This is a genomic window from Vibrio sp. Y29_XK_CS5 (genome assembly GCF_024181835.1).
Taxonomy (GTDB): domain Bacteria; phylum Pseudomonadota; class Gammaproteobacteria; order Enterobacterales; family Vibrionaceae; genus Vibrio; species Vibrio harveyi.
In genome coordinates, this window is record NZ_JAMZAM010000001.1 from 515,677 (window position 1) to 573,347 (window position 57,671).

Sequence of the window (57,671 nt, forward strand, 5' to 3'; positions counted from 1 at the left end):
AGGCGATGATTGAGTTTGTCCATCTTATTGCTGACGATGATGAGGATTTTGTCGTTGGCGCGATAGGCGGTACTGGTCAAAACCAATCGAGCAAAGTCGTCATCATAAACACAGTCGATGTCGTCGAAGATCAACACACGTTTGTTCGCAAGTAAGGCACGCACCAGCAACAAGGCATAAGCGACTTGGCGTGAGAATGGGTTGCGTAAATGTCCTTTAAGCTCGGTGTAAAAACCAGCGGGAAGGGCATCGATTTGTGCTTTGATGTTCATGGTTTCGCAAAGCGCAAATGCGGTGTTGTTTAAGCTCGGGCGAAAACAAGTCAGGTTGTCGATGATGGTGCCTTCGACGAATGAACTGGTTTTGTCGACCATGAGCACGCTATTGCGCCAGACGTTGTAATTGACGTCATCAAGTGGAGTCTCGTTGATTTGGATATCGAGCTTGGTGTCGGTGTTTTGCCGCGTAATGCAATTGGCGAGGTGGGTTTTGCCTGCGCCGCTTTTCCCCGTCAGCAAGTAAGCCTGACCGCGTTCAAACTCGATGCGTTGTTTTTCCGAATACTTCACCGAGATGCGCTCGACTTCTGTCGTGTCATTTTGCTGTTCTACAGACGCAGCAAGCTCAAGTAGTTCGGCGATACGTTGAATATGAAGCTTGTTCAACTCCCAGCGGCTCACCGTGCGCATCACTTGCTGGTATGGGGCGAAGTAACGGTTGGTAAGCATGATGATGGCTGCCATGATGCCTTGGCTAGATTGCATGTTGATAACTGCCGTTGCCAAAACCACCACCACACAAGCGATGGAGAGCTGTTGTATGAGCGAAAGGATAAGGCTGAAGTTTGATTCGATTTGCTCGTATTTGATGTTCTCGACTTCACGTTCTTCCACCATTTGTGTCATCAAGCTCTCAACGCGATATTCCATATTGCGTGCTTTGATATCGAGTGGGCTAGAGATGATCTCGATAATTTTTGAGGTGGTTAAGCCTTCGATATCGGATTTGTTTTCTAGGCTGTTGATCTTTTGCTTGGAAAGGCTGAGTGCGAATATTGCTAAAACGATGGAGGCGAGCAAGATGGTCACCCCTGCCCAGATGTTGATCAGACCGATAATCAAAATGGTCAGTATGCTGACAGCAAGGTTGATCAATGCCCGTACAGATTCTCCGCCAAAGAAGGATTTAATCTCTGGAATGGTAGCAATACGCTCTAGGTATTCACCGGGTTCTAGGCGACGAAACTTCGATATCTCAGCCAAACAGATGGATTGAAACACCTTGTTGGTTAGGTTGGTTTCGAACTGCTTCATGATCACCGACGAAATCTTCTCTTCCTGATTCTTTAAGTGATAGTCGAGGAAGATGGTGATCAAGATAATGGCAAACAGAAGAAACAGCGTGTCTTTAGCTTGGTTAGGTAAAACACGGTCAAAGATAATCAGAATCGAAAAGGGCAACACTAAACCAAACAGTGTTGAGATGACCGTTGAGAAAGTCAGATAACACTTGTCAGCAAAGTTAATCTTCTGGGAAAAATGCTCAGTTTGCATTGCGACCTCCTTTCTTAATCGATGGTTTGGAGAGAAGGTGTTTTGGAACTAAGTCTTGATTGCTTCTGCCTTCGATATCACTCATCAACTGCATGATGCTTTCGATGGATTGCACCGACAGCATGCCTTTGATTTGCTCAAGATTGATCGATTCAATGATGTAGTCATAGCGCGCGCTCTCGTAATCACGTAGTGCGCTAAACAGTTTACTTTCCGCTGCCAGTAAGTCGGTAATGGTTCGCGTACCAAGCTGGTAAGCGCGTTGAATGCCTTTATAGGAAGCGTAGTTAGCTCGGATGATGTTCTCGTAACTGCTAATAGCTCGGGAGAAGTCATTAATGTTGAGTACCGAGGTGTTAACGCTATTGCGCGTCGTGAACAACGAATCTTGGTACAGCAGCTCCGTTCGCTCGATAGCCGTCGACGATTTTTGATAACCGTAGTAATCCGAACCACCTGAGAAAATCGGCACATTCAAGTTCAAGCCGACGCTGGTGGAGTTACTGTCCCCTGTCGCGGTTGGGTCGGTTCGGTCATAGTTGTTTGCATCGTCGTAACGGTAACTGGCAGAGAGCGATACGGTCGGCACAAAGTTTGAACCGCTCTCTTTCAAGCCTCTTCGGCTGCGTTCTACGGTCTTCTTTGCGACTAATAAGTCGTTATTGAGCTTCAAAGCTTGTTCAAGAATTACGCGTTGTTCGGATTCGCTGATTTCTGCTAAGGGTACGCTTTCGTAGATGTCCTGCGATGGGGTGACTGGGTATTGAACTTGAATCTCTAAACCGTTCAAAATCACACGTCGGTCTTTCTCTAGGGTTCTTAAGCGATTGGCAATGCCTTCTTTCTGAGCAATCACCTCATACAACTCGCTCGCCGCAGTGTTGCCAAGTTCCACGTTGCGACGCATTTGGCGCTCACGTGTTTCAGACGATTTAAGCTCGACTTTGGTGGCTTTGATTTGCGCGTTGTTTTTCAGGTACTCGAAATATTGCGTCGCGATTTCAGAAATGGTGCTCTGGATTTTGTTCTCGTGCTTGATTTCTTCAATGTTGAAATCCAGCTTCGCGGTGCCGTATTTGAAGATGTCGCCAAGGTTAAACACCGATTGGGATAAAGACACGCTGTAGCTGTTTGAGTTGTAGCTAGAACGCGTATCTGGTGTTCCCGTTAATATGGTCTCGTTTTCATTCCATGTAGTATCAGCGGCACCGTTTAAAGAAGGCAGGAACTTAGAACGGCTGATGTCGATGTTGTATTCGTTTTCTTCCACGCCTTTGTCACTTGCGCGCAGAGATAAATTGTTTTCCAAGCCGAGTTTGACCGCCTCAAGCAAGGTGGTCGCCATTGCCGAAGGAGCATTGCTCAATGTAAGCGCTGCCAATACGCAGCTAGTTAAGTTTCTGTACCGCCACATACTTGTTGATCACCTTGATGATTTCGTCGTTTTTATAAGGTTTGCTGATCACGTAATCCATTCCAGCTTCGATACAAGCTTGGTGTTCATTACTGCTGGTCAATGCTGTCGCACCTATAATGGTGCAAGGGTTCTGTCCGCTTTCTTGTTCGTATTGTCGAATGCGTTTGGTTGCTTCAATACCGCCCATGCCCGGCATGATGCAGTCCATAAAAATGATGTCCGAGCGTTGATTTATGAAGTGCTGAACGGCGTCTGCGCCATCGCCAACGGTATCGGCTTCGTATTCTTGCTTGCTCAAAATACGTTTGAGTAGAATCTGTTGAACACGGTCATCTTCCACAATCAGGAATGAGCTGTTCTCCATCTGATCTTCAGAGGCTTCCGCTTCCATGATTGCTAACAGGTTAGGGATGAACTCATATGGAATCGCAGGAGAGTTCAGAATCTTGTCGACAAAGGTATGGCTCTCTTGTGCTTGCTGAGTGTTAGTAACTGAAAGCAACAACTTGGTGTTCGGGTGATTGCGCAGTTGCGATTTCACGGTTTTGCTCAGTGAGGGCAATTTGTTTGGCTCAAACGTGTCGGTCAGCATGATGGCGTCGTATTCGCCAAAGGTTTTTGCAGCAGAGAAGAGCTCGTTCGGCGTTCGAATTGGTGTGATCTCTAAGCCCAAGTTGACCAGCATTTTGTTCATCACATCAATGCGCAGCTGAGAGTTGGCACACAGCAACAAACGTTTATTGTCGAAGCGAGTTTTCTCGGTGTGGAAGCTCTTGGCTTTTAAATCGAGCTGAATTTGAAAACGTTCCTGATTGCCCGATTGATACCAATGGCTCTCGTAATAGCCATAATCTTTCAGCACGCTTTTCGCCAAATCGTCTTTGGTTGCGGTGTGCTGTTTATGGTCGCTCCAGTGTAGGGTATTGAGCTTGACAAACGGCACATCCAGTGTGGTTAAGAAGTTTAGATTGATGGTCAGGCGAGTGTTTTCAATGTCTGACGCTGCGCCCGATTCAATGGTGACAAACAGTTTTTTGTCAGCTTTGAGTTGGATGGCGTTCGATAGCTGTAGGAACAACACCCAGAATAAGCTGGTGGATTGCCCTTCAACACGATTTGGTAGGTTATCCGAGATAAAGCAGTCTAATTCACCTTCATTCCGCTGTACTTTGGAACTGATGTGAATCATCAATTCAGACAGCACATTAAGCAGTGAAAACTCTTTCGATTTGCTCTCAGTTCCTTGTGAAATGAGTCGGTTGTAGTTCTCTGCCAACTCAGACAAGGTATTGGCAGCCGAGGTTATATCTTGCGCCATCAACACGCCGCTCTCATCGGTCTCTTGTACAAGATATTGCACGCCGCCGTTAATAGTGTTGGTGATGCCACGAATCTCGTAACCAATCAGAGCATAGAGCTGTTTGTAGAGATCGTTATTACGTTTTTGCTCTTCGAGTTTGCTGAAAATCAGTTTTAGGTGAGAGTAGATCTGACGCTGCTTAGGATTGATGCTCACTTCATTGAGCAACTCTTCTAACCTTTGTAAATCCAGTTGTTTGAGCTCTTGATAAAGCCCATCGAATTCTTGGTCAATGTCGCGCTCATTCGAACTGGATTTTTTAAGCTTTAGGATTGCCACCAAATTCGATAGAACGGCGATACCAACCAACACAACAACGACCATAAACAACCAAATGAAGAACTCGTTTTTCTCCATCATTAGGTCGCTCGCGTGGTTGTTAAACATGGTGCGATAGTTGTCGTCCATTTGTAGGTAGTTATTGGTGAGCGAGAGATACAGTGCCAACACATCGTCACGCGTTTTGGAGCTGTCCGAGAAGCGATTAATCGCCAGTTCAAGCTGCGTATATTCGGTCGCGCCTACCAAGCTAAACTCGGTTTTGTTGAGTGACGCGAGAGACTTAAACTGGTCAATTTCGTTTTTCAGAACCTCAAAATTGAGCTCTGTTGTACTGCAATAACGCGCGGCTAAACAGCGCTGAAGCGTTTGGATATCAAGTTCGATGGTTTGGTTGAGTTGTTGGGCTTGAACTAACAGAGGTGCGTTTTGCACTTGCTCCACTGAATCCACTTTTTCCCAAGAGACATACAAATAAAAGGCGAGGGCAGCCAGCACCAAGCTGAAAGCAATACTAAGGCGCATAACAGGAACGGAAATATTGTAGGAAGGTTTGTTACTCATCCATTACCTCTCATCGAACGCGTCTTCGATAGCCGACATAACCGGCTTCGCAGCGTATTCGATAACCCGACGCGACCCTGTTTTCACGTCGGCGGTAAACTCCATGTAAGGGGATAGTTTGTATTGTGTGCCTCCGCGCTCTAGATAGTTTTGGCTGATTTGGATTTCAGCGAGGTAGAATTCAGCGTCCTCTTCTTCATAGGACGAACGGCTGATCGACGCGATTCGACCTTCCAAAAATCCGTATTTGGCAAAGTTGTAGGTGTCCATCTTCACTTTGACTGCCTGTCCGATTTCAACAAAGCCCATGTCTTTACGTGGAATCTTCGCTTCGCCATGAAGGGAGTTATTGATCGGCGCAATGTCCGCGATACTTTCCCCCGGCGGTATCACGGCAGAGCGGAAGTTGAAGTGCACTTTATCCACCACACCATCAATAGGGGCGTAGACCACAAGACGATCCACTTTGTCTGAGTGTTGAGGACGAAGAATGCGTTTCAGCTTGAGATCTTTCTTCGCTTGAATGATTTGCGCTTGGTATTCGGAGTTGCGATTTTCCACCAAGTCACGGTACTGTTTTTCTAGCTTGTCGAGTTGGAAGCGCTCATTCATGACTGACTCATCAAGGTTTTCAATCTCACGCACCATGTTTGACTCTTGAACCTGCATATTCAGAACATCGACATAAGATGCCATTTCTTCTTTATAGAGGGTGTTCTTGATATTGAGCTGCTTGCGAATCAAAGAAAGCTGGTTCTCGGAGCTTTTGCGGCGCTTAAGCATAGAATCAATCAACGAGTTCTTGTGATTGATGTCGTGAGTGATCAACTCTTCATTAGATCGGTTTTTGGAAAACTCTTGCTGCCAGGTATTCATATTTACCTGAACCAATTCTGGGTATTTTTCGATGTAGGCAGAGAAATCGGGCTCTACCATATCGCGCAGGCTTTCATAACGGAGTTTATCTAACTCGAGCTGAATGATTTCTGTGTTCACCGTATCGAGTTGAGTGTTTCTATCCAAAGAACGAATTCGCGCAATGGGTTGACCTTCGTAAACCACTTCGCCTTTGCGCACTAACATTTCTTCGAGAATACCGCCTTCAAGGTGTTGCACTTTTTCTACGTCAGATTCCAGCAATAACTCACCGCGCACCGACACCACAATGTCGATACGAGCTTGAGACGCCACGGCGATCGCCACCATTGAAAGCAAAAAGATAACCAGCAATGTTTTGTGTACGCTGGTCATCGCACTGGCTAGCACGATCGTATCGTCTGCGGTCACCTTCGAAGACTCGTTATTGGAAACGAGTGCTTTTCTGAGGTGGTGCTCGATCTGCTTGTTACTCATGATCCACCTCGGTTATTCATCATCTGCGCTGTCATTGATAGAGTTCTCGATATCTAACAGCTGGCTAATTTGCTTGTTCACGTTGTTGAGCTCAGTTTTGATATCCTCAATCAATTCATTAGGTGCAGGGAAGTGGTGCTTACTCAAATGCTCCAGCTTTGCCATCTTGGGTGGTAAATCATCATCACAAAGCAATACGAGAATAGTCTTCAGCTTTTTTGAGTAGCCGCTCAGCTCTTCAAAACGGTTTTGTTTATGCAGCATTTCGATGTTGATCGCCGCGCTGCTGAAATCCTTGTAAAAATCTCCCAATAGCAATTGCAGCCCTTTGTGGCTGTTGTCGACTGAGCGCAACAGATTCGTCATGTTTATCATTGTTCCACCGCCCTAATTGCTTTAATGACAATAACTAAGGATCTTTAAATTGCGTTTTCAAATTTTTTTTACCTCTTTCTGGTTAAACAACATGAGTATGAAAAAAGTTGGATAAAAAAGTTGGTTTTCCAGAATGGTGTCCTTTACTGCCTCTAAACACGATCAGTTAGCTAATGGCAACGGAGGCTGTAATGGCAGGTGACAACAACCAAAATAACCAAAACAAAGACCTAAATGACGCGGTAGAACAAACGGAAACCAATGACGCGGGTACGCCCTCCCAGCAGCAGAATCAGCAAAATCAACAGAATACGATTGCTTCGACGGTAGCGACGGGTGCTGAAAATACCGATGCAGCAGACGAAGCCAATCAGGCGATGGAAGACAACCCAAGTGGTGCCGGATCGGAAGAAGAAGCCTCGGTGTCCGGTGGTGCGGTACAAGAAGACGCGCCAGAGAGTAGCGGTGGGTCGGATGCCGCTCAATCGAACGTGGTAGACAGTGTGGCATCAGACGGTGGGTCTGGTGAAGAAGCGGCTGGCAGCGGCGGTGCAGCTTCCGGTGCGGGTGCACAAGCTGTTGGTGGCGGTGATGCTTCTGGCTCTGAAGGTGGTTCGGACGCAGAAGGCAATGAAGCACAAGGACAAGCTGTACAGACGTCGGCTGCGCCAAGTGCCTCTTCATCCGATTCTGAAGGTTCACAAGGTGGTGATAACCTAGATTCAGAAACCACAGAAGAAACCTTTGCGGTGGACGTTCAAGACACCAGTGAAGAGACCACGACGCAAGTAGAAGATGATTTCGACTCAGAAACTACGAGCGAAACGTTCCAAATTAAAGTCGAAGGTGAAAACGATGCGCCAGAGGTAGAACAAGATCTGGCTTACATCATGGATGAAGACGGCACCATTACCTTCACGCAAGAACAATTACTCGAATACGCAAGTGATGTTGATGGCGACGACCTTGTTGCGTCTAACGTCCAAGTAGGTGCGAATGCATCGGTTCAAGACAATGGTGACGGCACGTTCACCGTGGTTCCGGACGCTGATTTCAATGGTGAACTCGACTTAACGTTTGATATCAGTGATGGTCAAGAAACCGTTTCAAGCTCTATCGATTTAACTGTTCGTCCAATCAATGATGCACCAGTGCCTGAAGATAAAACCTTTGAGGTGGAAGAAGACGGAACTCTGATCTTCACCGATGCTGACCTGCTTGCTGGCGCAACGGATATTGAAGGCGACAACCTAACCGTTGAAGGTGTGAGCTACGATGGTGGCGACGGCATCCTGACCGACAACGGCAATGGCACTTACACTTTTGCGCCAAATGAAAACTTCAACGGCGATGTGAACTTCAGCTTTGATGTGTCCGACGGCACAGATACGGTTTCTGCCAACATTGATGTCAGTGTTACGCCTGTCGATGACGCACCAGTATCTGGCAATCTTGCTTACTCGGTGGATGAAGATGGCTCGATTCGTTTGAGCCAAGAGCAGTTGTTGTCGCAAGCTTCCGATGTGGAAGGCGATGCACTGACGGCATCTAATCTTTCGGTAGATGGCAATGCGACGGTGACTCAAAATGACGATGGTAGCTTCACCATCACACCAGACGCAGACTTCAATGGTGATATCGACATCAGCTTTGATATCTCAGATGGCACGAATACCGTTCAAGCAACCGCTGACCTAACGGTTAATCCAATCAACGATTTGCCTGTCCCTCAAGACCAGCAGTTCAGCGTGGAAGAAGATGGCACGCTGATCTTTACGGACGCTGACCTGCTTACTGGCGCAACGGATATTGAAGGCGATAACCTAACAGTTGAAGGTGTGATCTACGATGGTGGCGACGGCATCCTGACCGACAACGGCAATGGGACTTACACTTTTGCGCCAAATGAAAACTTCAATGGTGATGTGAACTTCAGCTTTGATGTGTCCGACGGTACGGATACGGTTTCTGCCAACATTGATGTCAGTGTTACGCCAGTCGATGATGCGCCAGTGTCTGGCAATCTTGCTTACTCGGTGGACGAAGATGGCTCGATTCGTTTGAGCCAAGAACAGTTGTTGTCGCAAGCTTCCGATGTGGAAGGCGATGCACTGACGGCGTCTAACCTTTCGGTAGATGGCAACGCGACGGTGACTCAAAATGACGATGGTAGTTTCACTATCACGCCAGACGCAGATTTCAATGGTGATATCGACATCAGCTTCGATATTTCAGATGGCACGAATACCGTTCAAGCAACCGCTGACCTAACCGTTAATCCAATCAACGATCTGCCTGTTCCTCAAGACCAACAATTCAGTGTGGAAGAGGACGGCACGCTGCAATTTACTGATGCAGATCTGCTTGCAGGTGCTACCGACATTGAAGGCGATGACCTTTCTGTAACGGGAATCAGCTATGAAGGCACCGACGGCGTTCTAACTGACAATGGAGATGGCACATATAGCTTTGCGCCAAATGAGAACTTCAATGGCGATGTGAATTTCAGCTTCGACGTATCTGATGGCACGGATATGGTTTCAGCGAATGTAGATGTGAGCGTCACGCCGGTGAATGATCCTCCGGTGGCTGGTTCAACGTCTTACACAGTTCACGAAGACAACTCTATTACCATTTCTGACGCGCAGCTGTTGGCAAATTCTTCGGATTTAGAAGGGGATGTCTCGATTGATAGCGTGAGCTACTCTGGCAGCGATGGTGTGTTGCAAATCAATGGTGACGGTACGTACACCTTCTCTCCAAATGAAAACTATAATGGTGAAGTGACGCTTGATGTTGTCGTCGCTGATGATGAAGGCGCAACGGATGCCACCACTGCTGGTATTACGGTGCTGGAAGTGAACGATCCACCAGTCGCTGGACCAACTTCTTACACTATTGATGAAGATTCAGTTCTGACGTTTAGTGAGTCGCAAGTGCTGTTGAATGCCTCTGATGTGGAAGGCGATGTAGAGCTTGTTGGCATTAGTTACGATGGTCCGGATGGCATTTTCACCGTTAACGATGATGGCACGTGCAGCTTCGCGCCAAACGAGAACTTTAACGGACAAGTTCAACTTGATGTGACCATTCGAGATGAAGATGGAGCTGAAGTTGATACCGTCATCAATGTGAATGTATTGCCAATCAATGATGCGCCAGTATCGGGTGATTTGGCTTATAGCGTTGATGAAGACGGTGCGATTACACTCAGCCAAGAGCAGCTTCTTTCTCAAGCGTCTGATATTGAGGGCGATGACCTGACTGCTAGCGATTTGACTGTCGATGGAAACGCAACCGTTACAGCGAACGACGATGGCAGCTTCACGATTACACCTGATGCGGACTTTAATGGTGACATTGATATCCAATTCAACATTACAGATGGCACAGACACTATCCAAGCAACGGCGGATCTGACGGTTAATCCGGTTAACGATCTTCCTGTTCCTCAAGACCAGCAGTTCAGTGTTGAAGAAGATGGCACGCTTCAGTTTACCGACGCAGACCTACTTGCTGGCGCGACCGATATCGATGGCGATAACTTAACGGTTGATGGCATTAGCTACACAGGCAGCGATGGTGTGCTGACTGACCACGGTGATGGTACTTACACCTTTGCACCAAATGAAAACTTCAACGGTGATGTCAGCTTTAGCTTTGGTGTTTCTGACGGCACTGAGACCGTACCTGCCAATGTGGACGTGAGCGTCACTCCAGTGAACGATCCTCCGGTTGCGGGTTCAACGTCTTACACGGTTGATGAAGATAATGCGATTACGATTTCCGACGAGCAGCTTCTGGCTAACTCTTCAGATGTGGAAGGCGCAGTGTCCATCGATAGCGTGACCTATTCAGGCACCGATGGCGTATTCCAAGACAACGGTGACGGCACTTACACCTTCATGCCGAATGAGAACTTCAGTGGTGACATCAGCCTTGATGTGATTGTGGCGGATGAGCAAGGAGCGATTGACGAAACGACCGCAGGCATTACGGTCATTGAAGTGAATGACCCTCCAGTTGCCGGTCCGACGTCTTACACGATTGATGAAGATTCAGTACTGACATTCAGTGAGTCACAAATTCTTGCCAACGCATCTGATATCGAGGGCGATGTAGAGCTTGTTGGCATCAGCTATGAAGGCTCGGATGGTATCTTTACCGTCAATGGCGATGGTACTTGTAGCTTTGCGCCAAACGAGAACTTCAATGGTCAAGTTCAGTTGGATGTGACCATTCAAGATGAGAATGGGGCAACCGTTGATACGCACATCAATGTCGACGTATTGCCAATCAACGATCCACCAGTATCGGGTGATTTGGCTTACACCATCAACGAAGACAGCTCAATCACGCTAAGCCAAGAGCAGCTGCTTGCCAAAGCGGGCGATATTGATAGCGAGAACCTTGAAGCCATCAATCTATCGACAGATGACAACGCGACGATTCAATACAACGATGATGGCAGCTACACCATCACACCAGATGAAAACTACAACGGTGACCTAGATCTGACCTTCGATATCATTGATAACGATGGCGGCTCGGTACAAGTTGGTCTGGATATTACGGTTAATCCTGTGAATGACTTGCCACAAGCGCAAGATCAACAGTTCACGATAGAAGAAGATGGCACCTTGCTGTTCACGGATGCAGACCTATTGGAAGGTGCATCGGATATTGATGGCGATGATCTGTCTATCGAAAACGTTCTCTACACAGGTGCGGATGGTGTGCTTACCGACAATGGCGATGGCACTTACAGCTTCGCGCCGAATGAAAACTTCAACGGTGATGTTCAGTTCACATTCGATGTGTCTGACGGCACAGGTTCAACACCAGCATTCATTGATGTCAGCGTGACACCAGTGAACGATCCACCGGTTGCAGGTTCTACGTCGTACACGGTTCAAGAAGACGGTCAAATCACCATTAGTGACGAGCAGTTGTTAGCCAACTCTTCTGATGTGGAAGGCGACGTAGCCTTGGCGAATGTTAGCTACTCTGGTAACGACGGTAGCTTCGTGGACAATGGCGACGGCACATATACCTTTACGCCAAATGAGAACTTTGACGGTAACATTTCGCTCGACGTTACGGTCATCGACCAAGATGGTGCAACAGATACGACAACCGCAGGCATCGATGTTATCGCGGTGAACGACGCACCTGAAACGTCAGGCATTCAAGCTGAAGTGGATGAAGATAACGCCATCACCATCACGCAAGAACAATTGCTTGCGAATGCGACAGACATTGAAGGTGATGACCTTGTTGCCAGCAATCTACAAACCAATGACCCAGATGCGACGATCGTAGCCAATGACGATGGTTCTTTCACCATTACGCACACCGAAAACTTTAACGGTGAGTTGGACTTCACTTACAACATCAGCGATGGCGAAAATGATGTTCTGACCACGTTGGATCTGACCGTTAACCCTGTCAACGATGCGCCAGAAGCGGGCGACGAGATCTTTATTCAAGCGGAAGAAGACCAAACAGTGGGTGTTTCTCTGCGTGAAGAGCCTGCTTTACGTCTCGACCAAGCCCCTGAAAACGGCATCATTGAAGCGAATCTAAATGACGAATGGGTACAGCTAGAAGTCGGGCAGGAGGTTCCTGCAGACACGGAAGTGCGCTTCATTCCAAATGATGATGCATTGGCGAACGGTACGCATACGAGTCAAATTGGTACCTTTGACGACAACGCTAGCCTCGATGATTGGGGTACTGCTGTTGACCCTTACACACGTGAGTTTGTTGATGGTGATTTGAAAGTTACCGTTCAAAGTAATGATGACCCACTCGGTGCGTGGAATGGTAAAACACACATCGGTCACGGTATTGGTGATACTGACCGTCAAGGCTTGAGCGGTGATGAAAAACTAACTGTGACCGTTGAAGGTCAAGATATCAACGAAATCAGCTTCCACCTAGATGGTCTAGGCGGCTGGTTTATGGAAGAGTCTCGCCACTTTACCGAAGTCGAAATTCGCGCATTCAACTCCGATGGTGACTTGATCGACTCGATGACTTACCACAAAGAAGATCGTGGTAGCTATGAGACGGATTACACTCTAACGGTGAACGAGCCGGTGTCTTACTTTGAGCTAGGTACGATTCAAGGTAACGGTACATACGTGGTTCAAAACATGACGGTTTCGCAAACTTGTCATGATGAAGCGGTGTTCACATCTATTGGCGTGGACGGCACGGAAATCACGGAAACGGTAGAGCTGAATATCCGAGAAGGTGACAGTGAAATCGAACTGACGGCTGATCTGCCAAATGTGACCATCGATACCGAAGGTTCTACGCAGTTTGCCTCTGTGGTAATCACAGAAGAGCAGCTTCTCGCACAAGCGAGTGATATCGATAGTGACGTTCTTGATATTCAAAACCTAGAGCTGGTTGGGGATAACGCGGAGCACGCTACGTTAACCGACAACGGCGATGGTACGTGGACAGTCACACCAGATGAGAACTTCTACGGTGAGATTGAGCTTGGCTACCAAGTTACGGATGGTGAACTCACTGACGACAACATCATCAACATCAACTTCGAAGCAGTAAACGATGCACCAATCGTTTCTGGTCCGATTGTGTTGTCGACTGATGAGGATGTGGGCATTACGTTTAGCGCGGATGATTTGCTTGCCAATGCAAGTGACGTGGAAGGCGATGCGCTGTCTATCTCTGATATCTCTTACAGCGGTGATAACGGTGAGCTTGTCGACAATGGCGACGGCACTTACACCTTTATGCCGAATGAAAACTTCAATGGTGAAGTCGACATCGATTACAAAGTCTTCGATGGCACCGATGAAGTCGATACCCATCTAGATCTGACCGTTATTCCAGTCAACGATGTGCCAGTTCCTGGTGCGCCGCTGCATACTCAAATGCTAGAAAACGGCACCATCATCATCGAAGCAAAAGACCTGTTATCAGGTGCGACTGATGTGGATGGCGACATTCTGCATATCGAGAATCTGCTGCTTGTTGACCAGTCACAAGGTACGTTGACAGACAACGGTGACAACACCTTTACCTTCGAGCCAACTTCGAACTTCTACGGTGAAGTGAACCTGACCTTCGACATCAGCGATGGTCAAGCAAGCGCACCAAGCACTGCGAAGATCGATGTTGAGATCGTCAACGAAGGTCCAGAGGTAAGCGGTCCTGTTGATGCGGTCGTCGATGAAGATGGTTCAATTACCATCACTCAAGAAGACTTGTTAGCGAACGCGACGGACGTGGATGGTGACAACCTTGAAGCGGTGAACCTATCGACCAACGATCCTAATGCAACCATCGTTGAGAACGCTGATGGTAGCTTCACGATTACACCGAGCGAAAACTTCTTTGGTGAAATCGAATTTACTTATGACGTAACTGACGCGATTGAAACCGTCGCTGCGGATCTAAACCTCACCGTTAACCCAGTGAACGACCTGCCAGATGTGCCTGATTTGTCCTTCACCACAGAAGACGGCGAAGCTATCACGATTACTGAAGCAGAGCTGCTGGCTCAAGCGACGGACATCGAAGGCGATGACTTATCTGTTGTGAACGTGACGAGCTTAAGCGATACGGTTCAAGTGACAGACAATGGCGATGGCACTTACACGTTAACGCCAGAGCAGGGCTTCTTTGGTAATGTTGACCTCACGTTTGATGTGAGTGATGGCACCGATGTGGTGGCGGCAAACATCGACTTGAAAGTTGAGTTCGTTAACGACGCACCAGAAGCAGCGCCAATCGTGGCAGACGTGGACGAGGATGGCTCTATCCTCGTGACACAAGAAATGCTGCTTGAAAACGCCAGCGATCAAGATGGTGATGACTTATACGCAACGGCACTAGAAACCAATGATCCGAATGCCTCTATCGTAGACAACGGTGACGGCACCTACACTGTGACGCCATCTGAGAACTTTAATGGTGAAATTGCGTTTACCTATGAAGTGAACGACGGCGAGCTAAGCACTTCAACTGATATGACACTGACGGTTAATCCCGTCAACGATATCCCAATTGTCGCACCAGCCATGTATAGCATCGAAGAAGATGGCAGTATCTTGTTTACAGAGGCGGACTTACTGAGTGGCGCAGTTGATGTTGAAGGCGATGACTTATCTGTTACCAGCATTAACTACTCGGGTGATGAAGGTACTGTAACGGACAACGGTGACGGTACATTTAGCTTCGTACCAGAAGAGCACTTCAGCGGTGACTTGCAGTTCAGCTTTACGGTTTCTGACGGCACAGATGAAGTTGAGCAAGACATTAATGTTCATATTGAAGCCGTGGCAGATGCGCCTGATTTGGTCATTCGAGATGGTGATGGTGCCATCGTGGATGACCAAGCGATCATCGTTGATCCGGGTGGTGTTGTCGAGTTGAATATTGCTGCCGCTTTGGTTGACCAAGACTTGTCAGAAACGCTGACGGTGACTGTGGATGGTGTTCCAGAAGGCTCCGTTGTTACTTACGACAACGAAGGTGTACTGAACGACCAAGATAACGGTATCACCAGTTACAGCGATACTGAAATTACGGTTACGTTTGAAGGTGAAACCGCGGGTTACCAAAACACAGCGGGTTACTACAAAGTCGATGAAGATGGCAACATTACGGGCGTTGAAGTGGTGTACGAAAATGCCTCTCAAGTTGGCGGAGGCGGTGATCTCATTCCGGGACAAGATCAGTTCAGCTTCCAAATCTCGGAAGGGGAAAGTTTCAACCTATTCTTGATTCCTAACGGTCACAACTTCAATGACTTTGCATCTATGCAAGATGGTCAGTACGAGTTCCGTGCAGCAGATGGCTCTCCCGCGAACATGGATACAGTTGACCCACAACTCGTGTTTGTTGGCGCTGATGGTTCTGAAACCGTGATTCAAAGCCAATTCGGTGATGCAGTCTTCCATGGTGGTTCAAGCTCAGAGCTCAACCAAGATGGTATTGAACATACCCGAACTACCGTGAACGAAGACGGTGAACTGGTTTACGGCTTTGAAGATCTCTACGGTGGCGGCGATGCCGATTACACCGACTTCAACTTCACCATTGATGTAGGTGAAGTGAACAGCCAGATCTACAGCGGTGAAGTGACTGTTGGTCCTGATGGTTCAGTTGCAATACCAACCACGGCGATTGATAAAGAAATTGAAATTCAACTGCCTGAAGACTTCTCTGAGCAGCTTGAGATTCACGTGACAGCCACCGCAACAGAATTATCGAATGACGATTCTGAAACCGTGTCCCAAACCATCTACATTAACGCAACTGGGGCAACGATTGAGCATGCTCCGGAAGCGCTGCCGGTATCTGCTCAGGTCGAAGAAGATGGTTCTATTCTGATCACTCAGGACGACTTATTAGCGAATGCGAGTGACTTAGATGGAGACCAACTGATAGCACTGAATCTGGCAACGGATGATGAAAACATCACCATCACAGACAATGGCGATGGTACTTACACCTTAACGCCAGATGCGGATTTTAATGGTGATATCACCTTCACGTTCGATGTGTCTGACGGCGATGATGTTGTCTCAACGAACCTTGAGTTAACGGTATCACCAGTTAATGACGCACCAGAGCCACAAGATCAAGCGTTCACTGTTGGCGAAGATGGTGTACTGACCTTTACTGATGCGGATCTGCTAACAGGCGCTACCGACATTGAAGGGGATGACCTATCTGTTGAGGGCGTCACTTACACAGGTGCAGACGGTGTCCTAACCGACAATGGTGATGGCTCATACAGCTTCGCACCGAACGAGAACTTCAATGGCGATGTGAACTTCACGTTTGATGTATCAGACGGTACGGATACAGCCTCTGCCAACATTGATGTGAGTGTGACGCCAGAGAACGATCCACCTGTGGCAGGCAGTACGTCTTACACCGTACATGAAGACAACTCGATCACCATCAGTGATGAACAGCTATTAGCGAACTCATCGGATATTGAAGGCGATGTGTTGATTGATAGCGTGAGCTACAGCGGTAACGATGGTGTGTTAGAAATCAACGGTGATGGTACTTACACCTTCTCACCAAACGAGAACTTCAGCGGCGAGGTGAGCCTAGATGTTGTCGTAGTCGATGAAGAAGGTGCAACGGACTCTACTACTGCTGGCATTACTGTGATTGAGGTAAATGACCCACCAATCGCAGGTCCTACCGCATACACTATCGATGAAGACCAAGTTCTAACCTTCAGTGAATCGCAAGTGCTACTGAATGCTTCGGATGTTGAAGGGGATGTTGAGCTAGTTGGCATCAGCTACGACGGTCCAGATGGTATCTTCTCGGTAAACGGTGATGGCACTTGTAGCTTTGCACCGAATGAAAACTTCAACGGTCAAGTACAGTTGGATGTGACCATTCGTGATGAAGATGGCGCAGAGGTCGATACTTACATCACAGTCGATGTCTTACCAATCAATGATGCACCTGTATCGGGTAACTTGGCGTACAGCGTCGACGAAGACAACTCAATCACACTGAGCCAAGAGCAGCTTCTTGCTCAAGCATCGGATGTAGAAGGCGACGCGCTAACCGCATCTAATCTAGTGGTTGACGGTGATGCAACGGTTACGGCAAACGACGATGGTAGCTTTACTATCACGCCAGATGCGAACTTTAATGGCGACATTGATATCACCTTTGATATCAACGACGGCAGCGACACTATTGTTGCAACGGCGGATCTAACCGTTAACCCGGTTAATGACTTGCCGCAGCCGGAAGATCAAGCGTTCACCATTGGTGAAGATGGTGTGTTGACCTTCACTGATCAAGACCTGCTGGATGGCGCAACGGACATCGATGGTGATGATCTATCGGTAGAGGGCGTCACTTACACAGGCGCGGACGGTGTCCTAACTGACAATGGCGATGGCACATACAGCTTCGCTCCAAACGAAAACTTCAATGGCGACGTGAACTTTACCTTCGATGTTTCTGATGGCACGGATACCGTGACCGCGAATATCGATGTGACAGTCACACCTGAGAACGATCCACCGGTTGCAGGCAGCACCTCTTACACAGTGCATGAAGACAACTCGATCACCATCAGTGACGAGCAATTACTGGCGAATTCATCAGACGTCGAAGGAGATGTCTCGGTTGATAGCGTCAGCTACAGTGGCACAGATGGTGTGTTCCAAGACAATGGTGATGGTACGTACACCTTCTCGCCAAACGAGAACTTCAATGGCGAAGTGAGCCTAGATGTTGTCGTAGTCGATGAAGACGGTGCAACGGATTCAACTACCGCAGGTATTACAGTACTTGAGGTGAACGATCCACCAATCGCAGGCGCGACCAGCTACTCAGTGAACGAAGACGAAGTCATCACCATTAGCTCTGAACAGCTGTTGGCGAACGCTTCTGACGTTGAAGGTGAAGTTGCGATTGATAGCGTCAGCTACAGCGGTTCCGACGGCATCTTTACCGATAACGGTGACGGTACATTCAGCTTCGCACCAAACGCAAACTTCGATGGCGATGTGAGCCTAGATGTTGTGGTTGTTGATGAAGACGGTGCAACTGCGTCAACTAATGCAAACATCGATGTATTGCCAATCAACGATGCGCCAGTATCGGGCAACTTGGCTTACAGTGTCGATGAAGACAATTCAATTACGCTTAGCCAAGAACAGCTTCTTGCTCAAGCATCGGATGTAGAAGGGGACGCGCTAACCGCGACTAACCTAGTGGTTGACGGTGATGCAACGGTTACGGCAAACGATGATGGCAGCTTTACCATTACGCCTGATGCGAACTTCAATGGTGACATTGATATCACGTTCGATATCAACGATGGCACCGACACTATTGTTGCAACGGCTGACCTAACGGTTAATCCAGTTAACGACCTACCACAGCCAGAAGATCAAGCGTTCACGATTGGTGAAGATGGCGTCTTGCTGTTCACTGATGAGGACCTACTTGATGGCGCAACGGATATCGATGGCGATGACCTATCGGTTGAAGGTGTGTCTTACACAGGTGCAGACGGTGTCCTAACCGACAATGGTGATGGCACTTACAGCTTCGCGCCAAACGAAAACTTCAATGGCGACGTGAACTTTACCTTCGATGTTTCCGATGGCACGGATACCGTGACGGCGAATATCGACGTAAGCGTGACGCCAGAGAACGATCCACCGGTAGCAGGCAGCACGTCTTACACCGTACACGAAGACAACTCAATCACCATCAGTAACGAGCAGTTATTGGCTAACTCATCTGACGTCGAAGGCGAAGTCGCGATTGATAGTGTCAGCTACAGTGGCGCAGATGGTGTGTTCCAAGACAATGGTGACGGCACTTACACCTTCTCACCAAACGAGAACTTCAATGGTGAAGTCAGCCTAGATGTTGTTGTGGTAGACGAAGACGGTGCTACGGATTCAACCACCGCAGGTATCACGGTACTTGAGGTGAACGATCCACCTATAGCTGGCGCGACCAGTTACTCAGTGAACGAAGACGAAGTCATCACCATCAGCTCTGAGCAGCTATTGGCGAATGCTTCGGATGTTGAAGGTGATGTCGCGATTGACAGCGTCAGCTACAGCGGCTCCGACGGTATCTTTACTGACAACGGCGATGGCACATTCAGCTTTGCACCAAACGAAAACTTCAACGGTGATGTCAGCCTAGATGTTGTCGTGACCGATGAAGATGGTGCAACTGCGACAACCAATGCAAACATTGATGTATTGCCAGTCAACGATGCTCCAGTATCAGGTGATTTGGCTTACAGTGTGGATGAAGATGGTTCTATCACCCTCAGCCAAGAGCAGCTTCTTGCACAAGCGGGCGATGTGGATGGTGATGATCTAACTGCATCCAACCTGACTGTTGATAGCAATGCGACCGTTGTTGCGAACGACGATGGTAGCTTCACTATCACGCCGGATGCAGACTTCAATGGCGACATTGATCTGAGTTTCGACATTACGGACGGCGATGCAACCATTCAAGCCACTGCCGATCTGACTGTGAACCCAGTGAACGACTTACCAACGGTTGGTCAGCCACAGTTCGTCACGCAAGAAGACACCAGCTTCACCTTCACCGAAGAGCAACTGCTGCAAAATGCAGGTGATATCGATGGTGATAACCTAACAGTTGAAAACGTTGCCTCTGACAGCGGTACCTTGGTTGATAACGGTGACGGCACGTACACCTTTGCACCAAACGAAAACTTCGATGGCAACGTGAATGTGACGTTCGATGTCAACGATGGCACTGCAACGGTTCCTGCTGAAGCGAACATTGATGTTCAATCTGTGGTTGATATGCCAGAGCTGTCGATTGCTTCGGACTTGGTGATTGCCTCTGATAACTTCGAGTCTGGCTCGAACGGTTGGAACGCGAACACTGAGAGCTCACAAGGCTTCGAAACGGGCGACATGCTGGGTCGTATTGGTGGCACTGGCGGTGATGAAGCGGTCAGCAAAACTTACGATATCCCAAGCGATGTCAATGAAGTGAATATCTCGTTTAGCTTCTACGAAATCGATTCTTGGGATGGCGAGTCGTTCCAAATCTTTGTCGGCGGTGAACAGCTAACCACCTTGGAGAACTCCGCGTTCCGTACTCAAGATGGCACGACAACGCTTTACGACTCAGATGGTAATGAAGTGGGTGAAGTGATTCATGGAGCCTCCCAACGTGAAGGCTTCAGTGGCTGGAACGACCAAGCTCACCAAATCAATCTGACGGTTCCTGTCGAGGATGGTGAATTGCAACTTGGCTTCGGTTCAACCTTGAATCAAGACGTTTGGGATGAATCGTTTGGTATCGACAACATCGAAATCACGGTAGCGGACGCGGATTACCAAATCATTGGTACCGAAGATACGCCAGTGCCGCTTGATATCGATGCAGCGTTAACCGATACCGATGGTTCAGAAAACCTCGCTATCTTGATTGAAGATGTGCCAGAAGGCAGCTCGCTATCAGCAGGTGTTGATAATGGCGACGGCACTTGGTCACTACAACCAGGCGAGCTAGAAGGACTAGAGTTTATCCCTTCTGCGGACTTCAACGGCGATGTGACGCTAACCGTGAACGCAACCTCTACGGATGTGGATACCGGAACCACAGCGACAGCGACGCAAGATGTGACGATTCATATCTCGCCGACCAATGACGCACCAGAAGTGACGGGCGATATCACGGCAGTCACTGCCGAAGACAACAGCATTACGCTGACTCAAGAACAGTTACTGGAGCACGCCGTTGATATCGATGGTGACGATCTGAGCGCAATCAACTTAAGCACCAATGATGAAAATGCGACGGTTGAAATGAACGAGGATGGCAGTTTCACCATTACTCCGAGCGAGAACTTCTACGGTGACATTGAATTTAGTTACGATGTCACGGATGGCGAAGAAGTGGTTGCTGCTGGTCTCGACCTAACGGTAACACCAGTCAATGACGCTCCAGAGCCACAAGATCAAGCGTTCACCGTGGGTGAGGACGGTCTTCTTACCTTTACAGATGCAGACCTGTTAACAGGCGCGACAGATGTAGAAGGTGACAACCTAACAGTTGAAGGCGTGACTTACACTGGCGCGGACGGTGTCCTAACCGACAATGGCGATGGCACGTACAGCTTCGCACCGAATGAGAACTTCAATGGCGATGTGAACTTCACTTTCGATGTGTCAGACGGTACGGATACGACCTCTGCCAACATTGATGTGAGTGTGACGCCAGAGAACGATCCTCCGGTGGCGGGCAGCACGTCTTACACAGTACATGAAGACAACTCGATCACCATCAGTGACGAGCAACTACTGGCTAATTCGTCGGATATTGAAGGCGACGTAGACATCAGTAGTGTGACTTACAGTGGCGCAGATGGCGTGTTCCAAGACAATGGCGATGGTACGTACACCTTCTCTCCAAACGAGAACTTCAATGGCGAGGTTAGCCTAGACGTTGTAGTTGTCGATGAAGAGGGTGCGACAGACTCAACCACTGCAGGTATTACCGTTCTTGAGGTGAACGATCCACCAATCGCAGGTTCGACAAGTTACTCTGTCAATGAAGACGAAGTCATTATCTTCACGGAAGAGCAACTGCTAGCGCAGTCAAGCGATGTGGAAGGCGACGTGAGCCTAGAAAGCGTCTCTTACAGTGGTAGCGACGGCATTCTAACGGCGAATGACGATGGCACTTACAGCTTCGCACCAAATGAAAACTTCAACGGTGGCGTAAGTCTAGACGTAGTCGTCGCTGATGAAGACGGTGCAACTGCGACAACCAACGCGAACATTGATGTTCTGCCAATCAATGATGCTCCAGTATCGGGTGACTTGGCTTACAGTGTCGACGAAGACAACTCAATCACGCTAAGCCAAGAACAATTGTTGGCACAAGCAACGGATGTAGAAGGTGATGCACTAACTGCATCTAACCTAGTGGTTGACGGTGATGCGACGGTTACGGCTAATGACGATGGCAGCTTTACCATTACGCCTGACGCGAACTTCAATGGCGACATTGATATCACGTTCGATATCAACGATGGCACCGATACTATCGTTGCAACGGCTGACCTAACGGTTAACCCAGTTAATGACTTACCGCAGCCGGAAGATCAAGCGTTCACCATTGGTGAAGATGGCGTGTTGACCTTCACTGATCAAGACCTGCTTGATGGTGCAACCGATATCGATGGCGATGACTTATCGGTAGAAGGTGTCACATACACTGGCGCGGACGGTGTCCTAACTGACAATGGCGATGGTACGTATAGCTTCGCTCCAAACGAAAACTTCAATGGCGACGTAAACTTTACCTTCGATGTTTCCGATGGCACGGATACTGTGACCGCGAATATCGATGTGAGTGTGACGCCAGAGAACGATCCACCGGTTGCGGGCAGCACGTCTTACACAGTGCATGAAGATAACTCGATCACCATCAGTGATGAACAGCTACTAGCGAACTCATCGGATATTGAAGGCGATGTATCGATTGATAGCGTGAGCTACGGCGGTAACGATGGTGTGCTGGAAATCAACGGTGATGGCACGTACACCTTCTCGCCAAACGAGAACTTCAATGGCGAAGTGAGCCTAGATGTTGTCGTGGTCGATGAAGATGGTGCGACGGATTCAACTACCGCAGGTATCACGGTACTTGAGGTGAACGATCCGCCAATCGCAGGTCCAACTGCGTACACCATCGATGAAGACCAAGTTCTAACGTTCAGTGAATCACAAGTGCTTCTGAATGCTTCGGATGTCGAAGGGGATGTTGAGCTTGTAAGTATCAGCTACGACGGTCCAGATGGCATCTTCTCAGTAAATGGCGATGGCACTTGTAGCTTTGCACCGAATGAGAACTTCAATGGTCAAGTGTCGCTGGACGTGACTATTCGTGATGAAGATGGCGCAGAAGTCGACACCTATATCACTGTGGATGTATTGCCAATCAACGACGCACCAGTATCGGGTAACTTGGCTTACAACGTAGATGAAGATAACACCATTACATTGAGCCAAGAGCAATTGTTGTCTCAAGCGAGCGATGTGGACGGCGATGACCTTGTTGCTGAAAACTTGCTTGTGGATGGTAATGCGACAGTGACTGCTAACGACGATGGCAGCTTCACCATCACGCCTGATGCGAACTTCAATGGTGACATTGATATCACGTTTGATATCAACGATGGCACCGACACTATTGTTGCAACGGCTGACCTAACGGTTAATCCAGTTAACGACCTACCACAGCCAGAAGATCAAGCGTTCACCATTGGTGAAGATGGTGTCTTGTTGTTCACTGATGAAGACCTGCTTGATGGCGCAACGGATATCGATGGCGATGACCTATCAGTAGAAGGTGTGACCTACACAGGTGCTGATGGTGTCCTAACCGACAATGGTGATGGCACTTACAGCTTCGCTCCAAACGAAAACTTCAATGGCGACGTGAACTTTACCTTCGATGTTTCTGACGGCACGGATACCGTGACCGCAAATATCGATGTAAGCGTGACGCCAGAGAACGATCCACCGGTGGCAGGTAGCACGTCTTACACCGTGCATGAAGATAACTCAATCACCATCAGCGATGAGCAGTTACTAGCGAACTCGTCAGATATTGAAGGCGATGTTTCGGTTGATAGCGTGAGCTACAGCGGCGCAGATGGCGTGTTCCAAGACAATGGTGATGGTACTTACACCTTCTCGCCAAACGAGAACTTCAATGGTGAAGTGAGCCTAGATGTTGTTGTGGTAGACGAAGACGGTGCAACGGATTCAACCACCGCGGGTATTACAGTACTTGAGGTAAACGATCCACCAATTGCCGGCGCAACTAGCTACTCAGTGAACGAAGACGAAGTCATCACCATTAGCTCTGAGCAGTTATTGGCGAATGCTTCTGATGTTGAAGGTGACGTCGCGATTGATAGCGTCAGCTACAGCGGCTCCGACGGTATCTTTACTGACAACGGCGATGGCACATTCAGCTTCGCACCAAACGAAAACTTCAACGGTGATGTCAGCCTAGATGTTGTCGTGACCGATGAAGATGGTGCAACGGTAGCAACCAATGCAAACATTGATGTATTGCCAGTCAACGATGCTCCAGTATCAGGTGATTTGGCTTACAGCGTGGATGAAGATGGTTCTATCACTCTTAGCCAAGAGCAGCTTCTTGCTCAAGCCGGCGACGTGGATGGCGATGACCTAACTGCATCCAACCTGACTGTTGACGGCAATGCGACCGTTGTTGCGAATGACGATGGTAGCTTCACTATCACGCCGGATGCGGACTTCAATGGCGACATTGATCTGAGCTTCGACATTACGGACGGTGATGCGACCATTCAAACGACAGCCGATCTGACTGTGAACCCAGTGAACGACTTACCAACGGTTGGTCAGCCACAGTTTGTTACGCAAGAAGACACCAGCTTCACCTTCACTGAAGAGCAACTGCTGCGAAATGCAGGTGATATCGATGGTGATAACTTAACGGTTGAAAATGTTGCTTCTGACAGTGGTACCTTGGTTGATAACGGTGATGGCACGTACACTTTTGCACCGAATGAAAACTTCGATGGCAACGTGAACGTAACGTTTGATGTCAACGATGGCACCGCAACCGTGCCAGCAGAAGCGAACATGGATGTTCAATCTGTGGTCGATATGCCAGAGCTGTCGATTGCTTCAGACTTGGTGATTGCTTCTGATAACTTCGAGTCTGGCTCGAACGGTTGGAACGCGAACACTGAAAGTTCACAAGGCTTCGAAACGGGCGACATGCTGGGTCGTATTGGTGGCACTGGCGGTGATGAAGCGGTCAGCAAAACCTACGAGATCCCAAGCGATGTCAATGAAGTGAATATTTCGTTTAGCTTCTACGAAATCGATTCTTGGGATGGCGAGTCGTTCCAAATCTTTGTCGGCGGTGAACAGCTAACAACCTTGGAGAACTCCGCGTTCCGTACTCAAGATGGTACGACAACGCTTTACGATTCTGACGGTAACGAAGTAGGTGAAGTGATCCACGGAGCCTCTCAACGTGAAGGCTTCAGTGGTTGGAACGACCAAGCTCACCAAATCAATCTGACGGTTCCTGTCGAGGATGGTGAATTGCAACTTGGCTTCGGTTCAACCTTGAATCAAGACGTTTGGGATGAATCGTTTGGTATCGACAACATCGAAATCACGGTAGCGGACGCGGATTACCAAATCATTGGTACCGAAGATACACCAGTACCGCTTGATATCGATGCAGCATTAACCGATACCGATGGCTCAGAAAACCTCTCTATCTTGATTGAAGATGTGCCAGAAGGCAGCTCACTATCAGCAGGTGTTGATAATGGCGACGGCACTTGGTCACTGCAACCAGGCGAGCTAGAAGGGCTAGAGTTTATCCCGTCTGCGGACTTCAACGGCGATGTGACGCTAACTGTGAACGCAACCTCTACGGACGTAGATACAGGTACAACAGCAACAGCAACGCAAGATGTAACGATTCATATCTCGCCAACCAATGATGCACCAGAAGTAACGGGTGACATCACCTCAGTCACTGCCGAAGACAATAGCATTACGCTAACTCAAGAGCAGTTACTTGAGCATGCCGTTGATATTGATGGTGACGACCTAAGCGCAATCAACCTGAGCACCAATGATGAAAATGCAACGGTTGAAATGAACGAGGATGGCAGCTTCACCATTACTCCGAGCGAGAACTTCTACGGTGACATTGAGTTTAGTTACGATGTCACGGATGGCGAAGAAGTGGTCGCGGCTGGTCTCGATCTAACGGTGACACCAGTCAATGACGCTCCAGAGCCACAAGACCAAGCGTTCACTGTGGGTGAGGACGGTATTCTTACCTTTACAGATGCGGACTTGCTAACAGGCGCGACGGATGTAGAAGGTGACAACCTAACAGTTGAAGGTGTGACTTACACTGGCGCGGACGGTGTCCTAACTGACAATGGCGATGGCACGTACAGCTTCGCGCCGAACGAGAACTTCAATGGCGATGTGAACTTCACTTTCGATGTGTCAGACGGTACGGATACGACCTCTGCCAACATTGATGTGAGTGTGACGCCAGAGAACGATCCACCTGTGGCGGGCAGCACGTCTTACACAGTACATGAAGACAACTCGATCACCATCAGTGACGAGCAACTACTGGCTAATTCGTCGGATATTGAAGGCGACGTAGACATCAGTAGTGTGACTTACAGTGGTAACGATGGTGTGTTCCAAGACAATGGTGATGGTACGTACACCTTCTCTCCAAACGAGAACTTCAATGGCGAGGTCAGCCTAGATGTTGTGGTTGTCGATGAAGAGGGCGCGACAGACTCAACCACTGCGGGTATCACAGTACTTGAGGTGAACGATCCACCAATCGCAGGTGCGACCAGTTACTCTGTCAATGAAGACGAAGTCATTATCTTCACGGAAGAGCAACTGCTAGCGCAGTCAAGCGATGTGGAAGGCGACGTGAGCTTAGAAAGCGTCTCTTACAGTGGTAGCGACGGCATTCTAACAGCGAATGACGATGGCACTTACAGCTTCGCGCCAAATGAAAACTTCAACGGTGGCGTAAGCCTAGGCGTAGTAGTCGCTGATGAAGACGGTGCAACTGCGACAACCAACGCGAACATTGATGTATTGCCAGTCAACGATGCTCCGGTATCTGGCGACTTGGCTTACAGCGTCGATGAAGATGGTTCAATCACATTGAGTCAAGAGCAGTTACTGGCTCAAGCGGGTGACGTCGACAGCGATAATCTAGAAGCGGTGAACTTAACCGCGGTAGCCAATGCGACCGTTGTTGAGAACCAAGATGGTAGCTTCACGATTACGCCAGATGCGAACTTCAATGGCGATATCGACCTAAGTTTCGACTTGATTGATAACGATGGTGCGAGCGTGGAAGTGGGCGTTGATCTAACGGTGAACCCAATTAACGATGCGCCGCAATCAACACCAGTGAATATTGCTGGCACCGAAGATACCACCATTCTTATCACGCAGGACATGTTGCTTGCTAACGCGACAGACATCGACAACACCTACGATGAACTGTCTGCTGTCGACCTAGTGATTGATGAGCAATATGGTGACTTGCTAGACAACGGTGATGGTACTTGGTCATTCACTCCAGCTGAGAACTTCAATGGCGATGTGCCAATGTCGTTCGGTGTCAGCGATGGTGATTTAGTTACGCCGGTTGAAGGCAATCTAAACATCGAAGCGGTTAACGATGCACCAGAAGCGCCAACCATCCAGATGCAAGGCGAAGAAGATGTGGTCATGGTGATTGACCCAGCTTACATCGCTGATCAAGTTACGGATCTTGATGGTGACGAAATCAGCGTAGAAAGCATCACTGTTCGTGCTCCTGCAAACGCGACATTAACCCAGCAACCAGATGGTATGTACCACTTGGTAACCACTCAAGACTTCAATGGTTTGGTGGAACTGGGCTACACCGCGACGGATGGTGAAGAAGTGGTTGAAGGCTCGTTGAATGTGGATGTTATTCCAGTCAACGATGCTCCATTCAATGTGGGTAATGCGTTTATGGCAACCGACGAGGATGGCGCATTCACCTTCGACGCTGGCGACCTGATGAACTTGTTCGGCGATATCGATACTGAAAACCTAGTCGTATCACGCATTATCACCGCAGAAGGTGAAGATGGTGGTGAGGTAACAGACAACGGTGACGGTACTTGGACATTCACACCGACTGGCGATTTTGCAGGGGTTTCTGACTTGCAAGTTGTGGTAAGTGACGGTGAGTTTGAGACGGTACTTGATGTACCAGTGTTTGTTCGCCCTGTTGCGGATGGCGCGGTCATCACAACCGACCATGATGGTCCGTTAGTCTTCGGTGAGGACGAAACGGGTCACCTAGGCTTGAATGTCGGTCTAATCGACGATTCAGAAACGCTAAGTAACCTAGTAATGACTGGTTTCCCTGTTGGCTTCGAAGTTACGGATGGTGTGAACACCATTACCATTACGGAACCGGGTCAATACATCGACTTGAACGAGTGGGATATTTCAGACCTGCAAATGACGCCTCCAGCTGACTTTAATGGCGAGTTCTTCGTAACCGTGACCGCAACAACGGTGGATTATGGTGACGAGCCAGAAGAGTTCGAAGATGGCATCGATTCAGGTGACTTCGAAACCCTAGCGGGTGAACCAGTTATCCTAACCGCTGATGACCTAATCGGATTGGCAGAGAACGTAGATGCTGACGCGGGTGATGAAGTGAAATTCGTTCACCTAGCTGATCGCAGCCAAGGTGAGATTGTCGATAACGGTGATGGCACATGGACATTCAATCCAGCACCAGGCTTTACTGGTGAAGCGGATATCGCTTACGTGATTGATAAAGACGGTGTGCTTCATGATGAGCAAACAGGCGTGGTCGTGAAAGAAGACGCACCACAAGAGAATGCTTCACCAGAAATCGACAGCATTTCTACCACAGAAATGGCAGCGGATGGCACCTTGTCGTTCACCAATGATGACATGCTATCGACCTTGAGCGATGCAGAAGGCGACAGCTTGAGCATTGAGTCAGTGAGCCTAATGGAAGGTCAAGGTGTGATAGAGACCGATAACCAAGGTAACTACCAATTCACACCAGCAGAAGGCTACACCGGAGATGTTCAAGTTGGCTTCATTGCAACTGACGGTGAAAACCGCATTGAGAGCTTCTTTAATGTCGACATCCAAGGTGAAGGTGAAACCACAACCAGCGAAGGCTACGCACTGGCTGATGATGGTTCACTAACACTAACGGAAGCACAGTTGATTGATGAACTTGGCATTAGCCCTTCAGCAGAAGTGTTGGATGTCGCTGATGCAAACGATGCAGGTTTCTTCGCGAAATCAGGTGATGAAGAGTGGACATACTGGCCGAACGATGACTTCGATGGCAATTTGGCTATGGATGTTCAGGTCAACGACAACGGTGAAGTATCGACTCAGAATCTGAGCATCCAAGTTGCGGACGATTCAGCGCAAAGTGACGAGCCACAAATCCAAACTGCTCAAGCATCATCAGAGCAGCAAGTCGGCGAAGCGCAACAGCCTGAAGAGCAAGCAGCAAACGGTGCAGACAGTGAAGAGGAGAGCGCAGCTGATGTTACTGCAGCACCAGGCGATACCATTTCTATCTCGGTTCCAGATGAGGTCAGTGGTAACGAATCGGTGGATTATGCAGAAATGTCTGGTCTACCTGATGGTGCATCAGTAAGCAACGCACTGGATAATGGCGATGGCAGCTTCACATTAAGTGGCAACCTGAACCAACCAGTATCGGTTGACTTACCAGAAGGTTACGAAGGTACGAGCGAAATCCAATTCCAAGGTTACGACGAATTGGGCAGCGCAGTAGAAGGTGCGAGTGGCACAGTTGAAGTTGAAGTCGATGATCAATACACCATGCAGGGTTCTGCTCAAGATCAGCAACCAGATATGGCAGGTATGGAATCTGGCGGCAGCGACTGGACAAGTGCGGGAGGTCAAGATCAAGGTGTTGACTTCACGGATGACTCTGGCAGCTTCGACTCGGATACTCAAACGGGTACTGACCAAGGCAACGATTTCGATCAAAGCTCAATGTAACCAGTCCTAGACGAGGGCAGTGTCATTGCTGCCCAAACCAAAGCCATGCAGAGCCTACTTTGCATGGCTTTTTTGTTGGGCTTCTTTCTATGAGCTGTAGAAAAAAACTTGGAAATTGAAAAAAGTATTCTTAGTTAGTTTATACCCAAGTAACCTCGAGATGTTAGGTTCAGCGAGAATGGCTTGGTTTGTAGACGCGGCGGCGATTTAAAGGTCTAGTGGGTCTAAATCAAGAATCGACAACAAAGTATACAAACCAAGACAGCTCGCCCTTCGGGAGCGTGTCATTGACTCGGTTTCTGTGTCAAACAACTTGGAAAGCGCTGACTATTACGCTGCGTTGTTTTCCTTGACCCCGAATCAATGACAACGCTCTGAATCCTGCATCTTGAAGTCACTTGGGTATAAGAGTCATTTACAAGGAGGAGCGACATGTACCGTTATGTCAGTTCGCCAAAAGCATCGAAGTACATAGTGCCACCACCACAGCATCGAGAGTTGTCGAGTATCGATGTGCCGGAGTCAGAACTAGAAATGCGAGAAATTCTGAACAATTGGTTTGCCGATGGATTGGCGCCCATCATTCAGAATGAAGACAATTACATTTCTGCTAATGAGCAACAGCGCTTTGAGCAGCTCAGCCGTACGGTGGGCGTGCTACTGCGTAACAAAGATTACTACTTCGCCACCAAGCGGATTCTCTCGTTGTGGGAGCAAGACTGCTTAGAAACCACTTACGTTAATTATCTGATTTTACGTAGTGAGCGCATACCATACTTCGAATAAGTCCCATTTCTTGGCTTGAAATAGTGGTTTACATGGTTTTCTTAGTAACTTTTGATACCTGTATTTAACATTTTTGTAAACATCGTTATATTTAAGGCTCATCGTTGTCAGGAGTTTATGGATGAACCTTACGATATCAGGGAAGTTGCAGCTCAGTTTTGTGCTGCTAGCCGTACTTTTTATGGCATCAGCGGTATTCACGTATCGCAACGTCACCACCGTAGAGCAATACGCCTCTTCGTTACTTAAATCCGATTTACCGACCGTCGACACCAGTCGCGGTATCCAACAGTCCGTTCAAGCGTCGCTGTCTTCTATTCGAGCCTACATGTTGCTAGGTGGCGATGAAGAGGCGAGTGCACGTCTAAGTGAGGACGTACGCAATATCATGGCATCTACAGACGAGTCGCTTCCAACGTTGCAGGCTTTGATCTCTGAACAGGATTTTCAAGCGATTCAAACCCAGTGGGATGCGGTAAAAGTTTCTCTAAACAAGCTGATTGAACTTAGCCACAGTGATGAGAACTTACCCGCACACAACCTCTTTATTAACGAAGCGGCACCCATTGCAGAAGTTGCACTTGACCAGCTTCAAAGCTTAATCAATGAAGAGTCAGGGAACCCATTTGGTGGGGACAGAAAGCGTTTGTTTAAAGTCTACGCCGACAGTTATACCTCCCTCGCCAATGCACTGTCTGCTTTGCGAGATTTCCTGTTGTACGGGCAGCAAGATCATTTGGACAAATACCACGACTTGATTAAGTACCACAATCAGTCCGTGGCGGAAATCGACAGCAAACTCGACAGACTTACCGATAACGACCAATCACTGTGGTCACTGTTTAAAGAAATGCAGCAACTGTACTTTCCTTTAGCAGAGCAGGTGATTGCATTACGTCAGTCACCAGAATGGAACGAATCAAACTTGTTAATGGCGAACGAACTGTTGCCAGCAGCGGATGCACTAGACCAAAGTTTAGAAACGATCGTATTGGCTCAACAAAGTCGTGCTGATCAAAGCGGACAGGGTATCAATCAGTCGATCAAGAACGTACTCACCACCATGCTGATTGCAGCGGCATTGGTTTTGTTTGCCGCAGTAGCGATTTCAAAATACATGGGCAACACCATTGGTCGCCGAGTGAAAAACTTATCGGAGCGAGCCAAGACGATCGCTTCAGGAGATGTTTCTCAGCCTCCGTTAACTGTTGTTGGGAAAGATGAATTGGCAGACCTTACCGATTCGATTAACCGCATGAACCAATCGTTAGCGAGCATCGTGGCAGGGGTGAGTGAAAAAGCGCACCAGGTGGATACCAGCATGGGGGCTTTGTTGGAATCGGCGCAAGTTACCTCATCGAATGTAGAACAGCAACAAACCAGCATTGTTGAAATGGGAAGCCAATTGGATGAAATCGCTTTAGCCGCGCGTAACACTCTAGATCAAGCCAATCAATCGGTGCAGAAGCTTTCTGATTCAAAAGGCGAGATTGAACAAGGTCGCGATGCTTTAGAGCAAAACAAAGTCACCATGGAAAGCTTGCATGGCAGCATTGAAACCGCGAGTACGCAAGTGACGCAGTTAAGCAAAGAGAGCGAAGCCATTGGTCGAGTGACGGAAGTGATTGAAGGCTTGGCAGAGCAAACTAACTTACTGGCATTGAATGCCGCGATAGAAGCGGCGCGTGCGGGCGACCAAGGACGAGGCTTTGCAGTCGTGGCAGACGAAGTACGCATGTTAGCGACGCGCACTACTCAATCGACGACAGAAATCAACGGCATCATCAATGCGATTCAACGCTCGACCCATTCGGTGGTTGAGGAGATTGAACACAGTCAATCACTTGCGGAGCAGGGCGCTGAGCACATTGAAAAAGCGGTAACTCGTTTGCTTGTCACGACCGAGCAAATTGGTTCTTTGAATGAACAAATGGCAGAACTTGCGGCAGCGGCAGAACAGCAATCTCATGCGACCAACTCGATCACTGGATTGATGTCCGGTATTACTCAATCAGTGGATGAGGTTTCGAATAACAGCCAACGTGCATCAGAGACATCATTGCAAGTAAAAGAGCAAGTTACCGAGCTGAATCAACAGATGGCAACTTTTAAAACGGCGTAGATAAGGTTTACGTCTGTTCATCTACTTTTGAACGTTAACCAAATAGTAAAAAAGCCCCAATCCTTTTTACACAAAAAGGGTTGGGGCTTTTTGTTGGATGTTACGCCGATATTCGTCTACTTGCTCATTGGATTTGGCTATTTAAATCATAGCTAAAACCAAATTCTCTTCACCGAGCCGGAGTCGTAATATGACTCCATCGGCAGCAAATACTGCAAAAGAATTTTTAAACTTTATACCAATCTCAGTAAGAGAATCGTTCGTTACTACGATTGGTATCATCCTTCTAGGAGCAAGATTATGAACAAACAAGTAAGCCTAATTGGTCTAGACAGCGAACAATCAGCACAACTAGCTCAACAGTTAAATCAACTGCTAGCGCATTACCAAGTGTTGTACATGAACTCTCGCGGTTACCACTGGAACATTAAAGGTGCGCAATTCTTCGAACTGCACGTAAAATTTGAAGAGATCTACACTGATCTACAAACAAAAATCGATGAGCTTGCAGAGCGTATTCTAACTTTGGGTCATACGCCAGCGCACGCATTCAGCAACTACTTGGAAGCAAGTGAAATTAAAGAACATCAAAACGCGACTTCTGGTGAGGAGTGTGTACAAGGTCTGGTTCAAGGCTTTAGCGTTCTACTTCTAAAACAGCGTGAGATTCTACAAAACGCGGGTGAAGCAGATGACGAAGGTACAGCGGCATTGATGGGTGACTACATCCGTGAGCAAGAAAAATTAATGTGGATGCTTAACGCTTACCTACAAGGCTAAGCAGCGCATCACCCAAGCAACCTTGGGAACGCATGAAACAATCGGGAATAAGTCATATGGGGTACGTTGGTGCCCCTTTTTTTTGTTTGCGTGTTTTATATGTGTGCTTTATTTGCGTGGTAAGGATTCGAAACGGCTCAATAAATCACTGAGTTCATTAAGCGCCAACGAGGCTGAGTCATTGAAGGTTTCTTGATTCCCATGGTGCACAAGGCAAGAGGGCATCTGAGCGTTATACGCCGCCTGTAAGTCGTAAAGGTAATCGCCGACATAAAGCACTTCATCAGGCATCAAACGCCACTCTTTCGCCAATACCTGCAGAGACAAAGGGTCTGGCTTGGGCGGGAAACATTCACGAGTGATGACTCGTTCCACTGAGATTTGGTTGTGTTCTAGTTTGCGCTGCGTGGCGATTTGACAGTTGCGCGTCACGATAGCGGTTTTGATTTCATTTTGATGCAAGTGGGCGAGCAACTCATGGCAGCCAATCATTGGAGCAGACTGCTCAGCATCAGAAATCTCGTAATCAAATATCACGTTATGAGCGTGCTCTCTATGGTGAGGATGCTCAAGTGCGTCGACAAAATCCAATAGATCTTCACTCTGCGGACAACCTAGCTGTTGTCGTAATTCGCCGAAGTTCATATCAGAACTCACCAAGGTGTTGTCTAAATCAAACACCACGGCTTTAATTTTATCGAGCTGTAAAGGGAATGGAATCATAATGACCTCGTACAACTTAACCGAACTATCGTTTTAAAAAACAAAAGGTTATTGTTAAGTTTAGATTCTTCTGCTTAGATTGTACGAAAATAAATCAACCATGTATCACAAAACAAGGACGCGCATGATCATTCCTAAACCATTACAAAAAGGCGACACCATCGGCTTTTTCTCGCCATCCTCCCCAGCCACGGTATTTGCACCAGCGCGTTTTGAGCGTGCCAAAGCCTACGTGGAATCTCATGGTTACCAGCTAAAAGCAGGCAGCTTAACGGGCAAAACTGACCAATACCGCTCGGGTTCGATTCAAGAGCGAGTAGAAGAATTGAATGCGCTGATTCGTGATCCTGAAGTGCGCTGTATTATGTCGACCATAGGTGGTTCCAACAGTAACTCATTGCTACCTTACATTGATTTCGAGGCATTGAAGAAAGATCCCAAGATCATTGTTGGCTATTCGGATGTGACAGCTTTGCTTATGGGCATTTACGCACAAACCGGCATCGTCACTTTCTATGGTCCTGCTTTGGTGGCGTCACTGGGTGAATTCCCGCCACTGGTGGACGAGACCTTCGCTTCGTTTGAGTCGATTGTAAACATGCTAGATAGTTTGGCGCATCAATACACAATGCCTCAAGGGTGGACAGATGAATGGATAGAGTGGGGCGAACAAGACCGCGCAAAGCAAACCTTGCAAAACCAGTGGCACTTTAAAGGCGAAGGCAAGATCACCGGACGTTTGATTGGTGGCAACCTCAATACCATGACGGGTATTTGGGCAAGTAAGTTTATGCCGAGTATCGAACAAGGCGATATTTTGCTAGTGGAAGATTGTTTGCAGGGCATTGAAACGGTCGAACGCTCTTTTGCGCTGCTCAAGCTTTCTGGCGTGTTTGATAAAGTCAGTGCAGTTGTTCTTGGCAAGCATGAAAAGTTCAACGATAAAGGCACAGGACGAGCACCTATAGACGTGTTGCTAGAAGTGCTTAACGGTCAACCACTACCAATTTTGTATGACTTTGATAGCTGCCATACTCACCCAATGCTTACCGTTCCATTGGGCTCGACCATGACGCTCGATTTTGACCATAAAACGGTGGCAGTGAGTTTAAAGAGCTAGCTTTTTTGACTAGCTCGTCAGAGAAAACTATTTCTCCTCAAGACGAAAGATTTTGCCGCTGTCGGTAGAAAAATAGATATAGCCATCGGGGCTGATGGTTATATCTCTTACTCGCTCACCAAGATTCTCCATCAATCTTTTTGATTCGGTGAGCTTGCCATTCTCGATAGAAACCACGTTGATGTGCGCCAGTTTCAATGCACCGGCGAGGATTTTTCCGTCCAACTCTGGGTATTTATCGCCACGGTACAAAATCATATTGCTGGGTGCGATAGAAGGGATGTATACCAACTTTGGATCTTCCATTCCCGGTAACGACTTAGCTTCCCCGACGTCCAACGGTCCCCAATATTCTTTACCATGAGAGACTTTTGCCCAGCCGTAGTTTGCGCCTTTCTTGATTAGATTAATTTCATCGCCACCGCGTGGTCCATGTTCAATCGACCACAGCTGTTTTGTTGTTTCGTCGTAAAACATGCCTTGTGGGTTGCGGTGCCCGTAACTCCATATCTCAGGACGAGCTTCGGAAGGTTTGAATGGGTTGTCTTGCGGAACCGAACCATCAAGGTTGAGACGAAGAATACTGCCAGCATGGGTTTGAGTGTCTTGCCCATTATCACGTTCACCACGGTCACCGATTGAGAAGTAAACTTTGTCGTCAACAAATGAAAGTCGACTGCCGTAGTGACGCCCTGTGTCGGTGATGGCATCAGCAACAAAGAGATCTTTCCAACCCACAAGCTGATTGTTTTGCAATTGCGCCGTCGCTAACGCCACCGTATTGCCTTTGCTCGTGCGCTTGCTGTAGGTAAAGAAGAGTTGCGGGTTTTGCTTATCGGCATTCGGTGCGAGCGCAACATCCAATAAACCCGCTTGTCCACTGGTATTCACATCGGGGACGTTAAACAGCTTTTGAGGTTTGCCAGTGGTGATATCCAGCAACGAAACCGTACCGTTCTTTTCGTTGACGATAACGCGTTGGCTATCTAAGAACTCGATCCCCCAAGGGATCTGAAATCCATTCGCCACTTCGTTAGCGCGGTATTCGGCAGCGTTGGCAGAAAAGGATAAACAAGCGAGTAGGGCAGCAGCAATCGTTCTCATGGTTCCTTCCAATATGAATCGTATTAATGCTTAAAAGCTAACACTAAAAGAGAACGTTTTGCAGAGCATGGATTGTATAAGAATGTAAAAAAATCCCCGATACGAGATCGGGGATTGAATTAAGGCTAGAGAATTGTTTATGTAGCGAGATTACATCGCTTCTTCGAAGATCTTAGAGATTTCTTCGTGAGTTGCTTGTTTAGGGTTAGTGAAACCACAAGCGTCTTTCAGTGCGTTGTCTGCTAGCGTTGGGATGTCTTCTAGTTTCGCACCAAGCTCTTTAATACCTGCTGGGATACCCACATCTTTCGCTAGAGTAACGATAGCGTCGATTGCTGCCGCTGCACCTGCTTCAGCAGACATGCCTTCTACGTTTACGCCCATTGCTTTCGCTACATCACGTAGACGCTCAGGACATACTTGCGCGTTGTAGCGCTGTACGTGAGGTAGAAGAATCGCGTTACAAACACCGTGTGGAAGGTCGTAGAAACCACCAAGTTGGTGTGCCATTGCATGTACGTAACCTAGAGAAGCGTTGTTGAACGCCATACCCGCCATGAACTGTGCATATGCCATTTGTTCACGAGCTTCTAGATCTTCACCATTTTTCACTGCTGTGCGTAGGTACGCTTGGATAAGTTCAATCGCTTTGATTGCTACCGCATCAGTGATTGGTGTTGCCGCGATAGATACGTAAGCTTCAATCGCGTGAGTTAGGGCATCCATACCTGTTGCCGCAGTTAGCGAAGCAGGTTTAGCTAGCATTAGCTCTGGATCGTTTACTGAGATAAGCGGTGTTGTGTGCTTATCAACGATAGCCATCTTGATGTGACGCTCTTCGTCAGTGATGATGCAGAAACGCGTCATTTCAGATGCAGTACCCGCAGTCGTGTTGATTGCGATAAGTGGCATCATTGGTTTTGCAGATTGGTCTACGCCTTCGTAATCTGCGATTTTGCCGCCGTTAGAAGCAACAAGCGCGATACCTTTCGCACAGTCGTGTGGTGAACCGCCACCTAAAGAGATAACGAAGTCACATTCGTTATCTGTAAGAAGTGCCAAGCCGTCGTTAACGTTGCTGATAGTAGGGTTTGGTTGAGTGCCATCGAACACAACAGTTGCTACGTCGCGTTCTGTTAGTAGATCTTGAACCTGCTTTACTACACCGATTTGGTTAAGAATCTTATCCGTAACAATCAAACCTTTTTTAAAGCCTTGAGATTGGATGCTGTCTGCTGCGTCTTTCAGACAACCAGCGCCCATTAGGTTTACAGTAGGGATAAAAAATGCACTTGTCATATAACATTGCTCCGTCGTTATTTTTAATAATCTTTCTTAATCTGTCATTTACTCTTGCATACCTGACGAAGTTTCCTATTTGATCTAGCGCAATTTTACCCCCTAAGTAGTAGTGTTAAGAGTTAAAGTGTGAAATGGATCTTGTTGCACACCCTGTTGGTGCAACATTAAAGCAACAGATAGGAAATGATTTATTTATTACGCAAACGATTGGTAAAAATAACAAGTTTCGTACGGTTTATCTCTCAATTAGACTAAAGTATAAAAAATCCCCATTAATATGTAGTCTATCAATGGGGATTGGAATGGTGGGTTTTAAGCAAACGTTTTCTATTTAGGCGATTTTAACTAACTTATCTACTAGTTTTTCAATGCCTGACGCGGCTTGGGAGATATTCTCCGCTAACATATAAGCTGGTGTTGAAAGCACGTTGTGTTTTTCATCGAAATGGATTTCATCCACCTGACAATTGACATGCTCGCCCCCCATATGACCGAATGCTGCTGCAGTGGCTTCATCGTTACCAATTGTGCCTTTTACACCTTGATCGTAAATCATAGGGATAATAGTTGGTGCGATGCATAAATAACCTGCAGGTTTGCCCGCTTGAGCGAATGCACGACACGCTTGGGCAACGTGAGTATTAATCGAACACTCCGCACCCGAAACGGCGAAGTCGGTTAAGTTTTTCGCGGCACCAAATCCACCTGGAAGTAGTAGGGCATCGTATTCATCAACGTTAAGTTTGGCGACATCGTCAATGTTTCCGCGAGCGATACGAGCTGATTCGATCAAGACGTTGCGTGTTTCATCCATTTCGCCACCAGTTAGGTGGTTGATGACGTGGAGTTGGTCAATGTTAGGTGCAAAGCAGTGCCAAGTTGCACCTGCCTTCTCGATGGCGTAGAGCGCCAATACTGCTTCGTGGATCTCAGAACCGTCGTAAACGCCTGAACCACTTAAAATGACTGCGACTTTTTTCATGATTGGATTCCTTTACTCTGAACGTTCCTTAGATTGTTCTTCACTATCTAGACCATGCGTTTCCGAATGTGTTTCAACGTTTTCACTCTCGTCGTCTTCTTCATAGTAGCGCACAACAAAGGGTGTCAGCATGACACTCGAAGGCAGAAAATGTTTCATATCGACTCCAACCGCTTAATAGAGTGGTTTTTATACCGATTTTGGAAAAAGAGTACGTTGAAGCGGATCATTTTTGAGTTAAGCTGCAGTTTCCTTTGGCATTCATGAGCAGTAGGTCACATAGATAACATGCAATCCTATCAGTTTCATTTCACCCTTTATGGTTGTATCGCCATTCTCTCTTGGAGTTGTTTGCTAGGCATCGCAAGATTGGTGACAGAAAGTTTGGGACCCGTGGGTGGATCAGCCATGCTGTATTCTCTGAGCTCCATTTTTCTGTTGATTGTGGTTGGCATCCCAAAACTGTCATATTTCTCACCCAAGTATTTAGTTCTGGGTGGAGCGATGTTTGTTTGCTACGAGATCTTCCTTGCGCTGGCATTGGGCTACTCCAATTCTCGTTCTCAGGCGATTGAAGTCTCGATCGTCAATTATCTATGGCCGGCACTAACCGTTTTGTTTGCGGTATTGGGCAGTAACAAAAAGCCGAACTGGTTACTGTACCCGGCAGTTATGTTGGCATTCATTGGTGTCGCGTGGACGGTCAGTGGTGATAGCGGTTTATCACCGACGCAGTTAGTGGCGAACATCAGTAGCAATCCGATTGTTTACTTCATGGCATTTGCAGGCGCAGTCATCTGGGCTGTGTATTGCAATCTGACTCAAAGACAACAATCGAAGCACAACGCGATTACTTTGTTTTTTATCGCGACAGCCATCTCTTTGTGGATCAAATACGCCTTTACTGATGAGCCGCCAATGGCATTCAGCTGGCAAGCGATGGGGTACTTAGTGGCTTCTGCAGCTTTAATGGCGGGTGGTTACGGATTGTGGAACATCGCGATTGTGGGCGGCAATATGGTGTTTCTCGCAACCTTGTCTTACTTTACGCCGATTTTTTCTGCTCTGTTTTCCTCTCTTATTCTAGGCGTCACTCTAAGCCACAGCTTCTGGCAAGGAGTCGTAATGGTAACGGTTGGTTCGCTGATGTGTTGGCTGGTCACCAAAGAGAAGCGCGAAGCGGCGGGATGAACGCTGGTATAGAAATATGTAGAGCACGCTTGAGTGTCTTTCAGGTTCAAATCAAAGCAAGAAAAAAGCTCCCGAGATTGGGAGCTTTTCTTTTGAGTTCTAATGATTGTTTGGTGGCGCTCTAATAAGCGACGTTCAATTGTAATTGAAGCTTGAATCTGTGCTTCGATAGTCGCTTAGTAAGCTGCTTACGAGTGTGTTCTAGCGTATCAAGCTCTAGCGTGTCGTCATCCACATGCACGTCCACATTTACTCGCAGTTCTTGACCAACTTTAGTTACGCCAGCCAGTTTCAATTGGTGCTCAGTCACTTTTTCAATCTCAAGAACGTCTTTACCAACGCTCTGACACAACTCTTTGCTTGGTGTCATCATTAACAGTTCGCGCAGGGCACCAACTAGCATATCAAATGGTACTTTAAGGAAGTAAAAGCCCATCAAGACCATCATCATAGGGTCTGCATAGACCGCGTAGTGTGCGTATGGTGTTAGCGATACTAGCCATGCAGCGATAAAACCAACCGTTACTGCCACGCTTAACAACGTATCCATTTGCCATTGTTTTTTCTCGGCTTCGATCAAACCTGATGAGAAACGACGACTTTTCTTCGCCATAAACCACCAAGCGTAACCACAACCAATCACGTTAACGACACCGAAGATGGTTGCGATGGAAGCGTCTACCTCACGACCGCCTGTCATCAACGCGGTTACCGCTGAAAATAATGAGAAAGAAACCACCACTAAAATAACAGCGGCTTTAATAGCGATAACGATAGGTTCAAGTACAGCTTTGCCGAAAGGAAAAATAGATTTTGATGGCTTGCTGATGTAGTAAGAAGCTGCCAGTGACAATAAAGTTAACAGCAGACTGACTAGAGAATAAACACCGTCAAAAACGATGACGATCGACCCAACAAGCAAGCCAAGTACCATCCCTCCAATCGCAAACCCAGATGCTAAAAGGGCTGAGAAGGTTAGGATACGGTTTTCGTTTTTGCTTGTCCTGTCACACATAAAAGATGCCTTAAATTATTACACCCTTACATTCTTCTCCTTAGGGCAAATTTAAGCAAATGAAAACTGTGTGACATTTAAACGATAAAATGTTGTTTTTGAATTATGCTTTTATTTTTCAATGATTTAACATTAAATTTTGCTGTCAATATAATTGACGCTCACTGCAATGTGTTTAGAAGTCGAATAAATACTCGCTTAACTTATCGGCCAACCAACTCATTGCAGGGTGTTCTGTTTGTCCATTTGGTACGAACATACAGTAGTCTTCTTGCGTCAAACCATAGGTGTGTTTGATCACCGCAAGTTTCTGATGTCTCAAGTAATGTCGGATCAATGGCTCTGGTAATACGCCCCATGCATCTTCTTCTAAAATAGTGTTCAGCATGTAGTCAAAACTGGAGAAGCCAATGTATCGAGTAGAAAAGGGTTGTAGCTCGGGGTTGTCTTTCTCATTCAAATACACCATCAAAGCTTGCATCTGGTTACGCAAATCTTCATCGGTGACGCGACGCATTTTGCTGAGTTGGTGATCGAAGCTACAGACCGACATCATACGAATTTTACCAAGTGGATTGTAAACGATGTGTGGGTCATCCACGCGCTCGTAATCAACACCAAATGCAAAATCGACCTGTTGAGTACTGACCAAATTAGCTAAGTCACCACTGGAAGCGAGAATCAGGTTGAATGTGGTGGAAGGGAAGCGATTGTTTAGAGTATGCGAGAGCTCTTGCCAAAGTTCGTCTGGTAGCGAGTCATCACGTGCCACCCAGACCTCAGCGTTGAAGCCGTCAGAAACTTGAGCGCAAGTCTTTTTGATTCGTTGTGCGGTTACGAGCAGGTTTTCGCAGTCTTTGAAGATGGCTTTCCCCGCTTCCGAGAGCGTTAGTTGATTGCCTGTGCGAGTGAATAGCTCGACGTCTAAGTCTTTCTCAAGCGCTTTAATTGCCATACTGAGTTTGGTGCGGTTGCAATCGAGTTGACGCGCAGCCTCCGATACGGAGCCATATTCGGCGATGGTACAAAAAGCTTCGACTTGAGTTAAGTTCATGATTAAAAAAGACCTAAACTAAAAAGATGAGAATCGATAACGTAGATGAATGAGCGTACTGACGCTTAGAAAGATTATCGAAAAAAACACGGATTCGCCAGATAAGTCTATGGTGTTTTGGCGTTTTTGCGGTAATCTATGGGGGTTACAAGAAGTGAACATGGAGGCCACGATGGCACAAGATTGGGACGGCTTAGCAAAGAATTGGGAATCTAACCCAGCAACAGATCAATTTGCTCAGTCGGTGTTTGCACAGTTACAACAGCTTACTCAGCTTGATGGCATTAAAGTATTGGATTTTGGATGTGGGACAGGGCAGTTAAGCCAACTATTGTCGCCATCCGCAAAAGAGATTGTGGCGCTGGATGCATCTGAAGCCATGATTGAAGAGCTTGATAAGAAAGAGTTAGAGAATGTAGAACCAGTTGTTGACGCATTGACGCGTGGTCTAGTTGCTCAGCACCCAGCATTCCGTGGTCAGTTTGACTTAGTCGTTGCTTCTTCAGTTCTGGCTTTTATCGAAGACTACGAAACGTCTCTAGAGATTGCTCACTCGTTACTTAACGCTGGTGGTCACTTCGTGCATTTTGATTGGATCGCAGATTCAGCAAAAGAAGGCTTCACGCTAGCGAAATCAGAGAACGCACTCATCAAAGTCGGCTTTACTGAGGTAGAAACGAAGAAGGTCTTCGAAATCACGTCAGACGGTCACACAATGTCAGTATTAATGGGCGTAGGTCGCCGTTAATCCCCGACAAAGAACATAAGAAAAGCGAGCTATTTAGCTCGCTTTTTTGTTTTCTTTGATTCGCTAGACAAAGGTGAGTTGTCGAATTTCTTCTAAAACGTCTGGATTCGCAATCGCACCTAAGTTCTCGACTTCCTTACCATTTATGACTTGTTTGACCGCAAGTTCTACCAACTTTCCTGAGCGCGTTTTAGGAATATCGCTGATAGCGAATATTTGGTTTGGCACGTGCCTTGGCGAGCAGGACGTTTTGAGACGCGACTTAATCTCTGATACTAATCCGTCATCTAACGTGACACCAGAAACGGTCTGCACAAACAGCCAGATTTGCTCATTGCGATCGACCTCTTTACCTACAGCGATAGAATCGACGATACCTTCAATAGCGTTTACTTGCTGATAAATCTCTGCTGTGCCGATGCGCACACCGCCAGGATTCAACAATGCATCGCTACGACCGTAAAAAACGAATCCACCTTTGGTGCTGCGCTCGACATCATCACCGTGATGCCAGATATTATCGAACTTGTCCCAATACGCATTGTGATAGCGTTCCCCTGTATCGTTCCAAAAGCCGACAGGGAAGTTAGGCATAGAGTTGGTGCAGACGAGCTCACCGCGTTGTTCACTCACGCTGTGACCTTGCGAGTCGAACACTTGAACATCAATCCCCAAGCCAGCGTACTGACATTCACCACGATAAACAGGCGAGATAGGGTTGCCTAATACAAAGCAGCCACAGATGTCTGTTCCGCCTGAAATAGAAGCCAAGTGCAAATCTTGCTTGATTCGTTGATACACGTAGTCAAACTGCTCTGGATAAAGCACTGAGCCCGTAGAGCACAAGGTTCTCAAAGCTGGGAGTGAGTAATCTTTGATAGGTGACAATCCGGCTTTTTCTATCGCTTCTAGATACTTGGCGGCAGTACCAAAGAGACTTACTTCTGCTCGCTGGGCTAAATCCCATAATACGTGAGGTGCTGGGTAAACCGGGCTACCATCGAAAATCACCAAGCACGCGCCACTTGCTAGAGCAGATACGTGCCAGTTCCACATCATCCAACCACAAGTTGTGTAGTAAAAGACGCGGTCTTTAGGCTGAATATCTGAATGAAGTTGATGCTCTTTAAGATGATTAAGAATCGTACCGCCAACAGAATGCACGATGCACTTGGGCTTGCCAGTCGTGCCAGAGGAATAAAGCACAAACAGCGGGCTATTGAATTCCACGCGAGTGTAATGCAACGGAGCAGGAGAATACTGATTAATGATGTTTTGCCAATCGTGAGTACAAACATCGCATTCGAACACATGTGGTTTGAGGTAACCGATCTGACATACTTGTTTCAGCCCATCAAGATGATCCGCGATGTGGTGGTTCTTCTCCGACATATCAAAGGTTTTGCCATTAAAGGTATAACCATCGCAGGTGAAGAGAACCTTTGGTTTCACTTGTCCGAAGCGCTCGATGACACTTTCTACCCCAAAATCAGGGGAGGTGGACGTCCAAGTCGCGCCTAAGCTGGTGGTAGCAAGCATTGCAATAACGGTTTGTGGCATATGTGGTAAATAACCTGCAACCACATCGCCTTGCTTGATGCCACATTCGACTAACCATTGCTGAATGCTCGAGACTTCGTCACGAAGCTGTTTCCATGTGTAAGTCTGTTTGTCCCCGCGCTCGTTTTCAAACCAAACCGCCAGCTCATCGGCTTGTTGCTCTGCCAAACTAAGCAGGTTCTCTGCGTAGTTAACTTGAGCTTGAGGGAACCACACGGCATCTCGATTTTGCATTGGTGATTGCCAACGGCTTTCACCTTGTGCTTTTACGGTATCGCCTTGCGTGCCAATTAGGTCGCAAAATTGCCAAACCTCTTTCCAGAAGTGCTCGTTATGCTCCAAAGACCATTGGTGCAAATCAGAGTAGTTTTTGAGCTCGAACCCCTGCCGATTAATGTGCTCGATAAACTGCGTGATATTGGCTTGCTCGATTCGTTCTTCCGTCGGCTGCCAGACTTTGTTGCTCTCGCGCATAGCTCCCTCTATAACAAAGTTTTAACGTTTTCAGTCTGAGGTGAACCAGAAATAAAGTCAAACTCGTTGGCGAAACTAGCTCCCTATGTATATCAATGTGTTAGGTGTTAATGTAAAGAAAATGTTACACCTGAATTTTGAGTGGAAAATGGTCAGGGGATTGGAAGGGCAAAAGAGTGTAGATAGGCTTAATGTAAAGGATTTGTTAACGGAGATGTGCAATGACTCAGTATCATTCAAAACCCGTCGATCAGGATGGAAGGGTAGAATGGAGCCATGAAGAGGATGCCATTTGGCGCGACTTGGTAACAAGACAAATGAGCGTGATTCAAGACCGTGCATGCAACGCGTATCTGCATGGACTCAAGCTACTCGATTTACCTCATGACCGCGTGCCACAACTGCCCGAAATTAATCGTGTTTTGATGGAAACAACGGGTTGGCAAGTGGAGCCAGTACCCGCGTTGATCGATTTTGATCGTTTCTTCAATTTGCTTGGCAATAAACGCTTCCCAGTCGCGACGTTTTTGAGAACGCGAGAAGAGTTTGATTACCTACAAGAGCCAGATTTCTTCCATGAGATCTTCGGTCATTGCGCCATGCTCACCAACCCTGATTTTGCCGCCTTTACCGAGCATTACGGACAGCTTGGACAAGCCGCGACACCAAAGCAGCGAGGGTATCTTGCGCGTCTATATTGGTTTACAGTCGAGTTCGGCTTGGTTCAAGAGGGTAACAAAACCAAGATCTACGGTGGCGGCATCCTTTCATCTCCGGGAGAAACCATCTATTCATTGGAAAGCGACATCGCGATTAGAGACGAGTTTGACCTGCAAACTGTGCTAAGAACCCCTTATCGCATTGATATCATGCAGCCGAAATACTACGTGATTGAAGATTTGTCCCAGCTTTTCCAAATTAGCCAACTGAATTTATTGAAACAAGCCGACCTGGCGATTGAAGCCGGATTGCTTCCACCACTTTTTGAACCAAAGGAACCTGCTCATGTTGAATGAACAAAAATGCGAAGCTTGTAGTATCGATGCCATTGCACTTAGCAAAGAGGAACAACAGTCTTTGCTGCTGCAATTGTCTGATTGGCAGATAATTGAGAGAGATGAGATTCCTCAACTTGAGAAGGTCTACAAGTTTAAGAACTTCAAACAAGCTTGGGCGTTTAGCAACAAGATTGCTGAGCTTGCAGAAGATGAGTTCCATCACCCATCAATCTTGCTGGAGTGGGGCAAAGTGACCATCGCGTGGTGGAGCCATTCTATTAAAGGTTTGCATAAGAACGACTTTATCTGTGCTTCGAAATGCGATGCGTTGGCGATTGAAGAGTAAAGCTGAGTGATTATGCTCACTCATTATAAACAAAAGCGCCCGGACTTAAGTTCGGGCGCTTTACTTTTAGTTTTGTCGTCTTGAAGAGTGGGTATTAAAGCTCAATTCGAAACACAGACGTCGTGCCTGAAACTTCATTACCCACTGCGATAAAGTGTTGTTCGTTACGAGCAAAGTAGTTGATTGATTCTGGCGCCAAATCACCTGCTTTGGGATTGTAAGTGTCGTTCGCGCATTCGCCATCTTCCACTTCCGTACAAACGGGTTGGCTGTAATCACGACGGTTTACGTAATGCATGAACTTCGCTTGTTTCGGGTCTGTGATGTCATAAATCATGATGCCACCTTGGCGCTCCAAACCGATGAACGCATAATGACGACCATTGATTTGTGCTACTTCAATCGCTTCTGGCTCAATGCCTTTGTCGTCGCTGCGGTCATCGCCACTGTCATTACTATCGTTGGTACTGTTGAAGTTTTTACCTTCATTCATTAGTGCGATGGTCGCGAAATCGTCACCACTATCGAAAACCAACTCACCGTTTTCATCCCAAATAGAGAATGAACGTGCGCCAAAGGCTTGAACATTGTCTTGCGCAGAAAGCGTTTGTTCAGGCTTAATCACTTTTAGACGCGCGAGTTGCTTGTTATCTTTTAGCGCCTCTGCCAGCGGGTGATCTGCTGCAACTTTTAGCTTCTTACCGCGCACTTCGTCAACATGGCTTAAACAGGTACCTTGCTCTGAAGTATATTCATCTGTACCGAGGTAATCGTCTTCATCCCACTTAAAGCCCGCTTGGTCACATAAAGCTTGTGTTGTTTTGAAGCCATATTCACGACCGTCCCCTTCGTTGGCAGAGAGTATGTAAGTTTTGCCATCTACCGAGTAGTTGTCGAGGGTATCTGGCATGTACAGACCAACCAGCTGAGGGTAGCTCTTAAAGTTGCCAATGATTTTGTCTTTGTTCGAAGCATCCAGTTTTGAGTCCGACCAAGATTTCTCGCCTAGACCGACAATTTTCTCTACCGATTTGCTTTCTGGGTTTACGATTGCCATTGCATTATTCTCTTGCAGTGCAACGTAGATTTTTCCGTTGTCAGCAAAGGTGAGGTATTCCGGTTCTAGATCTTGCGCCACCGTTGCATTTGGACCTGAGATTCGAACATCAGGCTTACGTGCACCATCAAACTCATTGAAACCAATCTGCGTGACTTCTGCTTGGTTTACGCCTTGGCTTAAATCGATCAATGTGATGCTGCCCTCTGGATCGACACTGTAATCACCATTTGGCTCACCTTCGTTTGCTGTCGCAATGTATCTGCCATCTTTTGAGAAGCCAACCATGTCTGGCAATGCACCAGTAGGGAAGGTGGTGATAAGCGACAAATCATCCGAACGGTACAAGCCAACAATACCATTCGCCTGCTTATTACTGTTTTCAATCGCAACAGCGACTAAACCATTAAAGACAGCAACGCTGTTTGCCGCACCAATCTCAACGCCTGCCGCTTTGCCCGCGCTGTTGAGATCAATGAATGCGGTTTGCGTTGGTGCGCCGTTGTCATCCATAGAAAGTACATCGACACGCTTTGCTTGAGCGTTGACCACGTAAAGCTTGTCAGTACACGCATCATATTGAACGATTTCTGCTGCTGATGTGTCGAACGGCGCGTCAGCGATAGACGTTCCCATAAAGGTCAAACCTTGGATGGATGTCTCTCCAGCAACAGGTGCTACCGATGCTTTACATTGAGCTGCAAACGAAGAGAGAGAATCGTCAGGTTGAGATGAACATGCGATGGCAAGTGAAGATAATGCCAATACGCCTATTGCCTTAAATGGGGTGGTCATGATATTTCCTTATTAAGCAGATACAATGTTGCTCAATGCACCTAAATTAGATATCTATTCATTCACTACAATAGTGAGGAATAGTGCATTGATTGAAGTGTTATGAGGGGCTGTTGATCTTTCGCGGTTAAATTTTGTTCGAGATAAAATCGTTTTAGGCGAGGCAAGGAGTGTGTCGCCTAGTCGTTCTAAGCAAATACTCCTTAACAAAGTATGAAACGATTTTAGCCGAACCCTCCGGGCAGCGTTTGTTGGTCATTTCTACCGCGTTATCGACTTCTCATGTAGGCTAGCTACATAGCAAAGTCTCTGCCTTGTATAAATGTCCAACAATTCGCTGCAAAAATCAGCTCGAAAGGTCAACAGCCCCTAAATAAGGCTCTGAATATATTTATGATTTATGACTCTTATATTGGCTTTTAATGAAACAAATGTGTCAGTTTTAATCTGAACGTATGTCGAACACTTGAGATGAAAAGACACTAGGAACTAGAAATAATGGAACTTAAAGAATTTTTGGATGCGCTAGCGGCATCACCTGAGACAGTAGAGTTTGAAACGACAATGGCAGCGATAGAGGCAAACTACGCGTTTACGCCAGCGGCTTTTGTGAATGGTGAAACGCACAATAATGCAGGTGAGAATAACGGCTCGTGCAAGATCTTCGCTTTTGGTCAATTGAACAACCTAAGCAAAGAAGCAACGTTGGCGTGTTTTGGTCGCTTCTACCGAGAAGACGTATTGGCACATCCAGAGAACAACGACCATCAAAACATTCGTAACTTTATGGTGACAGGCTGGGATGGCGTGAAGTTCGAATCCCAAGCGTTAGCGCAGAAATAGCGCGCTAAAAGTCTCGATTTCAATGACAAGCCAGTCAGCAAAGGACGACTAACTAGGCGACTGGCTTTTTCTCTAAACACTTACGGCATAAACAAAGCTGTCCCGCTTCTGGCTTGGGTAGATCTCTGGTCTCAATATCAAAGCACCAACACGTTTCTTTCCCCGCAGCAATATCGCAGTGCGCGTTCGTGCCACACTCCGGGCAAGAGTGGGTTGAATCATTTCCAACCAACTGCTCGATGATCGCGTCTCGTTGAGTATCGGACTTATCTTTCCACTGCACGATTTCTTCCATGGTTCGGTGACAGCCAGAACAGATTCCGCCGTTGTTTTTACAGGCTGCGCGGCAAGGTGACTTCATTATTTTTCTCGTTATGCTTTCCAGTAAGCGGCGTACTTTAACATGAAATTGTGCAACGGGAAGTTCAATACTTGATTCAACAAAATATCCATTGAGTGAATAAATACTGGTCAAAATTATATGGAATGATAAACTGTATATTCAAAGTTTAAGGAGTTGGTATGTTTAAGTCATTGGTTGAGCGCTTGTTTAAGGCGACGGTAGTTGTATCTCTGGGTTTCATCTTGAGTGGATGTGCTGGTGGCCCCGTCGTCAGTGCGACGAAATTCACCAGTTATAAAGATTTTCGTCCTGGTCCAGAGGGTGGGGTCGATCTCGTTTGGGCGAGAGCAGGCTTGCGCGATGCTACTCGTTTGAAAGAGAAAATGGATGAATACGACAGCGTAGTGATTGATCGAGTGATGGTTGTGGTTCAAGAATCTGAGCTGGATGATGAAGAAATCAATGAATTGACGACATACATGGTCGATCAGCTAAAAGCGCGCATCTCACCCGTCAAAAAGATTGTCGACCAACCCGGTGAAAAAACACTTCGCTTGAGCATTGCGGTAAGTAATGTGGAAACGCCGAATCCCGTTCTTGCTGTCACCTCAAGCATTCTGCCGGTTGGCTTGGGGATTTCTACCATCTCAAAAATAACGACAGGTGAGCACACCAATGTAGGCTCAGCGACGGTGGAGTTACTGGTGAGCGATTCTGAGAGTGATGCGCCTTTGTTCGCGGCGATTGATCGTCAAGCAGGAAACAAAGACTTCTCAACCATGATTGACTCTTTAGACGATGCTAAAGACGCAATTAACTGGTGGGTCGATCGCTTGGGTGTTACTCTTAGCCAAGATTTATCCCAACAGACTCCGTAGTATATGTTAGAAAAAGAAAACCTTATTAAACTCGCTCGAATGCAAATGCCGTTTGGCAAATACGCTGGGCGTGTTCTTATTGATCTTCCAGAAGAATACCTACTCTGGTTTGATAAAAAAGGTTTTCCGGAAGGGGAGTTAGGCGAACTGCTAAAGCTCTGCCTCGCACTTAAAATTGAAGGCTTGGACAGTGTTGTTAAGCCTTTAAAGCGCATGTAGCCTGCCAGAGAAACTCCCTATTTTTGATTTAAAGAATTACCATGAATTTTGATATTAATGCACTGAAACACCACCAACTGGTCGAAGATGGTCAACTAGAAGGGTGCTACCTTCATCAACCTGCAAAAGGCAGTCAGCAAGATGACAAAGCGGTTTTGGCAGAACGCCAAGCGTTGGAAAAGATGGGGTATAAGGTGATTCAGGTCCAAGCTAAGGGCGGAACCACAACGTTTGCTGAGGCAATGCAAGAGTTTGCGCAGAAGACGGGGCTCCAGTCCAAGTAATAAGCGAATGGAGAAGGGCTTTTTATGTCTAGCTTAATGGCTTAGTGGTTTTGATACTTTTTCGCGATCTAGAACGCACAAAAAAGCCCGTAGCATCACGCTTACGGGCTTTCTTAATTCGTTTTAACTAGGCTTTTTCAGGCGCTAGGCTTTTTTTTTCCTGTTGCATTTTAGCAAGGAAGTACACGTTAACACATGCAATAAAGCCGTTTGTTAGTACTACTGGCCATGAATCAATCATCAAACCGTAAGCTGTGAAAAGCGCACAGCCGATAAAGTTAAGGATACGAAGCTTAACGATATCTTTCATAGTTAGTGAGATTGCAACCATGATTGAAGCCGCGTAGCCTAGAATCTCAACCATATTCATTTCCATTATTTGACCCTCTTAAATCTGCCGAATTCTGTCGGTACCACTTCTTCTCATCTTGAGATTAACGAGGAAGCTCCATGCCTCGAATGGTCTTGTTCGTTTTGATGGGTGAACTATAGCAATGGAAAAACCGTGATGAAAGCCTCAAATCAAGGTTAAGAGAAGGTTAGCGATTACGCAAACGTTTAGGAAAAAAATCATTGATAATTTTACTTATTATGTTGATTGATAATAACGATGTCACCAATAGATAAAACAAAGTTGAAGAAATAAGAATTATCGCATACTATTGCAAATGAGAATTATTTACAACTAAGTCGATATTATGCCAGTAGCCATCAGTTTCTTGTTTTCGTTTGCTCTAATGATGCGTACTAAACCTCATGCATGGGGCGTGATTCTTCACGTTTTAACACATGTGTTGATGCTACTTCTTATCCCTTCTGACTATGTTGTCCAATACCTTATGGTGATGTTTTTCTGTTCTCCATTCCTTATTCGACTTGCAAAACGCTCCTCTTCTTATGACATCTTATTTGCCTTTTTACCGCTTCTTATCGGTACTGGCGGGATGATGTTTACCGCTTAAAATCTGCTGGTTTCTACTTTTTACAATTAAGGTCTAAGCTTTAATTAATAGGCTTATGTTTTCATATGGTTATGTAATGTATTGCCATGGTGACAAATGCCATTGTTGTGATGAAACACAGATAACATGTCTAAAGCGTGTTGAATGTTCAAAATTTGATTGTTTATTGAGTTGATTGTTAGTTAAATCAGCATTGTGAGCTAATGCGCATCACATTTCGATAAACTAAAATAATTTATAAAGGTCTTTCGTAAAGACGTTAGGCAATGAGCGGGGGTCAGATGAGTACACAAACTGTGCCGCAGGAAGTAGTTGTTGATGCTGTCAAAGGTAGTGTTTACGCTTTAACCCCAGAAGGGAATGTTAGAGAAGTAAAAGTTGGGGATATTTTATTTCCTGATGAGGTGGTCATCACGGAAAATGGTGCTGCTCTGGAGGTTATTGCTGAGGGGGCACTTTATCTCGTTGATGAGAATTGTGTTGCTTGCATACCAACCTCAAGTCCTGAACAAGACTCTAGTGATGCGCTTGTCGTAGCGCCTGTTGATGGCAAGGTTAACGTTGACCCAACCGCAACTGGTGATGCTGAATTCGGTGAAGAAGATGTCGCTGCGATTCAACAAGCTATTTTAGAAGGCGCCGACCCAACGGCTATTCTTGAAGCTACTGCTGCTGGTCCAGGTGGTGGCGGTGCGGGATCGGCAAATGCGGGTTTTGTCACCATTGAATACAATAACCCTGAAATTCTTGCTTCGACCTTTTTTGAAACCTCCGCTCCAACAACCGACACTGAAACTGATGAAGATTTGGATGGCATTAATGTCACCATCTTTGCTGATGGCGGTCAAACGCTGTCTTCTCAAGTAACAGAAGGCTCTATTTCTCTCTCTACTTACCCTCAAACTATTTCTTCAACTGTGGTGGTTGGCGCCGCTGATCTCGCACTTGATACAGACTCCTTTGTACCTGAAGCCGCATCTCTTGCATCTTTACTGGCAGAGTTAAACGCGGATATCACCTCCGGTGGTGTTGCCGTTTCATTTGTCTATGATGAAAACCAAAATGCGATCATCGGTACTCAAGGTAGTAACGAAGTTCTTCGTATTGAAATTGATGCAACGTCGTTAGGTTTAGATGCAGAACTTGAAGTCACCACGACAATTAGCCAAGGTATTGATCATTTACCTTCGATAGCGGATGGACAAGTCTCCATCGCTGGCGACCAAATTAGCATTGCATTTGATATTACGGGTGCAGATGTAGGTGGTAACAGTATTCTAGCTCCAGTGGATTTTACAACCACTGTGATTGATGGTGATAACCCAAGTTCGCAAGACATCGCGTTTGAAAATGTTGAGTCTTCTTCAACACCTATTACAGGGAGCTTTGTCGATATTGGCAGTGATCAGCTATCTTCTGTCTCTTTTAACCAAGAAGGCTTGAGCCAGTTTAATGGTTTGCTTAGTGACAACCAAGCAACAGAAGCAACACTATCCGATGACGGCAGCACCATTATTTTATCTATCGCCGGTTCTAACGAAACGGTTTTATCGATAAGCCTCAACACAGATGGTACGTATCAATTCGAGCAGTTCAAACCGCTAGAGCAGAGTAATGCCGACGACACTATTGTGCTTTCCCTGCCTACCACCATTGTTGATTTTGACCAGGACATCACTGCTAATACGTTCAGCCTGACCATTTCTGATGGCAACAATCCAGTTATCGAAAACGTGACAGGGCTATCTTTAGACGAAGCGGGCGTAGATCAAGGCTCTCAAGAAGGGGCTGTGATTACCAGTGGTGCTGGATCTATTACGACTTCTGTTGGCAGTGACATTGTCGACCATTATGAATTAGAACCGAGCGAATTTAATAACTCTGGAGAGCTGCAATCTCAAGGGCAAGTTGTTCAACTGGAACAAACCTCCGAGAGCAATGGCGTTCGTACTTATGAAGGGTATATCGAACTGGGTGGTAATCGCATCACGGTCTTTGATGTGACGGTTGACTCTCCGAATCTTGGTGAATACCAGTTTAATCTATATGAGCAGTTGGATCACACTGGTAGTAATAGTGATTCTCTAACGTTTTCTTTGCCAGTCTATGCAGTGGACGCCGACGGAGACCGCTCATCTATTACCGCTGGCTCGAATACACCTGAAGCTGCTCAGATTGTCATTCAAGTCCAAGATGACACACCTACGATTGATGATGTAGTTGCCTTGTCAGTTGATGAAGATGATTTAGCGTCAATTGGTTCAGATGGCTCCGAACCAATTTCAGTTGGTGGTAACTTCACGACGACACAAGGCTCCGACCGAGTGGTGAGCTACCAGCTTGATGGATCTGCGACGCCAGTTGATGGTTTGAAATCACAAGGTGTCGACGTCGTTCTGAACGAGACTGCCAACCCTGATGGCAGCTTCACGTATGAAGCGACCGCTGGGACCAATGCGGTCTTTACGTTAACGGTCAACACCGATGGCAGTTATAACTTCACGCTACAAGGTCCAATTGACCACGCGCCAAACAGTGATGAATTGCTCCTCAATTTCCCAGTTATAGCGACAGATTTTGATGGCGATACCTCGACGGCAACGATTCCTGTCACGATTGTAGACGACAAGCCAACGATTACTGATGCCGATGCCATCTCTGTCGATGAAGATGATTTAGCAAGTATTGGCTCAGACCAAAGTAATCCGGTTTCTATCGATGGCAACTTCACTACAACACAAGGTTCTGACCGAGTGGTGAGTTACCAGCTCGATAATTCTGCAACGCCAGTCGATGGTTTGAAATCACAAGGTGTTGATGTGACGTTAGCGGAAACAGCAAACTCAGATGGTAGTTTCACTTATGAAGCGACAGCGGGTGCAAATGCGGTCTTTACGCTGACGGTGAACACCGATGGTAGCTACAACTTCACGCTGCAAGGTCCAATCGACCATGCTCCGAACAGTGATGAGCTGATCCTCAATTTCCCAATCATTGCGACAGACTTCGATGGCGATACCTCTACAGCAACAATTCCGGTTACCATCGTAGATGATCAGCCGACCATTGCCGACGTCGTTGCGCTTTCTGTCGATGAAGATGATTTAGCGAGTATCGGCTCAGACCAAAGCAATCCAATTTCCATTGATGGCAATTTCACGACGACACAAGGTTCTGACCGAGTAGTAAGTTATCAATTAGATAGCGCTGCAACGCCAATTGATGGTTTGAAGTCGCAAGGTGTTGACGTCACTCTGAATGAAACAGCAAACCCAGATGGTAGCTTTACGTATGAAGCGACAGCAGGTGCTAACGCGGTATTCACGCTTACCGTTAATACAGATGGCAGCTATAACTTTACGCTGCAAGGTCCAATCGATCATGCGCCAAACAGTGATGAGTTGATCCTCAACTTCCCAATCATTGCGACAGACTTTGACGGTGATAGTACAACGGCAACCATTCCAGTAACGATTGTGGATGACAAGCCGACGATTACTGATGTAGATGCGATCTCTGTCGATGAAGATGATTTAGCGAGTACCGGCTCAGACCAAAGCAATCCAGTTTCAATTGATGGTAACTTTACGACAACACAAGGTTCCGACCGAGTAGTAAGTTATCAATTAGATAGTGCTGCAACGCCAGTCGATGGTTTGAAGTCGCAAGGAGTCGACGTCAGTCTAAACGAAACGGCTAATCCAGACGGTAGCTTTACTTATGAAGCGACAGCTGGGGCAAATCCCGTATTCACTCTGACGGTGAACCCAGATGGCAGCTACAATTTTACGCTACAAGGTCCAATTGACCACGCGCCAAATAGCGATGAGTTGGTTCTCAATTTCCCAATTACGGCGACCGATTTTGATGGTGATACGTCAACCGTAAGCATTCCAGTGACTATCATCGATGATAAACCAATAATCACAGACGTAGATGCGATTTCTGTCGATGAAGATGACCTAGCAAGTATCGGCTCAGATGGCTCCGAACCAGTTTCAATTGATGGTAACTTCACGACGACACAAGGTTCCGACCGAGTGGTTAGCTACCAGCTTGATGGTTCTGCAACGCCAGTTGACGGTCTGAAATCGCAAGGTGTCGACGTGACATTGGTGGAAACTGCGAACCCAGATGGCAGCTTCACATACGAGGCGACAGCGGGTGCAAATGCAGTATTCACGCTTACCGTTAAGACCGATGGCAGTTATAACTTCACCCTGCAAGGTCCGATTGATCATGCTGCAAACAGCGATGAGTTGGTTCTCAATTTCCCAATTACGGCGACCGATTTTGATGGTGATACGTCAACCGTAAGCATCCCAGTCACGATTGTGGACGATAAGCCAACCATTACTGATGTTGATGCGATTTCTGTTGACGAAGATGACCTAGCAAGTATCGGCTCAGATGGCTCCGAACCAGTTTCAATTGATGGTAACTTCACGACGACACAAGGTTCCGACCGCGTGGTGAGCTACCAGCTTGATGGTTCTGCAACGCCAGTTGATGGTCTGAAATCGCAAGGTGTCGATGTAACATTGGCGGAAACCGCAAATCCAGATGGTAGTTTCACTTATGAGGCTACAGCAGGGGCGAATGCGGTCTTTACGCTGACGGTGAACACCGATGGCAGCTATAACTTCACCCTGCAAGGTCCAATTGATCACGCGGCAAACGGTGATGAATTACTCCTTAACTTCCCAATCATTGCGACCGATTTTGATGGGGATACTTCTACCTTAAGCATCCCAGTCACGATTGTGGATGATAAGCCGACGATTACTGACGTTGATGCGCTCTCTGTTGACGAAGATGACTTAGTAAGTATTGGTTCAGATGGCTCCGAGCCAGTTTCAATTGATGGTAACTTCACGACGACACAAGGTTCTGACCGAGTGGTGAGCTACCAGCTTGATGGTTCTGCCACGCCAGTTGATGGTCTGAAATCGCAAGGTATCGATGTAACATTGGCGGAAACTGCAAACCCAGATGGTAGCTTTACTTATGAGGCAACTGCGGGTGCAAATGCAGTATTCACGCTTACCGTTAAAACCGATGGCAGCTATAACTTCACATTGCAAGGTCCGATTGACCATGCTGCAAACAGTGATGAGTTGACTCTCAATTTTCCAATTATTGCGACCGATTTTGACGGCGATACCTCGACAGCCACTATTCCAGTTAGCATCGTAGATGACAAGCCAACCATTACTGATGCCGATGCGATCTCTGTTGACGAAGATGATTTAGCCAGTATTGGTTCAGATGGCTCCGAGCCAGTTTCAATTGATGGTAACTTCACGACGACACAAGGTTCTGACCGCGTGGTGAGCTACCAGCTTGACGGTTCTGCAACACCTGTCGATGGTCTGAAATCGCAAGGTGTCGATGTAACATTGGCGGAAACCGCAAATCCAGATGGTAGTTTCACTTATGAAGCGACAGCGGGTGCAAATGCGGTATTCACGCTTACCGTTAATACCGATGGTAGCTATAACTTTACCTTGCAGGGACCAATCGATCATGCGCCAAACAGCGATGAATTGATCCTCAACTTCCCAATCATTGCGACAGACTTTGACGGTGATAGTACAACGGCAACGATTCCTGTCACGATTGTAGACGACAAGCCAACCATTACTGACGTTGATGCGCTCTCTGTTGATGAAGATGATTTAGCGACGATTGGTTCAGATGGCACAGACCCAGTTTCAATTGATGGCAACTTCACGACGACGCAAGGCTCTGACCGCGTGGTGAGCTACCAGTTAGACGGTTCTGCAACTCCTGTCGATGGTCTGAAATCGCAAGGTGTCGATGTCACATTGGCGGAAACCGCAAATCCAGACGGTAGTTTCACTTATGAAGCGACAGCAGGCACTAACGCGGTCT

At 47.0% G+C, this 57,671-nt stretch carries 32 protein-coding genes (2 of these 32 only partly in view); 16 read left to right on the plus strand and 16 right to left on the minus strand.

What is annotated here, in order from left to right:
• The 5 genes in view from NL647_RS02570 to NL647_RS02590 are tightly spaced (at most 12 nt apart) and all read right to left on the minus strand, a layout consistent with a single transcriptional unit that may run on beyond the window.
• Positions 1-1,553, minus strand: the 5' portion of a protein-coding gene (locus NL647_RS02570) for an ATP-binding cassette domain-containing protein (RefSeq protein WP_253649572.1). 34 nt of this gene lie to the left of the window's left edge; only the first 1,553 of its 1,587 coding nucleotides appear in the window; the start codon lies at positions 1,551-1,553; its stop codon lies off the left edge, out of view.
• Positions 1,543-2,967 (minus strand): TolC family protein, encoded by a 1,425-nt coding sequence (locus NL647_RS02575; RefSeq protein ID WP_253649573.1) that lies wholly within the window; start codon positions 2,965-2,967, stop codon positions 1,543-1,545. Before NL647_RS02575 ends, NL647_RS02570 begins: the two co-directional genes overlap by 11 nt.
• Positions 2,942-5,173, minus strand: a complete 2,232-nt coding sequence (locus tag NL647_RS02580) for a response regulator (protein WP_253649574.1) — start codon at positions 5,171-5,173, stop codon at positions 2,942-2,944. The genes NL647_RS02575 and NL647_RS02580 overlap by 26 nt, the downstream gene beginning before the upstream one ends.
• Before the next feature lie 3 nt (positions 5,174-5,176).
• Positions 5,177-6,526 carry an HlyD family type I secretion periplasmic adaptor subunit gene (locus NL647_RS02585; RefSeq protein ID WP_009704725.1) on the minus strand — a complete coding sequence of 450 codons (1,350 nt, stop codon included), beginning with the start codon at positions 6,524-6,526 and terminating at the stop codon, positions 5,177-5,179.
• Between the two features lie 12 nt (positions 6,527-6,538).
• A complete protein-coding gene (locus tag NL647_RS02590) occupies positions 6,539-6,892 on the minus strand; it encodes a hypothetical protein (protein WP_039839707.1) in 354 nt (117 codons plus the stop codon).
• Positions 6,893-7,092: 200 nt separating this feature from the next.
• On the opposite strand from NL647_RS02590, the gene NL647_RS02595 reads away from it, so the two are divergent.
• From NL647_RS02595 to NL647_RS02610, 4 genes are all read left to right on the plus strand, one after another.
• Positions 7,093-30,090 carry a tandem-95 repeat protein gene (locus NL647_RS02595; protein WP_253649575.1) on the plus strand — a complete coding sequence of 7,666 codons (22,998 nt, stop codon included), beginning with the start codon at positions 7,093-7,095 and terminating at the stop codon, positions 30,088-30,090.
• A 432-nt stretch (positions 30,091-30,522) separates the two neighbouring features.
• On the plus strand, positions 30,523-30,876 hold the full coding sequence (locus tag NL647_RS02600; RefSeq protein WP_005375589.1) for a hypothetical protein: 354 nt from the start codon (positions 30,523-30,525) through the stop codon (positions 30,874-30,876).
• 121 nt (positions 30,877-30,997) lie between these two features.
• On the plus strand, positions 30,998-32,998 hold the full coding sequence (locus NL647_RS02605; protein WP_154202451.1) for a methyl-accepting chemotaxis protein: 2,001 nt from the start codon (positions 30,998-31,000) through the stop codon (positions 32,996-32,998).
• A 300-nt stretch (positions 32,999-33,298) separates the two neighbouring features.
• Positions 33,299-33,778, plus strand: a complete 480-nt coding sequence (locus NL647_RS02610; RefSeq protein ID WP_005388254.1) for a Dps family protein — start codon at positions 33,299-33,301, stop codon at positions 33,776-33,778.
• 108 nt (positions 33,779-33,886) lie between these two features.
• Here the strand turns inward: NL647_RS02610 and NL647_RS02615 are convergent, their stop codons facing one another.
• Complete coding sequence (locus NL647_RS02615; protein WP_005388252.1) at positions 33,887-34,501, minus strand: HAD family hydrolase; 615 nt, start codon at positions 34,499-34,501, stop codon at positions 33,887-33,889.
• Between the two features lie 124 nt (positions 34,502-34,625).
• Here NL647_RS02615 and NL647_RS02620 point away from each other — a divergent pair, with 124 nt between their 5' ends.
• Complete coding sequence (locus NL647_RS02620) at positions 34,626-35,621, plus strand: S66 peptidase family protein (RefSeq protein WP_239924636.1); 996 nt, start codon at positions 34,626-34,628, stop codon at positions 35,619-35,621.
• 27 nt (positions 35,622-35,648) lie between these two features.
• Here the strand turns inward: NL647_RS02620 and NL647_RS02625 are convergent, their stop codons facing one another.
• Both NL647_RS02625 and yiaY read right to left on the minus strand, forming a co-directional pair.
• Positions 35,649-36,725 (minus strand): PQQ-dependent sugar dehydrogenase, encoded by a 1,077-nt coding sequence (locus NL647_RS02625; protein ID WP_239924637.1) that lies wholly within the window; start codon positions 36,723-36,725, stop codon positions 35,649-35,651.
• Between the two features lie 150 nt (positions 36,726-36,875).
• Positions 36,876-38,024: an L-threonine dehydrogenase gene (yiaY, locus tag NL647_RS02630; protein ID WP_005442614.1), complete on the minus strand. Its 1,149-nt coding sequence runs from the start codon at positions 38,022-38,024 to the stop codon at positions 36,876-36,878.
• 134 nt (positions 38,025-38,158) lie between these two features.
• On the opposite strand from yiaY, the gene NL647_RS02635 reads away from it, so the two are divergent.
• Positions 38,159-38,362, plus strand: coding sequence for a hypothetical protein (locus tag NL647_RS02635; protein ID WP_253649576.1), 204 nt, complete (start codon positions 38,159-38,161; stop codon positions 38,360-38,362).
• On the opposite strand, the gene elbB is transcribed toward NL647_RS02635, so the two are convergent.
• Together elbB and NL647_RS02645 are read right to left on the minus strand one after the other, a co-directional pair.
• Positions 38,359-39,009: an isoprenoid biosynthesis glyoxalase ElbB gene (gene elbB / locus NL647_RS02640; RefSeq protein ID WP_253649577.1), complete on the minus strand. Its 651-nt coding sequence runs from the start codon at positions 39,007-39,009 to the stop codon at positions 38,359-38,361. The two genes, NL647_RS02635 and elbB, sit on opposite strands and share 4 nt — an antisense overlap.
• Before the next feature lie 12 nt (positions 39,010-39,021).
• Positions 39,022-39,168: a hypothetical protein gene (locus NL647_RS02645; protein ID WP_005453721.1), complete on the minus strand. Its 147-nt coding sequence runs from the start codon at positions 39,166-39,168 to the stop codon at positions 39,022-39,024.
• Between the two features lie 129 nt (positions 39,169-39,297).
• On the opposite strand from NL647_RS02645, the gene yddG reads away from it, so the two are divergent.
• On the plus strand, positions 39,298-40,200 hold the full coding sequence (yddG, locus tag NL647_RS02650) for an aromatic amino acid DMT transporter YddG (protein ID WP_253649578.1): 903 nt from the start codon (positions 39,298-39,300) through the stop codon (positions 40,198-40,200).
• A 121-nt stretch (positions 40,201-40,321) separates the two neighbouring features.
• On the opposite strand, the gene NL647_RS02655 is transcribed toward yddG, so the two are convergent.
• Positions 40,322-41,215: a cation diffusion facilitator family transporter gene (locus tag NL647_RS02655; protein ID WP_005453725.1), complete on the minus strand. Its 894-nt coding sequence runs from the start codon at positions 41,213-41,215 to the stop codon at positions 40,322-40,324.
• A 175-nt stretch (positions 41,216-41,390) separates the two neighbouring features.
• Positions 41,391-42,269 carry a LysR family transcriptional regulator gene (locus tag NL647_RS02660; protein WP_005453726.1) on the minus strand — a complete coding sequence of 293 codons (879 nt, stop codon included), beginning with the start codon at positions 42,267-42,269 and terminating at the stop codon, positions 41,391-41,393.
• A 49-nt stretch (positions 42,270-42,318) separates the two neighbouring features.
• Between NL647_RS02660 and NL647_RS02665 the strand changes: the two genes are divergently transcribed.
• Positions 42,319-43,017: a class I SAM-dependent methyltransferase gene (locus NL647_RS02665; RefSeq protein WP_253649579.1), complete on the plus strand. Its 699-nt coding sequence runs from the start codon at positions 42,319-42,321 to the stop codon at positions 43,015-43,017.
• 63 nt (positions 43,018-43,080) lie between these two features.
• Here the strand turns inward: NL647_RS02665 and NL647_RS02670 are convergent, their stop codons facing one another.
• Positions 43,081-45,051, minus strand: a complete 1,971-nt coding sequence (locus NL647_RS02670; RefSeq protein ID WP_253649580.1) for an acetoacetate--CoA ligase — start codon at positions 45,049-45,051, stop codon at positions 43,081-43,083.
• A 221-nt stretch (positions 45,052-45,272) separates the two neighbouring features.
• Between NL647_RS02670 and phhA the strand changes: the two genes are divergently transcribed.
• Together phhA and NL647_RS02680 are read left to right on the plus strand one after the other, a co-directional pair.
• Positions 45,273-46,067, plus strand: a complete 795-nt coding sequence (gene phhA, locus NL647_RS02675) for a phenylalanine 4-monooxygenase (protein ID WP_009704714.1) — start codon at positions 45,273-45,275, stop codon at positions 46,065-46,067.
• Positions 46,057-46,395: a 4a-hydroxytetrahydrobiopterin dehydratase gene (locus NL647_RS02680; protein ID WP_253649581.1), complete on the plus strand. Its 339-nt coding sequence runs from the start codon at positions 46,057-46,059 to the stop codon at positions 46,393-46,395. Before phhA ends, NL647_RS02680 begins: the two co-directional genes overlap by 11 nt.
• 94 nt (positions 46,396-46,489) lie before the next feature.
• On the opposite strand, the gene NL647_RS02685 is transcribed toward NL647_RS02680, so the two are convergent.
• Complete coding sequence (locus NL647_RS02685) at positions 46,490-48,247, minus strand: choice-of-anchor I family protein (protein ID WP_253649582.1); 1,758 nt, start codon at positions 48,245-48,247, stop codon at positions 46,490-46,492.
• A gap of 498 nt (positions 48,248-48,745) precedes the next feature.
• Here NL647_RS02685 and NL647_RS02690 point away from each other — a divergent pair, with 498 nt between their 5' ends.
• Positions 48,746-49,090: a HopJ type III effector protein gene (locus NL647_RS02690; protein ID WP_009704711.1), complete on the plus strand. Its 345-nt coding sequence runs from the start codon at positions 48,746-48,748 to the stop codon at positions 49,088-49,090.
• A 52-nt stretch (positions 49,091-49,142) separates the two neighbouring features.
• On the opposite strand, the gene NL647_RS02695 is transcribed toward NL647_RS02690, so the two are convergent.
• Positions 49,143-49,451 carry a cysteine-rich CWC family protein gene (locus NL647_RS02695; protein WP_041053396.1) on the minus strand — a complete coding sequence of 103 codons (309 nt, stop codon included), beginning with the start codon at positions 49,449-49,451 and terminating at the stop codon, positions 49,143-49,145.
• A gap of 161 nt (positions 49,452-49,612) precedes the next feature.
• Between NL647_RS02695 and NL647_RS02700 the strand changes: the two genes are divergently transcribed.
• Genes NL647_RS02700 through NL647_RS02710 form a run of 3 tightly spaced genes read left to right on the plus strand, consistent with a single transcriptional unit; the run spans position 49,613 to position 50,814 of the window.
• The gene (locus NL647_RS02700) at positions 49,613-50,311 is read left to right on the plus strand and encodes a DUF3313 domain-containing protein (RefSeq protein ID WP_239967866.1); all 699 of its coding nucleotides are present in this window, start codon (positions 49,613-49,615) and stop codon (positions 50,309-50,311) included.
• Positions 50,312-50,314: 3 nt separating this feature from the next.
• A complete protein-coding gene (locus tag NL647_RS02705) occupies positions 50,315-50,530 on the plus strand; it encodes a DUF3820 family protein (RefSeq protein ID WP_005433583.1) in 216 nt (71 codons plus the stop codon).
• A 41-nt stretch (positions 50,531-50,571) separates the two neighbouring features.
• Positions 50,572-50,814: a hypothetical protein gene (locus NL647_RS02710; RefSeq protein WP_009696087.1), complete on the plus strand. Its 243-nt coding sequence runs from the start codon at positions 50,572-50,574 to the stop codon at positions 50,812-50,814.
• Between the two features lie 127 nt (positions 50,815-50,941).
• On the opposite strand, the gene NL647_RS02715 is transcribed toward NL647_RS02710, so the two are convergent.
• A complete protein-coding gene (locus NL647_RS02715) occupies positions 50,942-51,190 on the minus strand; it encodes a YgjV family protein (protein WP_009696088.1) in 249 nt (82 codons plus the stop codon).
• A 322-nt stretch (positions 51,191-51,512) separates the two neighbouring features.
• Here NL647_RS02715 and NL647_RS02720 point away from each other — a divergent pair, with 322 nt between their 5' ends.
• Together NL647_RS02720 and NL647_RS02725 are read left to right on the plus strand one after the other, a co-directional pair.
• Positions 51,513-51,776 carry a hypothetical protein gene (locus tag NL647_RS02720; protein ID WP_253649583.1) on the plus strand — a complete coding sequence of 88 codons (264 nt, stop codon included), beginning with the start codon at positions 51,513-51,515 and terminating at the stop codon, positions 51,774-51,776.
• A gap of 281 nt (positions 51,777-52,057) precedes the next feature.
• Positions 52,058-57,671 carry the 5' end (the start) of a retention module-containing protein gene (locus tag NL647_RS02725; protein ID WP_253649584.1) on the plus strand. The gene runs 15,158 nt beyond the window's last position, so 5,614 of the gene's 20,772 nt are visible here — the first part of the coding sequence; it begins with the start codon at positions 52,058-52,060; its stop codon lies off the right edge, out of view.

Bases quoted from the DNA above. Each gene is read 5' to 3' on its own strand.
- NL647_RS02575 (WP_253649573.1), bottom strand. From the start codon at position 2,967: ATGTGGCGGTACAGAAACTTAACTAGCTGCGTATTGGCAGCGCTTACA.
- NL647_RS02580 (WP_253649574.1), bottom strand. From the start codon at position 5,173: ATGAGTAACAAACCTTCCTACAATATTTCCGTTCCTGTTATGCGCCTT.
- NL647_RS02585 (WP_009704725.1), bottom strand. From the start codon at position 6,526: ATGAGTAACAAGCAGATCGAGCACCACCTCAGAAAAGCACTCGTTTCC.
- NL647_RS02590 (WP_039839707.1), bottom strand. From the start codon at position 6,892: ATGACGAATCTGTTGCGCTCAGTCGACAACAGCCACAAAGGGCTGCAA.
- NL647_RS02595 (WP_253649575.1), top strand. From the start codon at position 7,093: ATGGCAGGTGACAACAACCAAAATAACCAAAACAAAGACCTAAATGAC.
- NL647_RS02600 (WP_005375589.1), top strand. From the start codon at position 30,523: ATGTACCGTTATGTCAGTTCGCCAAAAGCATCGAAGTACATAGTGCCA.
- NL647_RS02605 (WP_154202451.1), top strand. From the start codon at position 30,998: ATGAACCTTACGATATCAGGGAAGTTGCAGCTCAGTTTTGTGCTGCTA.
- NL647_RS02610 (WP_005388254.1), top strand. From the start codon at position 33,299: ATGAACAAACAAGTAAGCCTAATTGGTCTAGACAGCGAACAATCAGCA.
- NL647_RS02615 (WP_005388252.1), bottom strand. From the start codon at position 34,501: ATGATTCCATTCCCTTTACAGCTCGATAAAATTAAAGCCGTGGTGTTT.
- NL647_RS02620 (WP_239924636.1), top strand. From the start codon at position 34,626: ATGATCATTCCTAAACCATTACAAAAAGGCGACACCATCGGCTTTTTC.
- NL647_RS02625 (WP_239924637.1), bottom strand. From the start codon at position 36,725: ATGAGAACGATTGCTGCTGCCCTACTCGCTTGTTTATCCTTTTCTGCC.
- yiaY (WP_005442614.1), bottom strand. From the start codon at position 38,024: ATGACAAGTGCATTTTTTATCCCTACTGTAAACCTAATGGGCGCTGGT.
- NL647_RS02635 (WP_253649576.1), top strand. From the start codon at position 38,159: ATGGATCTTGTTGCACACCCTGTTGGTGCAACATTAAAGCAACAGATA.
- elbB (WP_253649577.1), bottom strand. From the start codon at position 39,009: ATGAAAAAAGTCGCAGTCATTTTAAGTGGTTCAGGCGTTTACGACGGT.
- NL647_RS02645 (WP_005453721.1), bottom strand. From the start codon at position 39,168: ATGAAACATTTTCTGCCTTCGAGTGTCATGCTGACACCCTTTGTTGTG.
- yddG (WP_253649578.1), top strand. From the start codon at position 39,298: ATGCAATCCTATCAGTTTCATTTCACCCTTTATGGTTGTATCGCCATT.
- NL647_RS02655 (WP_005453725.1), bottom strand. From the start codon at position 41,215: ATGTGTGACAGGACAAGCAAAAACGAAAACCGTATCCTAACCTTCTCA.
- NL647_RS02660 (WP_005453726.1), bottom strand. From the start codon at position 42,269: ATGAACTTAACTCAAGTCGAAGCTTTTTGTACCATCGCCGAATATGGC.
- NL647_RS02665 (WP_253649579.1), top strand. From the start codon at position 42,319: ATGAGCGTACTGACGCTTAGAAAGATTATCGAAAAAAACACGGATTCG.
- NL647_RS02670 (WP_253649580.1), bottom strand. From the start codon at position 45,051: ATGCGCGAGAGCAACAAAGTCTGGCAGCCGACGGAAGAACGAATCGAG.
- phhA (WP_009704714.1), top strand. From the start codon at position 45,273: ATGACTCAGTATCATTCAAAACCCGTCGATCAGGATGGAAGGGTAGAA.
- NL647_RS02680 (WP_253649581.1), top strand. From the start codon at position 46,057: ATGTTGAATGAACAAAAATGCGAAGCTTGTAGTATCGATGCCATTGCA.
- NL647_RS02685 (WP_253649582.1), bottom strand. From the start codon at position 48,247: ATGACCACCCCATTTAAGGCAATAGGCGTATTGGCATTATCTTCACTT.
- NL647_RS02690 (WP_009704711.1), top strand. From the start codon at position 48,746: ATGGAACTTAAAGAATTTTTGGATGCGCTAGCGGCATCACCTGAGACA.
- NL647_RS02695 (WP_041053396.1), bottom strand. From the start codon at position 49,451: ATGAAGTCACCTTGCCGCGCAGCCTGTAAAAACAACGGCGGAATCTGT.
- NL647_RS02700 (WP_239967866.1), top strand. From the start codon at position 49,613: ATGTTTAAGTCATTGGTTGAGCGCTTGTTTAAGGCGACGGTAGTTGTA.
- NL647_RS02705 (WP_005433583.1), top strand. From the start codon at position 50,315: ATGTTAGAAAAAGAAAACCTTATTAAACTCGCTCGAATGCAAATGCCG.
- NL647_RS02710 (WP_009696087.1), top strand. From the start codon at position 50,572: ATGAATTTTGATATTAATGCACTGAAACACCACCAACTGGTCGAAGAT.
- NL647_RS02715 (WP_009696088.1), bottom strand. From the start codon at position 51,190: ATGGAAATGAATATGGTTGAGATTCTAGGCTACGCGGCTTCAATCATG.
- NL647_RS02720 (WP_253649583.1), top strand. From the start codon at position 51,513: ATGCCAGTAGCCATCAGTTTCTTGTTTTCGTTTGCTCTAATGATGCGT.